The sequence below is a fragment of the Nocardioides sp. YIM B13467 genome (genome assembly GCF_042788075.1).
Classification (GTDB): domain Bacteria; phylum Actinomycetota; class Actinomycetes; order Propionibacteriales; family Nocardioidaceae; genus Nocardioides.
On sequence record NZ_JBHZPJ010000046.1, the window covers coordinates 56,938 to 112,724 of the forward strand.

The 55,787-nt window shown below is 69.2% G+C and carries 51 protein-coding genes, 1 pseudogene and 1 riboswitch (2 of these 53 only partly in view); of the genes and pseudogenes, 27 read left to right on the forward strand and 25 right to left on the reverse strand.

What is annotated here, in order from left to right:
- The 3 genes in view from ACFX43_RS07605 to holA are tightly spaced (at most 29 nt apart) and all read left to right on the forward strand, a layout consistent with a single transcriptional unit that may run on beyond the window.
- On the forward strand, positions 1-394 hold the final stretch of the coding sequence (locus ACFX43_RS07605) for a helix-hairpin-helix domain-containing protein (protein ID WP_378818985.1). It extends 497 nt beyond the left edge of the window; the window shows 394 of its 891 coding nt (coding positions 498-891); the start codon falls outside the window, past its left edge; its stop codon occupies positions 392-394.
- Positions 391-2,676, forward strand: a complete 2,286-nt coding sequence (locus ACFX43_RS07610) for a ComEC/Rec2 family competence protein (protein ID WP_378818988.1) — start codon at positions 391-393, stop codon at positions 2,674-2,676. The genes ACFX43_RS07605 and ACFX43_RS07610 overlap by 4 nt, the downstream gene beginning before the upstream one ends.
- Before the next feature lie 29 nt (positions 2,677-2,705).
- Entirely contained in the window at positions 2,706-3,689 is a 984-nt protein-coding gene (gene holA, locus ACFX43_RS07615; RefSeq protein ID WP_378818991.1) for a DNA polymerase III subunit delta, read from the forward strand.
- Positions 3,690-3,879: 190 nt separating this feature from the next.
- Here the strand turns inward: holA and rpsT are convergent, their stop codons facing one another.
- On the reverse strand, positions 3,880-4,140 hold the full coding sequence (gene rpsT, locus ACFX43_RS07620) for a 30S ribosomal protein S20 (RefSeq protein WP_091048431.1): 261 nt from the start codon (positions 4,138-4,140) through the stop codon (positions 3,880-3,882).
- 310 nt (positions 4,141-4,450) lie between these two features.
- Here rpsT and ACFX43_RS07625 point away from each other — a divergent pair, with 310 nt between their 5' ends.
- Positions 4,451-6,310 carry an AMP-dependent synthetase/ligase gene (locus ACFX43_RS07625; RefSeq protein WP_378818993.1) on the forward strand — a complete coding sequence of 620 codons (1,860 nt, stop codon included), beginning with the start codon at positions 4,451-4,453 and terminating at the stop codon, positions 6,308-6,310.
- Here ACFX43_RS07625 and ACFX43_RS07630 read toward each other — a convergent pair.
- The 8 genes from ACFX43_RS07630 to ACFX43_RS07665 all read right to left on the reverse strand — a co-directional run bounded on the left by ACFX43_RS07630 (position 6,295) and on the right by ACFX43_RS07665 (position 13,421).
- Positions 6,295-7,239, reverse strand: coding sequence for a hypothetical protein (locus ACFX43_RS07630; protein ID WP_378818995.1), 945 nt, complete (start codon positions 7,237-7,239; stop codon positions 6,295-6,297). The genes ACFX43_RS07625 and ACFX43_RS07630 overlap by 16 nt on opposite strands.
- Positions 7,240-7,295: 56 nt before the next feature.
- On the reverse strand, positions 7,296-8,351 hold the full coding sequence (locus ACFX43_RS07635; protein ID WP_378818998.1) for a WD40 repeat domain-containing protein: 1,056 nt from the start codon (positions 8,349-8,351) through the stop codon (positions 7,296-7,298).
- A gap of 21 nt (positions 8,352-8,372) precedes the next feature.
- Positions 8,373-8,870 carry a DUF4919 domain-containing protein gene (locus tag ACFX43_RS07640; RefSeq protein WP_378819005.1) on the reverse strand — a complete coding sequence of 166 codons (498 nt, stop codon included), beginning with the start codon at positions 8,868-8,870 and terminating at the stop codon, positions 8,373-8,375.
- A complete protein-coding gene (locus tag ACFX43_RS07645) occupies positions 8,867-9,937 on the reverse strand; it encodes a hypothetical protein (protein ID WP_378819008.1) in 1,071 nt (356 codons plus the stop codon). Before ACFX43_RS07645 ends, ACFX43_RS07640 begins: the two co-directional genes overlap by 4 nt.
- A complete protein-coding gene (locus ACFX43_RS07650; RefSeq protein WP_378819010.1) occupies positions 9,937-10,434 on the reverse strand; it encodes a DUF4919 domain-containing protein in 498 nt (165 codons plus the stop codon). Before ACFX43_RS07650 ends, ACFX43_RS07645 begins: the two co-directional genes overlap by 1 nt.
- Positions 10,431-11,480, reverse strand: a complete 1,050-nt coding sequence (locus ACFX43_RS07655; protein ID WP_378819013.1) for a hypothetical protein — start codon at positions 11,478-11,480, stop codon at positions 10,431-10,433. Before ACFX43_RS07655 ends, ACFX43_RS07650 begins: the two co-directional genes overlap by 4 nt.
- On the reverse strand, positions 11,480-11,782 hold the full coding sequence (locus ACFX43_RS07660) for a hypothetical protein (protein WP_378819015.1): 303 nt from the start codon (positions 11,780-11,782) through the stop codon (positions 11,480-11,482). The genes ACFX43_RS07655 and ACFX43_RS07660 overlap by 1 nt, the downstream gene beginning before the upstream one ends.
- A gap of 79 nt (positions 11,783-11,861) precedes the next feature.
- On the reverse strand, positions 11,862-13,421 hold the full coding sequence (locus ACFX43_RS07665) for an alkaline phosphatase D family protein (protein WP_378819018.1): 1,560 nt from the start codon (positions 13,419-13,421) through the stop codon (positions 11,862-11,864).
- 167 nt (positions 13,422-13,588) lie between these two features.
- On the opposite strand from ACFX43_RS07665, the gene ACFX43_RS07670 reads away from it, so the two are divergent.
- From ACFX43_RS07670 to ACFX43_RS07695, 6 genes are all read left to right on the forward strand, one after another.
- Positions 13,589-14,545: a hypothetical protein gene (locus ACFX43_RS07670; RefSeq protein ID WP_378819021.1), complete on the forward strand. Its 957-nt coding sequence runs from the start codon at positions 13,589-13,591 to the stop codon at positions 14,543-14,545.
- Positions 14,546-14,606: 61 nt separating this feature from the next.
- Positions 14,607-16,484 (forward strand): translation elongation factor 4, encoded by a 1,878-nt coding sequence (gene lepA, locus ACFX43_RS07675; RefSeq protein WP_378819024.1) that lies wholly within the window; start codon positions 14,607-14,609, stop codon positions 16,482-16,484.
- Positions 16,485-16,622: 138 nt separating this feature from the next.
- Positions 16,623-17,387: an ABC transporter ATP-binding protein gene (locus ACFX43_RS07680; protein ID WP_378819026.1), complete on the forward strand. Its 765-nt coding sequence runs from the start codon at positions 16,623-16,625 to the stop codon at positions 17,385-17,387.
- Positions 17,388-17,391: 4 nt separating this feature from the next.
- Complete coding sequence (locus tag ACFX43_RS07685) at positions 17,392-19,815, forward strand: ABC transporter permease (RefSeq protein WP_378819028.1); 2,424 nt, start codon at positions 17,392-17,394, stop codon at positions 19,813-19,815.
- Positions 19,816-19,916: 101 nt separating this feature from the next.
- Entirely contained in the window at positions 19,917-20,393 is a 477-nt protein-coding gene (locus ACFX43_RS07690) for a pyridoxamine 5'-phosphate oxidase family protein (protein WP_378819030.1), read from the forward strand.
- 31 nt (positions 20,394-20,424) lie between these two features.
- Positions 20,425-20,877, forward strand: a complete 453-nt coding sequence (locus ACFX43_RS07695) for an NUDIX hydrolase (RefSeq protein WP_378819032.1) — start codon at positions 20,425-20,427, stop codon at positions 20,875-20,877.
- On the opposite strand, the gene ACFX43_RS07700 is transcribed toward ACFX43_RS07695, so the two are convergent.
- Positions 20,862-21,386 carry a cupin domain-containing protein gene (locus tag ACFX43_RS07700; RefSeq protein ID WP_378819035.1) on the reverse strand — a complete coding sequence of 175 codons (525 nt, stop codon included), beginning with the start codon at positions 21,384-21,386 and terminating at the stop codon, positions 20,862-20,864. The genes ACFX43_RS07695 and ACFX43_RS07700 overlap by 16 nt on opposite strands.
- Positions 21,387-21,440: 54 nt before the next feature.
- Here ACFX43_RS07700 and ACFX43_RS07705 point away from each other — a divergent pair, with 54 nt between their 5' ends.
- Together ACFX43_RS07705 and ACFX43_RS07710 are read left to right on the forward strand one after the other, a co-directional pair.
- Positions 21,441-22,295 (forward strand): aminoglycoside phosphotransferase family protein, encoded by an 855-nt coding sequence (locus ACFX43_RS07705; protein WP_378819038.1) that lies wholly within the window; start codon positions 21,441-21,443, stop codon positions 22,293-22,295.
- A 45-nt stretch (positions 22,296-22,340) separates the two neighbouring features.
- Positions 22,341-22,988: an MOSC domain-containing protein gene (locus ACFX43_RS07710; RefSeq protein ID WP_378819041.1), complete on the forward strand. Its 648-nt coding sequence runs from the start codon at positions 22,341-22,343 to the stop codon at positions 22,986-22,988.
- Here the strand turns inward: ACFX43_RS07710 and ACFX43_RS07715 are convergent.
- Positions 22,985-24,115, reverse strand: coding sequence for a hypothetical protein (locus tag ACFX43_RS07715; protein ID WP_378819043.1), 1,131 nt, complete (start codon positions 24,113-24,115; stop codon positions 22,985-22,987). The genes ACFX43_RS07710 and ACFX43_RS07715 overlap by 4 nt on opposite strands.
- Positions 24,112-24,594 carry a sigma-70 family RNA polymerase sigma factor gene (locus tag ACFX43_RS07720; protein ID WP_378819045.1) on the reverse strand — a complete coding sequence of 161 codons (483 nt, stop codon included), beginning with the start codon at positions 24,592-24,594 and terminating at the stop codon, positions 24,112-24,114. The genes ACFX43_RS07715 and ACFX43_RS07720 overlap by 4 nt, the downstream gene beginning before the upstream one ends.
- 108 nt (positions 24,595-24,702) lie before the next feature.
- On the opposite strand from ACFX43_RS07720, the gene ACFX43_RS07725 reads away from it, so the two are divergent.
- The 6 genes from ACFX43_RS07725 to ACFX43_RS07750 all read left to right on the forward strand — a co-directional run bounded on the left by ACFX43_RS07725 (position 24,703) and on the right by ACFX43_RS07750 (position 31,217).
- Positions 24,703-25,215 carry an ArsR/SmtB family transcription factor gene (locus tag ACFX43_RS07725; protein WP_378819047.1) on the forward strand — a complete coding sequence of 171 codons (513 nt, stop codon included), beginning with the start codon at positions 24,703-24,705 and terminating at the stop codon, positions 25,213-25,215.
- The gene (locus ACFX43_RS07730; RefSeq protein WP_378819050.1) at positions 25,212-26,456 is read left to right on the forward strand and encodes an MFS transporter; all 1,245 of its coding nucleotides are present in this window, start codon (positions 25,212-25,214) and stop codon (positions 26,454-26,456) included. Before ACFX43_RS07725 ends, ACFX43_RS07730 begins: the two co-directional genes overlap by 4 nt.
- Positions 26,453-28,216: a serine hydrolase domain-containing protein gene (locus ACFX43_RS07735; RefSeq protein ID WP_378819052.1), complete on the forward strand. Its 1,764-nt coding sequence runs from the start codon at positions 26,453-26,455 to the stop codon at positions 28,214-28,216. The genes ACFX43_RS07730 and ACFX43_RS07735 overlap by 4 nt, the downstream gene beginning before the upstream one ends.
- A 137-nt stretch (positions 28,217-28,353) precedes the next feature.
- Complete coding sequence (locus ACFX43_RS07740) at positions 28,354-29,043, forward strand: hypothetical protein (RefSeq protein ID WP_355018133.1); 690 nt, start codon at positions 28,354-28,356, stop codon at positions 29,041-29,043.
- On the forward strand, positions 29,040-30,413 hold the full coding sequence (locus ACFX43_RS07745; protein WP_378819055.1) for a Y-family DNA polymerase: 1,374 nt from the start codon (positions 29,040-29,042) through the stop codon (positions 30,411-30,413). Before ACFX43_RS07740 ends, ACFX43_RS07745 begins: the two co-directional genes overlap by 4 nt.
- A gap of 195 nt (positions 30,414-30,608) precedes the next feature.
- Positions 30,609-31,217: a class I SAM-dependent methyltransferase gene (locus tag ACFX43_RS07750; protein ID WP_378819058.1), complete on the forward strand. Its 609-nt coding sequence runs from the start codon at positions 30,609-30,611 to the stop codon at positions 31,215-31,217.
- Positions 31,218-31,228: 11 nt separating this feature from the next.
- Here the strand turns inward: ACFX43_RS07750 and ribH are convergent, their stop codons facing one another.
- The 8 genes from ribH to ACFX43_RS07790 form a co-directional block, all read right to left on the reverse strand.
- Positions 31,229-31,711, reverse strand: coding sequence for a 6,7-dimethyl-8-ribityllumazine synthase (gene ribH / locus ACFX43_RS07755; RefSeq protein WP_378819060.1), 483 nt, complete (start codon positions 31,709-31,711; stop codon positions 31,229-31,231).
- The gene (locus tag ACFX43_RS07760; protein ID WP_378819063.1) at positions 31,711-32,964 is read right to left on the reverse strand and encodes a bifunctional 3,4-dihydroxy-2-butanone-4-phosphate synthase/GTP cyclohydrolase II; all 1,254 of its coding nucleotides are present in this window, start codon (positions 32,962-32,964) and stop codon (positions 31,711-31,713) included. Before ACFX43_RS07760 ends, ribH begins: the two co-directional genes overlap by 1 nt.
- On the reverse strand, positions 32,961-33,557 hold the full coding sequence (locus ACFX43_RS07765; protein ID WP_378819065.1) for a riboflavin synthase: 597 nt from the start codon (positions 33,555-33,557) through the stop codon (positions 32,961-32,963). Before ACFX43_RS07765 ends, ACFX43_RS07760 begins: the two co-directional genes overlap by 4 nt.
- Positions 33,557-34,630 carry a bifunctional diaminohydroxyphosphoribosylaminopyrimidine deaminase/5-amino-6-(5-phosphoribosylamino)uracil reductase RibD gene (gene ribD / locus ACFX43_RS07770; protein WP_378840787.1) on the reverse strand — a complete coding sequence of 358 codons (1,074 nt, stop codon included), beginning with the start codon at positions 34,628-34,630 and terminating at the stop codon, positions 33,557-33,559. Before ribD ends, ACFX43_RS07765 begins: the two co-directional genes overlap by 1 nt.
- A gap of 100 nt (positions 34,631-34,730) precedes the next feature.
- Positions 34,731-34,877, reverse strand: a riboswitch (FMN riboswitch).
- A 50-nt stretch (positions 34,878-34,927) separates the two neighbouring features.
- Positions 34,928-35,596, reverse strand: a complete 669-nt coding sequence (gene rpe / locus ACFX43_RS07775; RefSeq protein WP_378819068.1) for a ribulose-phosphate 3-epimerase — start codon at positions 35,594-35,596, stop codon at positions 34,928-34,930.
- Between the two features lie 28 nt (positions 35,597-35,624).
- The gene (locus ACFX43_RS07780; protein ID WP_378819071.1) at positions 35,625-36,350 is read right to left on the reverse strand and encodes an HAD family hydrolase; all 726 of its coding nucleotides are present in this window, start codon (positions 36,348-36,350) and stop codon (positions 35,625-35,627) included.
- 41 nt (positions 36,351-36,391) lie between these two features.
- Entirely contained in the window at positions 36,392-38,521 is a 2,130-nt protein-coding gene (locus tag ACFX43_RS07785) for an alpha/beta fold hydrolase (RefSeq protein WP_378819074.1), read from the reverse strand.
- Positions 38,522-38,594: 73 nt separating this feature from the next.
- A complete protein-coding gene (locus tag ACFX43_RS07790; RefSeq protein WP_378819076.1) occupies positions 38,595-39,695 on the reverse strand; it encodes a class I SAM-dependent methyltransferase in 1,101 nt (366 codons plus the stop codon).
- 134 nt (positions 39,696-39,829) lie between these two features.
- On the opposite strand from ACFX43_RS07790, the gene ACFX43_RS07795 reads away from it, so the two are divergent.
- The 3 genes from ACFX43_RS07795 (at position 39,830) to ACFX43_RS07805 (ending at position 44,181) form a co-directional block, all read left to right on the forward strand.
- Positions 39,830-41,650 (forward strand): AAA family ATPase, encoded by a 1,821-nt coding sequence (locus ACFX43_RS07795; RefSeq protein ID WP_378819078.1) that lies wholly within the window; start codon positions 39,830-39,832, stop codon positions 41,648-41,650.
- 94 nt (positions 41,651-41,744) lie between these two features.
- The gene (locus ACFX43_RS07800; RefSeq protein ID WP_378819081.1) at positions 41,745-42,995 is read left to right on the forward strand and encodes an SRPBCC family protein; all 1,251 of its coding nucleotides are present in this window, start codon (positions 41,745-41,747) and stop codon (positions 42,993-42,995) included.
- A gap of 19 nt (positions 42,996-43,014) precedes the next feature.
- Entirely contained in the window at positions 43,015-44,181 is a 1,167-nt protein-coding gene (locus ACFX43_RS07805) for an FAD-binding oxidoreductase (protein ID WP_378819083.1), read from the forward strand.
- A 34-nt stretch (positions 44,182-44,215) separates the two neighbouring features.
- Here ACFX43_RS07805 and ACFX43_RS07810 read toward each other — a convergent pair whose 3' ends face one another.
- Positions 44,216-44,890 carry a GntR family transcriptional regulator gene (locus ACFX43_RS07810; protein WP_378819086.1) on the reverse strand — a complete coding sequence of 225 codons (675 nt, stop codon included), beginning with the start codon at positions 44,888-44,890 and terminating at the stop codon, positions 44,216-44,218.
- Positions 44,891-45,155: 265 nt separating this feature from the next.
- Here ACFX43_RS07810 and ACFX43_RS07815 point away from each other — a divergent pair, with 265 nt between their 5' ends.
- The 3 genes from ACFX43_RS07815 (at position 45,156) to ACFX43_RS07825 (ending at position 49,964) form a co-directional block, all read left to right on the forward strand.
- Positions 45,156-45,686: a RidA family protein gene (locus tag ACFX43_RS07815; RefSeq protein ID WP_378819087.1), complete on the forward strand. Its 531-nt coding sequence runs from the start codon at positions 45,156-45,158 to the stop codon at positions 45,684-45,686.
- A gap of 130 nt (positions 45,687-45,816) precedes the next feature.
- Entirely contained in the window at positions 45,817-47,613 is a 1,797-nt protein-coding gene (locus ACFX43_RS07820) for a BCCT family transporter (protein WP_378819090.1), read from the forward strand.
- Between the two features lie 23 nt (positions 47,614-47,636).
- Positions 47,637-49,964 (forward strand): FdhF/YdeP family oxidoreductase, encoded by a 2,328-nt coding sequence (locus ACFX43_RS07825; protein ID WP_378819093.1) that lies wholly within the window; start codon positions 47,637-47,639, stop codon positions 49,962-49,964.
- 47 nt (positions 49,965-50,011) lie between these two features.
- Here the strand turns inward: ACFX43_RS07825 and ACFX43_RS07830 are convergent.
- Positions 50,012-50,884: pseudogene (locus tag ACFX43_RS07830) on the reverse strand (GlxA family transcriptional regulator); the annotation flags it as partial.
- Positions 50,885-50,992: 108 nt separating this feature from the next.
- Between ACFX43_RS07830 and ACFX43_RS07835 the strand changes: the two are divergent.
- A complete protein-coding gene (locus ACFX43_RS07835; RefSeq protein WP_378819096.1) occupies positions 50,993-51,628 on the forward strand; it encodes an isochorismatase family protein in 636 nt (211 codons plus the stop codon).
- A 30-nt stretch (positions 51,629-51,658) separates the two neighbouring features.
- Here ACFX43_RS07835 and ACFX43_RS07840 read toward each other — a convergent pair whose 3' ends face one another.
- Both ACFX43_RS07840 and ACFX43_RS07845 read right to left on the reverse strand, forming a co-directional pair.
- Positions 51,659-53,158 (reverse strand): MFS transporter, encoded by a 1,500-nt coding sequence (locus ACFX43_RS07840; protein ID WP_378819099.1) that lies wholly within the window; start codon positions 53,156-53,158, stop codon positions 51,659-51,661.
- Positions 53,159-53,312: 154 nt separating this feature from the next.
- Positions 53,313-54,593 (reverse strand): cation:proton antiporter, encoded by a 1,281-nt coding sequence (locus tag ACFX43_RS07845; RefSeq protein WP_378819102.1) that lies wholly within the window; start codon positions 54,591-54,593, stop codon positions 53,313-53,315.
- Positions 54,594-54,717: 124 nt separating this feature from the next.
- On the opposite strand from ACFX43_RS07845, the gene ACFX43_RS07850 reads away from it, so the two are divergent.
- Both ACFX43_RS07850 and ACFX43_RS07855 read left to right on the forward strand, forming a co-directional pair.
- Positions 54,718-55,116, forward strand: a complete 399-nt coding sequence (locus ACFX43_RS07850; protein WP_378819104.1) for a DUF5709 domain-containing protein — start codon at positions 54,718-54,720, stop codon at positions 55,114-55,116.
- A 68-nt stretch (positions 55,117-55,184) separates the two neighbouring features.
- Entirely contained in the window at positions 55,185-55,739 is a 555-nt protein-coding gene (locus ACFX43_RS07855) for a hemerythrin domain-containing protein (protein ID WP_378819106.1), read from the forward strand.
- A 19-nt stretch (positions 55,740-55,758) separates the two neighbouring features.
- Here ACFX43_RS07855 and ACFX43_RS07860 read toward each other — a convergent pair whose 3' ends face one another.
- A protein-coding gene (locus tag ACFX43_RS07860; protein WP_378819109.1) for a PaaI family thioesterase crosses the window boundary here: on the reverse strand, positions 55,759-55,787 show its 3' end. Its footprint extends 505 nt past the window's final position; only the last 29 of its 534 coding nucleotides appear in the window; its start codon lies beyond the right edge, outside the window — the gene reads right to left on this strand; its stop codon occupies positions 55,759-55,761.

Sequence of the window (55,787 nt, forward strand, 5' to 3'; positions counted from 1 at the left end):
GCCGGGCATCGTGGTCCTGCCGGTCGGCTCGCGGGTGGTGGATGCCGTCGAGGCCGCCGGTGGGGCCTCCCACAAGCAGCTCGCCGGGCTCAACCTCGCCGCTCTGCTCAGCGACGGTCAGCAGATCGTGGTGGGCGCGCCCAACGGGGGAGTGGGAGCTGCGGTGACCGGCTCCGGTGGTCCGGCCGCCGGGGCCTCGGGAGCGGGAGTGAGCCTCAACGCCGCCTCCATGGAGGAGCTGGAGACGCTGCCCGGGGTGGGGCCGGTGACGGCGCAGGCGATCATCGACTGGCGCACCACCAACGGCGCGTTCACCTCCGTCGACGAGCTGCTCGAGGTGGACGGGATCGGTCCGAAGACCTATGACTCGCTGGCTCCGCTGGTCACGTTGTGAACGACCTGCGGCTGCCGCTCCTCGGGGCCGGTGCGTGGGCGGGGGCGTTGGCCGGGCCGGTGGTGGCCGGAGGACGGTCCGGGGTGGTTCTGCTCGTGCTCCTCGCCGCGGTCCTCGGCATCGGCGGCGGATGGGCCGTTCGGAAGCGCCGCCCGACGGCGCTGGCGTTGTTGCTGATGGTCGCCGGGACCGCCGTCGTCGCGGGGCTGCACGCCGCCCGGGTCAGCGACAACCCGGTGGCGGACCTGGCCGCGCGCAAGGCGCAGGTGCGCGTGGTCGCCACCGTCACCACCGACCCGAAGGAGGTGACGGGTCAGCATGGGACGTACCAGCTCCGGCGCGCCAGCGTGCGGGAGATCAGGGGCCGAGGGGTGCTCTACCGGTTGCGTACGCCGGTGGTCGTGCTCGGCGACGACGCCTGGGCGGACATCCCGCTGGGGGCGACGGTGACGACGACCGGACGGCTGGGGAAGAGCAACTCGCACGAGGAGTCCGCGCTGCTGATCGCCGGTCCGCCGCGAGTCGTCGCCGGTCCGGGGATCTGGTGGCGAGCCTCTGAGACGCTGCGCGCCTCGATCCGGGATGCGGTCGCACACCGGCCACCGGACCAGGCAGCGCTGGTCCCGGCGCTGGTCGATGGTGACGACACCGGCCTCTCCGACGACCTCGCCGACGACTTCCGCACGACCGGGCTCACGCACCTCCTCGCGGTCTCGGGCACCAACCTGACCCTGGTGGTCGGGTTCCTGCTGATCGTGGCCCGTTGGGCCGGGGTGCGGGGGAGAGGGCTGTACGCCGTCGGGGTGCTCGGCATCCTCGGGTTCATCGTGCTCGCCCGCACCGAGCCGAGTGTGGTGCGGGCCGCCGCGATGGGCGCGGTCGGACTGCTTGCGATGACGCACAACGGGCGCCAGCGAGCGCTGCGCGGGCTCGGCGCGGCGGTGATCGGGCTGCTGCTGATCGACCCCGGGTTGGCGACCTCGATCGGGTTCACACTCTCGGTCCTGGCCACGGCCGGCATCCTGCTCTTCGGGCCACCATGGCGCGACGCTCTGAGGCGTTGGATGCCGCAGTGGTGCGCGGAGGCGATCGCAGTCCCGGCAGCGGCGCAGCTCGCCTGCACTCCGGTGGTCGCCGCCATCTCGGGCCAGGTCAGTCTCGTCGCGGTGCTCGCGAACCTGCTCGTCGAGCCCGCCGTCGCACCCGCGACGGTGCTCGGTCTCCTGGGAGGTCTCCTCGGGCTGGTGTGGGATCCGCTCGGCATGGTCGCGGGCACGATCGCGACCTGGTGCGTCGCCTGGATCATCGCGGTGGCCCGCTTCGGTGCCGGGCTGCCGACCGCGGAGGTCGGCTGGGCGACCGGGCCGCTGGCCCTGGCGGTGCTCGTGGTCGTCTGTGCCGCGATCGCCTTCCTGGCTCCTCGCATCCTGCGGCATCCGATCACCGGGGTGGCCGGATGCCTGGTGCTGCTCGCGGTCGCGCTGGTGCGGCTGCCGAGCCCTGGCTGGCCTCCACCGGGTTGGGTGCTCGTGATGTGCGACGTGGGACAGGGAGACGCCCTGGTGGTGCGCACCGGGACGGGGAGTGCCGTCGTCGTGGACGCCGGCCCCGATCCGGATCTCGTCGACGACTGTCTCGACCGCCTCGAGATCGAGGACGTTCCGCTCGCCGTGATCACCCACTTCCACGCCGACCACGTCAACGGCGTCGAGGGCGTCTTCGCCGGCCGCCGGGTCGGTGAGCTGTGGACCTCGCGCCTCCAGGACCCGCCCGAGGGCGTACGGGTCCTCGGGGAGACCGCCGGCGCGGCCGGGGTGGTGCCGGTTCCAGCTCCCTACGCAGCCACGACCACCATCGGTGAGGTGCGGATCCAGGTGCTCTGGCCGACGGGCGAGTCCGACACCCGCGGCCCCGGGGACGGCTCCACCGCCAACGACGCGAGCGTCGTCCTCCTCGTCGAGTCCCGCGGCCTGCGCCTGCTGCTGACCGGCGACATCGAGCCGGAGGGACAGGACCAGCTCGCCGACGACCTTGCCGAGCTCGACATCGACGTGCTCAAGGTGCCCCACCACGGCTCGCGCTATCAGGACCTCGACTGGCTGCGTACGCTGCGGGCGCAGGTCGCGCTCACCTCCGTCGGCGCCGGCAACGACTACGGCCATCCCGCCACGGCCACGGTCCAGGGGCTCGAGGAGAGCGGCACCAAGGTCTACCGCACCGACCGCGACGGCTCGGTCGCGGTCGTCGAGTCGGGAGGTGAGGCCGCCGTGGTGACGCGATAAGTGTCGGTGCCGTGTGGGAGGGTTTGGGCATGGCACGCACCGCCTCCGCCCCGAGCCCGACCGGCAACCTCTCGGCCTCCGACGTCCTGGGTCGGGTGACGCTGGTGACCGGCAAGGAGGAGTTCCTGGGGGAGCGTACGGTCGCGGCTGCGAAGGCCGCGGTGAAGGCCTACGACCCCGAGGCTGAGGTCTCCGAGGCAACTGCTGCTGAGCTGGCCCTGGCCACGCTCGGCGAACTGAGCGCGCCGTCTCTCTTCTCGAGCATCAGGTGCGTCGTCGTCCGAAACCTCGAGAACCTGCCGGACGAGTCGGTAGAGGGCCTGGTGGCCTATGCCGGGATGCCCGCGGAGGAGGTCGCACTCGTACTCGTCCACGGAGGTGGGCAGAAGGGCAGCGGCACGCTCGCCAAGCTCCGCAAGCTCCCGAAGGTGACCGAGCACAAGTCGGTGGAGCTGAAGGCGCGTGAGTTCGGCAGCTTCGTGAAGGCCGAGGTGCGGCTGCACGGCGGGAGTATCGACGAGGAGGGCGCCGACTTCCTGATCCAGGCGGTCGGTCAGGATCTCCGCGCCCTGTCGGCGGCGGCCAGCCAGCTCGCCTCCGACAACGAGGCGAAGCGGCTCGGCCTGGAGCACGTGAAGCAATACTTCGGTGGCCGCGCCGAGGTGAAGAACTACGTGATCGCCGATGCGATCATCTCCGGCGACCGGGTCAAGGCCCTCGAGGAGATCCGCTGGGCCCTCGACACCGGCTCCTCCCCGGTCTACGTCCTCTCCGCCGTGGCCGGCCAGCTGCGCACCGTCGCCAACCACGTCGCCGGCATCCGCGACAGCGGCACCCCGCCCTGGAAGCAGAAGTCCATCGCCGGCCTCGCCCGCGGCTGGTCCCGCGAAGGCATCGGCGAGGCCCTCCGCTCGGTCGCCCGAGCCGACGCCGACCTCAAGGGCGCCGCCAGCGACCCGGCGTACACGCTCGAGCGCCTCGTCCTCACCATCGCCGCCCTCCGCCAGCGCTGACCCTCCCGACGCGTCACCCCGGTCGGCCGAGGCGTCAGGTGCGTCGGGCGAGATGGCAGCACAGTGCCCACTCGGCCGACGTATGTGACCTCTCGGCCAGCGCGCGTGACGCCTCGGTCGACGGGGGCGACTTCTCGGCAAATGAACGAAGCCCCCGTCGCGGAGGACGGGGGCTTCGGTAGGGCTTACCTCAGAGGGAGGAAGCCTTCTTGGCGATCGCCGACTTGCGGTTGGCGGCCTGGTTCTTGTGGATGACGCCCTTGGAGACGGCCTTGTCGAGCTTCTTGGTGGCGACCTTGGCGGTCTCGACCGCAGCGTCCTTCTCGCCGGCCTCGGCGGCGGCGTGGAACTTGCGGATGACGGTCTTGAGCTCGCTCTTGACGGCCTTGTTGCGCTCGTGCGCCTTCTCGTTCTGCTTGTTGCGCTTGATCTGCGACTTGATGTTCGCCATGGGTGAATGATCTCCAGTGCTTCGACGTGTGGTGGTGCGAGCTCTCAATCCGGCCCCTCGGGGAAATGAGAGGGGAGAGGCCTACGCGAACACGCTTGCGGTCAAGATTACAGACTCGCGTCGTTTGGCCTCAAATCGCCGTACCTCACGTAGCTACTCCGGGGTAGGCTGTGGTGATCTCGGTCACGAGATTTCCGGCGGAACCCCCTGTTGCGGCTCGGCTCCAGCGTCTAGGGTCCCCCGCGCGGTCCCTCTCGTGCTAACCGCCCACCGTTCACCCCCCACGCACACACTGCAGGCCAGGAGAATCATGCCGACCCAGTCCGCGATCGATCTCGCATTCCTCGACGAGATGCCGGCGAACTTCGCCATTCACTTCCTCAACCGGGTCAAGGCGACCCCGAACGCGGAAGCTTTCCGCTATCCCGTGGTCGGCTCGACGACCGAGGCAGGCGGAGAGGAGTGGAAGTCGCTGACCTGGAAGGAGGCCAGCGACCTGGCCAGCCGGCTCGCCGCGGGCCTCGTCTCGCTCGGCCTCGAGCTCGAGCAGCGGGTCGGCATCGCCTCGACCACGCGCTACGAGTGGATCATCGCCGACCTCGCGGTGATGCTCGCCGGCGGCGCCACCACGACGGTCTACCCGACGACCAACGTCGACGACACCGCCTACATCCTCGGTGACGCCGAGTGCCGCTTCGTCTTCGCCGAGGACGACGGTCAGCTCGCCAAGATCGCCGAGAGGGCCGCCGACCTGCCCGAGATCGTCAAGGTGATCACCTTCGACGGCGAGACCGACGGCGAGCGGGTCATCGGCCTGGACGACCTGGCCGCCATCGGCGACAAGTACCTCGCCGACCACCCGGACCTGATCGAGGAGACCGCGGCCAAGATCACCCCGGAACACCTGGCCACGCTGGTCTACACCTCCGGCACCACGGGCCGGCCGAAGGGCGTACGCCTGCTCCACCGCGCCTGGGTCTACGAGGGCGAGGTGTTCCGGGCCAAGGGCGACGTGCTCGGCCCCGACGACCTGCAGTTCCTGTGGCTGCCGATGTCGCACGTCTTCGGCAAGGTGCTGCTCTCGGTCCAGATCGCCTGCGGCTTCCCGACCGCGATCGACGGCCGGATGGACAAGATCGTCGACAACCTGGCGATCGTGAAGCCGACCTTCATGGGCGCCGCCCCGCGCATCTTCGAGAAGGTGCACGCCAGGATCACGATGATGGTCGAGAACGACGGTGGTGTGAAGAAGAAGCTCTTCGACGCCGCCTTCGCCAACGGCATCGCCCGCGACCGGCTGCTGCGCGAGGGCAAGTCCGTGCCGATGTCGATCGCGCTCAAGCACGCCGTGCTCGACAAGCTGGTGCTCAGCAAGGTGCGTGACCGGTTCGGTGGCCGCGTACGGTTCTTCATCTCCGGCTCGGCCCCGCTCAACCGCGAGATCGCCGAGTGGTTCCGGGCCGCGGGGATCCTGATCATGGAGGGCTACGGCTCGACCGAGAACGCCGCAGGCGCGTCGGTCGGCACTCTGCAGGAGAACAAGCTCGGCACCGTCGGCAAGGCGTTCCCGGGCAGCGAGGTGAAGATCGGCGAGAACGACGAGCTGCTCATCCGCGGCCCGCACGTGATGCCGGGCTACCACAACCTGCCCGAGGAGACCGCCAAGGCGCTCGACGCCGAGGGCTGGTACCACACCGGTGACAAGGCCTCGATCGACGAGGAGGGCTACATCACCATCACCGGCCGGATCAAGGAGCTCTTCAAGACCTCGGGCGGGAAGTACGTCGCGCCGCCGGCGATCGAGTCGAAGTTCGCCGCGCTGTGCCCCTACACCAGCCAGTTCCTGGTCTTCGGTGCCAACCGCAACTTCGTCAGCGCTCTGATCGCCCTCGACCCCGAGTCGATCACCGCCTGGGGCGCCTCCCACGGCCTGGAGGGGAAGTCCTACGAGGAGATCGTCACCTCGCCGCAGGTGCGCGAGCTGATCGGCGGCTACGTCGACGAGCTCAACGCGGGCCTCAACCGCTGGGAGACCATCAAGAAGTGGGAGATCCTCGAGCACGATCTGACCGTCGAGAGCGGTGAGCTGACCCCGTCGCTGAAGGTGAAGCGCAACGTCGTCGAGGCGAAGGAGCAGGCGCGGATCGACGCGTTCTACGCCGGGTCCTGATCCCAGCCTCGGCGCTCTGCCAGCCAGTCCAGACACACCTCGCCCTGCCACCGCTGCATCCTGCGGAGGTGGGGCGAGGTCGTCTTGACCGGCTGGTCGGCTGCGGCCAGGAAGTAGCCGGCGAAAAGAGCCAGTACGGAGTCGATGGCCTCCGGTGCGGCCTGCGACAGCAGCGGATGCCCGGCCAGGAACGACTCGGCGTCGAGGCCGTCGCCCCGCGGCCCGACCAGCAGCAGGAGCGAGTCGATCCAGTCGGCGCCGAGGACCGACCAGGTCCACTCGACCAGCAGGACGCCACCGTCGGGGCGGATGAGGACGGTGTCGTCGCGTACGTCCAGGTGAACCAGCGTCTCGCCGGCGGTGTGCTCCGCGAACCCGGCGGCGAGCTCGGCCGCCCGGTCGGCGTGCGGGTAACCGGCGACCCGGTCCCACAGGGCGGGGTAGGAGGCGTGCTCCTCGGCGAAGGTCGGCCAGCCGATGCCTGGGGCCGGGGTGAGCGCGGCAGCGGTCTCGACCAGCGCCTGCGAGACGATCTCGAGGTCCGAGGGAGTCCAGGGCCGCGACGGCAGCCGCGACTCGATGTGCTCGAAGGCCAGGACGACCCACTCGCCGTCGTCGAACCACCTCAGCTTGGGGGCGGGGACCCAGCCGGCGAGTTTCTTCAGCTTCGCCGCCTCCTCCCGGTAGAGCGCCGCGGAGTCGCGTTGCGCCTTGGCGGAGGCCGCCTTCACGAAGTGCTGGGAGCCGTCCTGGCAGGTCAGCACCGAGGCGAACCCAGGCGTGAACCCCGCCCCGTGCGACTCCGCCGAGACCACTGGCCCACCGCCGAGCCGCTTCTCGATCGAGGACCGCAGGAACGGCGGCAGGTGGGCCCACTCCAGGCGGCGGGCGGTCTGCCCGTGCGGGATGTTCGTCGGGATCGCGCTCACGACCACATCTTTGTGTACGCCGGCCATGATGCGCCAGCGCACCACGGCACGGGCAGTCAGGACATCGGCGGCTGGTCGAGCTGTGCGGCGGGCTTGCCGGTGGCGACGTCCCAGGCGGCGACGCCTTCCTCGGCCGACGCGGTGTAGAGGGTCTTCCCGTCAGGGCTGAAGATCACGTTCGAGCTCGGCGTCGCGGACTTCGTGACGTCGCGGGACTCGCCCGGACCGCCCAGCGCCTTGGGTGCCCACAGGATCAACCGGGCCTCGTCGGAGTCGTCGGTGGCGGCCAGCGAGCGAGAGTCGGGGGAGAAGGCGACGGCGGCGACCGGGTGACCGGGTAGCGTCTCGGCGGCCTCGAGCGTCTTGGCGTCCCAGAGCGTGGGGTAGCCCTCGGTGGTGACGCCGCCGATCCAGCGGCCGTCCGGGCTCCAGACCGGGTCGGCGCCGTTCGTGGCCGCGAGGGTGCCGATCTCGTCGCCCGATTCGGCCTCGAGGATCGAGACGCTGTCGCCGGAGGCAACCGCCACCTGCTTGCTGTCGGGGCTGAACGAGATCGATCCGACGCCGTTGTCGAGATCGGTGCTCGCCACCGCGTCGCCGTCCTCGACCGACCAGATGATCAGGTCGCCCTCGAGCCCGGCGCCGGCCACGAGCCGGCCGTCGGGGCTGAACGCGATCTCGCCGACCGGGCTCGCGTCGGTGACCTTCGGGTTCGGCAGGCCCTCGAGCCGCTGGACCTGCTTGTCGCCGTCCACCTCGACCAGCGCGATGTCCGAGCAGCCGACCTTCCTCGCCACGAGGGTCAGGTCGGGGCTGATGGCGCTGTAGCCGGTCTCGGAGATCGTCTCGTACGCACCACCGGCGGCGCTCCAGCGGCAGGTGCCGTCGGTGCAGCTGGCCACGACGTACTTCCCCTCGGGGTCGGTGACCAGCGAGCCGGCGTCGAGCCGCGACGGCATGACCGCAGCGGCCAGGCTGATCGAGCCGCCGGACGTCCCGAGCGCGGAGATGTCGCAGCCGTCCTGGTCGGGGTCGCTTGCGCACCCGGCCAGGAGCGCGGCGGCGAGCACGCCGATGAGCGGGACGCTGAGGACGTACGTTCGGGGTTTCATCGGTCCTTCTGGAGAGATCGGTCAGGCGAACGAGGACACGTCGAAGTAGGCGACGGTGCCGTCGGTGCAGGTGAGGCGGTCGAGTCGACGGCCTCCGGTCTCGACGAGGTCCTGGCGGTCCCGGACCTTGTCGAGGGCTCGGAGCATGTCGTACTCGTCGTTGATACGCAGCACCGACCACGGATGTTGCTCGCTGCCGTCGCCGGTGGAGCGGATGCTGCGCAGCGCGGCACCGGCGACCTGCCGCTCGCGGGCGGCGGCCCGTCCGTCGCCGGACTGCTCCAGCGCGGTAGCCATCCGCAGGTGGGCCGAGGGGCTGAAGATCGCCCCCGGCATGACCCGCCGCAGCTCGGCGGCGGCCGCTGCGTACGACCCCTCGGCGAGCAGCCTGTCGGCCGAGTCGAGGTCGAGGTCGGGGGTGAAGTTGGCCGAGCCGCGGACAGCGCGGCGAAGCGGTCCGAGGGTCTCGGGGCCGGGGTCGTCGAGGTAGGCCGAGACCAGGTCGGCGTACGTCGTCATCGGGACTCCTCGAGGATGCGGTTGAACTCCTCCTCGGTGAGGTTGTTCAGGTAGTCACGGCCGGAGTTGCGAGCGTCGGTCTCGACGGGCTGGTTGTAGTACTCGTCGAAGGAGTCACCGTTGTCGGTGCTCTTGTAGTCGTCGAAGTTCTCCTCCCACTCCTCGGCCTGCTCCTCGCTGATCCCGTCTTCCTTGTGCTCGTCGAAGGGGTCGTCCTCCCACCAGAACTGCCAGTCGTTCTTGTCGTCGATGGCCTCGTGCTGGCGACCGTGACGGACCTCGTGGGCGACGGTGTTGATCAGCTGGCCGGGGTCGTCGAGCACGTTGGGGTTGAGCGCCATCGTGGGCTCTTCGTCGCTCCAGTAGCCGTAGGTGATGCTGTTGTCGTCCCAGGTGTCGTTCTCCAGGGCGTCCCAGTCGATGGTGGGCATGTCGACGCCGCTCTCCTCGGCGATCTTCTTGACCATCTCCTCGAGCACGGCCTTGCGCTCCTCGATGCTGAGCGTCTCCCACTTCTCCGCGATGGCCGGGTCGATCTTGCCGTACTCGTCGCCCTGCTCGTCGATGCCGGTCGGCAGGCCGCGGGCGAGGATCGCGTCGACGCCGACGGCCTTGGCGAGGGCCTTCTCGATCTCGTCGGCGATCTCCTGGGCGACGTTCTGACGGCTGTTGCCCCACTCCTCGGCCTCGAAACGGCTCTTGAACGTCGGCGGCGTGGCGGTGCTGGTCACCGTGCCGTCGTCGCTGACGGTGAACTCGTTGGTCTTGGCCCGGTCGAGGATGCCCTGGACGAGACGCTCGATCGCCTCGACCTCGGGCTCGGCGGTGTAGAGCGCCTTCTGCATCTCCTGCTTGGCGGTGATGTGGCTGCTGAGGTTCTTGACCAGGCCGTCGCGATGCCCTCGGGCGGCGTCGGCGGCCATCCCGGTCCACGACTTGGCCACACCGTTGGCCTCGAGCTCGTCGCGGCTGGTCTCCAGCTTGCGGAGGTCGGCCTTGAGGCTGTCGCCGGCGTCACCCAGTGGTGCCGCCTTCCAGGTCTTGACCTGGCCGAACGTGATCGCCATCAGACGAGAGCGGTCGCGTCGAAGTGAACGAGGGTCCCGTCGGTGCAGGTGTGGCGGTCGATACGCCGCCCGTCGGCCTCCAGGAGATCCTGGCGGCCGGGGACCTTCTTCAGGGCGCGGAGCAGGTCGTACTCGTCGTTGATCCGCAGCACGGTCCAGGGATGCTCCTGGGTGCCGTCGCCGGTCGCACGGATGCTCCGCAGGGCGGCGCTGGCGACCTGGCGCTCGCGAGCGGCTGAGCGCTCCTCACCGGAGCGCTCCAGGGCGGTCGCCAGGCGCAGGTGGGCGGACGGGCTGAAGATCGCCCCGGGCATGAGTGCCCGCAGCGCGGTCGCGGCCTCGGCGTAGGCGCCCTCGTCGAGCAGCTTGTCGACGGCGCTGAGGTCGAGGTCGACGGTGAAGTTGGCGGAGTTGCGAACCGCGCGGCGCAGCGGCGCCAGCGTCTCGGGGCCGGGGTCGTCGAGGTAGGCGGTGACCAGATCGGCGTACGTCGTCATTTCGACTCCTTCAGGAGACGGTCGAGCTCAGCGGCGGTCAGGTTGTCGAGATATTCGCGACCGGACTTGCGGGCGTCGGCCTCGACGGGCTGGTTGTAGTAGGCGTCGAAGTCCTGGTCAGGGCTCTTGTAGTCGTCGAAGTTCTCCTCCCACTCCTCGGCCTGCTCCTCGGTGATGCCGTCCTCCTCGTGCGCGTCGAAGGGGTCGTCCTCCCACCAGAACTGGAAGTCGTTGTTGTCCTCGATCGCCTCGTACTGCCGGGCGTGACGCATCTCGTGGGCCACGGTGTGCAGGAGGTCGGGATCGCTGAGCCTGTCCGGGTTGAGGCGTACGGCCTTCTCGTCCTCGCTCCAGGACCCGTTGCCGGAGATGGTGTCGTCCCAGATGATGTCCTCGACGTCGACCCCGTACTCCTTGGCGAGCTCTTCGATCTTCTGGTCGATGATCGCCTTGCGCTCGGCGTCGGTGAGCTGAGCCCACCGCTCGGCGACCTCCGGGGAGGCCGTCCCGCGCTGCTCGCGGGTGTCGTCGAGGGACTGGACCGTGCCGGTCGGGATGCCGTCGCTGAGGATCACGTCGACGCCGGCAGCCTTGGCAAGGGCGTCGGTGATGTCGTCGGCGATCTCCTGGGCGACGAACTGGCGGCTGCTGCTCCACTCCTCGGCCTCGAAACGGCTCTTGAACGTCGGCGGCGTGGCGGTGCTGGTCACCGAGCCGTCGTCACCGACGGTGAACTCGTTGGTCTTGGCCCGGTCCAGGATGCCCTGGACGAGACGCTCGATGGCCTCGACCTGCGGCTCCGCGGCGTAGAGCGCCTTCTGCATCTGCTGCTTGCCCGTGATGTGGCTGCTCAGCTGGGCCACGAGGGTGTCGCGGTGGCTGCGGGCGGCGTCGGCGGCGACGCCGGTCCAGGACTTGGCCACGCCGTTGGCCTCGAGCTCGTCGCGGCTGGTCTCCAGGTTGCGGAGGTCGGCCTTGAGGCCGTCGCCGGCGTCACCCAGTGGTGCCGCCTTCCAGGTCTTGACCTGGCCGAACGTGATCGCCATCAGTTCGGGCCCATGACCTTTCCGCCCTTTTCGCCGGCGGCCTTGTCGGCGGCCTCGAACTCGTCGAGAGCCTTCTGCATCTCCGCGGCGAGCTTCTGGGAGCTGTCGGCCGCGGCCTTGGTCTCATCGGTCCAGCGGGTGCCGAGATCGGACATGTAGCCGACCGACTCCGCTCCTGGGACCGCAGCGCCCGCCTTGCTCAGATAGCCGGCGGAATCGGCTTTGCGTACGGCGCTCTCGGCGTCCGTGGCGATGCCGATGGATGTCTTCATGTCCTTGGGGACGACATGAATTTCGCTCATGGTCTGCTGGTCCTCCTGGGCCCGGAACGGGAGACGGCTAGGGCGTGTCTTCGCAGAGACACGCCCTAGCCCGCAGACCCTAACGGAAACTCGGGTCCAGCGTCTTGGTAAAAAGCGCACCACCGTCGACGTCACGGAGGGTGACGGTGAGCTGCTGCGTACGTCCGTCGATCTCGACCTCTCCGAAGAACTGGAAGCCGTCGGCGGGTGAGGCGTTGGCGGCCGGGGGAGCGGCCACGAACTCGGCGGCCGGACCGAAGGTGGGGTCCAGCTTGTTGGGGCCGAAGGCGCCGGCGTTGAGCGGGCCGGAGACGAACTCCCAGAACGGGTCGAAGTCCTGGTACGCGGCGCGGCCGGGGTCGTAGGAGTGCGCTGCCGTGTAATGGACGTCGGCGGTCAGCCAGACGTGGTTGCGGATGCCGAGGCGCTTGAGCCCGGTGAGCACCTTCGCGATGTCGAGCTCGCGGCCGAGCGGGGCGCCGGCGTCGCCCTGGGAGATGCCCTCCTGCAGGGTGCCGTCGGGGACGACCAGGCCGATCGGCAGGTCGGCGGCGATGACCTTCCAGGTGGCCCGGGAGGCGGCCAGCTCGCGCAGGAGCCAGCGGGTCTGACGCTCACCGAGCACGCCGCCGTCGGCGCTCGTCTCGGCGTTGGTCGTGTTGGCGTCCTTGTGGGTGCGCATGTCGAGGACGAACAGATCCATCAGTGGGCCGTAGGAGAGCTTGCGGTAGATCCGGCCGTCGGGGTCGGGGGAGGCGTCGCCGACCGGGATGTACTCGTGGAAGGCCTGCTTGGCGCGCGCTGCGAGGACATCCACACGGCGCTCGGTGTAGCGGCCGTCGTCGGGGAGGATCTCGCCCGGGTACCAGTTGTTGGTGACCTCGTGGTCGTCCCACTGGGCCACGATCGGGGTCTGGGCGAGGAACGCGCGCCAGTTGTCGGCGAGCAGGTTGTAGGCGTACTGCCCGCGGAACTCGGCCAGCGTCTCGGCGACCTTGTGCTTCTCCTCGGTGACGATGTTGTTCCAGACCCGTCCGTCGGGGAGGGTCACGGTGGAGGTGAGCGGGCCGTCGGCGTAGACGTTGTCGCCGGAGCTCAGGAAGAAGTCGGCCTCGCGCGCCGCCATCGCGGGCGCGATCCGGAAGCCACCGAAGTCGGGGTTGGCGCCCCAGCCCTGGCCGGCGATGTCGCCGGACCACAGGAACCGGATGTCCTGGCGGCGTGCCGGGGCGGTACGCAGCCGGCCCAGCTCCCAGGCGCTGCCGCGTCGCGGGTCGTCCGGGTCGACGGCGCGGACCCGGTAGAAGTAGTCGCGCCCCGCCTCGAGGCCGTGGACCCTCAGTTCCCCGGTGAAGTCGCTCCTCGCGGTCACCACCGGCCCGCTGACCGGCCGGGCCCGGCGAAAGGACTCGTCGGCCGAGATCTCCGCGACCAAGCGCGAGGTCTTGTCTGCGCGGCTCCACAGAACCCCGCCCCTGGAGCCCACGTCGCCCGACTGGACGCCATGGGTCAGGGTCGGGCGATCTCCGCGGACGAACGCGGGGGCTGCGTGGGCGGTTGCTGCGGTCGTGGGGATGACGAGTCCGGCACCGGCGGCGGCACCGAGGCCGAGGACGGAGCGGCGGTTGAGTGGGGTCATGGGCCAAACCTGCCGATTCCGGCGGAACGACCGGTGAGTTCCGCGGGTCGTGTCGGTGAACACGTGCGTGAAGGATGCCGGCCCGTGGTGAAAGAAGAATTCCTTTCACCACGGGCGTCGAGACCGGCGGCCGGCTTCGAGAGCGGGTGTGACCCGCTGGGATGCGGGTGGCAGTATCTGCGGTGATGTGGGCAAGAAGGAACCTGTTCGCCGCTGTGCTGCTGCTCCTGGCGTCGCCGGTGCTGTTCGGCTGCGCCGCCGAGCCCCCGGCCGAGGCGGAGTCCGCCTCGCCATCGATGCCCGCGAGCCCCACGAGCCCCGCGCCCGAGGCGTCGGCGAGCGTGCCACCACGCGCGCCCGAGTCGCTGGAGATCCCGTCCGTCCCACCCGCCGATGATCGCGGGATCGTCGAGGGCGGTGACCTGAGCTGGCCGCAGTGTCCCGAGGGGATGGGCATCAAGGAGCGTCGGACGCTGGGGCTGCCGATGCCGCTCGCCTCGGCGGAGTACGTGGTCATCGGGCTCACCAACGGTCCGGCGTTCACCCCCAACCCGTGCCTGGCCTCGCAGGTCGAGTGGGCCAAGAGGAACAAGGTGATGACCTCGGCCTATGCGGTCACCTCCTACCCCCGTGCCGCCGCGATCCGTGAGTACGGCGGCGAAGGGCCGGGCGACCCGGACACGAAGATCGGTCGGCTGACCAACGTCGGCTACCAGCAGGCGGTGTGGAATCTCGAGGCGATGGAGCGCGCCGGCCTGGAGTCGCCCTCGGTCTGGATCGACGTCGAGCCGGTCGCGGTCTGGGAGTGGTCCGACGACATCGAGGCCAACCAAGCGGTCGTCAAGGGCGCCGTGGCCGGCTATCAGGACGCCGGGAAGCGGGTCGGGGTCTACTCGATCGAGGGCCTGTGGACGCCGATCGTCGGCGACCTGCAGCTGCAACTGCCCGAGTGGCGCCCGGCGGGCGAGGCATCGCGGGCCGCGGCCCTGGAGCGGTGCGGTGGCGAGTGGATGTTCCAGGGCGGTGCTGCGGTGATGGTGCAGTGGCTCGAGGAGGGCCGCGACCGCAACGTGACCTGCCCGGGCGAGTCGGTGCAGCTGCCGCTTTGGTTCCATCAGTACTGAGCGTGGGACAATAGGCGGTGACGTACCCGCCCCCGTTCTTGAGCATCTACGAAAGCAGCCTGTGACTCACTCCGCGCCACAGCCCGGCTCCACTGATCCGGCGATCATCCGCAACTTCTGCATCATCGCCCACATCGACCACGGCAAGTCGACCCTGGCCGACCGGATGCTGCAGTTGACCGGCGTGGTCGGCGAGCGTGAGGCCAAGGCGCAGTACCTCGACCGCATGGACATCGAGCGCGAGCGTGGCATCACGATCAAGTCGCAGGCGGTCCGCATGCCCTGGACGGTGGCGGAGGGCAACGACGCCGGCACCGAGCCGGGCACGTACATCCTCAACATGATCGACACCCCTGGCCACGTCGACTTCACCTATGAGGTCTCTCGGTCGCTCCAGGCGTGCGAAGCTGCGATCCTGCTGGTCGATGCCGCGCAGGGCATCGAAGCGCAGACGCTGGCGAATCTCTACCTCGCCATGGGTGCGGACCTGCAGATCATCCCGGTGCTCAACAAGATCGACCTGCCGTCGGCCAACGTCGAGAAGTACGCCGAGGAGTTGGCCAACCTCGTCGGCTGCGACGTCTCGGATGTCCTGCTCACCTCCGCCAAGACCGGTCTCGGCGTCGAGAACCTCCTCAACGAGATCGTGAGGCAGGTGCCGGCGCCGGTCGGCGACCCGGACGCTCCCGCGCGGGCGCTGATCTTCGACTCCGTCTACGACACCTACCGCGGCGTGGTCACCTACGTCCGGGTCTTCGACGGCAAGCTGACCCACCGCGACAAGATCAAGATGATGTCCACCGGCGCGGTCCACGAGATGCTCGAGCTCGGTGTGATCAGCCCGGAGCCGGTCAAGGCGGACCACATCGGCGTCGGCGAGACCGGCTACCTGATCACCGGTGTGAAGGACGTACGCCAGTCGCGCGTGGGTGACACCGTCACCGGCAACAACCGCCCGGCCAAGGAGATGCTCGGCGGCTACTCCCACCCCAACCCGATGGTCTTCGCGGGGCTCTACCCGATCGACGGCGACCAGTACCCGGTGCTGCGCGAGGCGCTCGACAAGCTCCAGCTCAACGACGCGGCGCTGACGTACGAGCCGGAGACGTCGGGCGCGCTCGGCTTCGGCTTCCGCGTCGGGTTCCTCGGCCTGCTGCACATGGAGATCACCCGCGACCGCCTCGAGCGCGAGTTCAACCTCGACCTCATCTCGACGGCTCCCAACGTGGTCTACGACGTGATCATGGAGGACGGCTCCGAGCACATCGTCACCAACCCGTCGGAGTTCCCCGAGGGCAAGATCCGCGAGGTCCGCGAGCCGGTCGTCAACGCCACGATCCTCTCGCCGTCCGACTACATCGGCACGATCATGGAGCTGTGCCAGAAGAAGCGCGGCACCCTCGGCGGCATGGACTACCTCTCCGAGGACCGCGTCGAGATGCGCTACGTCCTCCCCATGGGCGAGATCGCCTTCGACTTCTTCGACCAGCTCAAGTCCTCGACCAAGGGGTACGCCTCGCTGAACTACGAGTTCAGCGGCGACCAGGCCGCTGACCTGGTCAAGGTCGACATCCTCCTGCAGGGCGAGCCCGTCGACGCGTTCTCCGCGATCGTCCACCGCGACGCCGCCTACGGCTACGGCGTGATGATGGCCGGCAAGCTCAAGGAGCTCATCCCGCGGCAGCAGTTCGAGGTGCCCATCCAGGCCGCCATCGGCGCCCGCGTCATCGCCCGCGAGACCATCCGCGCCATCCGCAAGGACGTCCTCGCCAAGTGCTACGGCGGTGACATCTCGCGTAAGCGCAAGCTGCTCGAGAAGCAGAAGGAGGGCAAGAAGCGGATGAAGATGGTCGGCCGCGTCGAGGTCCCCCAGGAAGCCTTCGTCGCCGCGCTCTCCACCACCCAGCCCTCGACCGACAAGGCCGCTGGGAAGAAGTGACGTACCAGCTCCGGCCGGTCTCAGCTGCTGTGCGAGACCGGCCGATGCTGCGGGCTGAGACGACCGGATGGTCGGTGGTCCCGCCCTCGGGGGCTTAAGGCTCTCCCGGATGCCGGCGCGTCGGGAAAGCCTGGGTGAGTGAGCGAAAGTCTTCCCACCCACCTCCGCCTGTCGTCGCCCGACCTGTCTGCGGGCACCCGCATCGATCTCGACGACCTCGCCAAGCGGTACGTCGTCGGCGAGTCCACGGTCACCGCTCTTTCCGAGGTCAACCTCCACATCGACGAGAATGCGTTCGTCGTGGTTCTCGGGCCATCGGGATGCGGCAAGACCACGTTGCTGAACATGATCGGTCTCCTCGACAGCCCCACCGAGGGGAGGGTCGCTCTCAACGGTCGGGATGTCACCGGTTCATCACGGCGTGACCGGTTCGCTCTGCGGCGACGGACTGTCAGCTTCGTCTTCCAGACCTTCAACCTGTTCCCCGGGCTCACCGCGGCGGAGAACGTCCAGTTCGGTGCCGATGTCGCCGGCCGTCCGGGGGCGACGGAGGTGGCTTGGGAGATGCTCGAGCGGGTCGGCCTCGGCGACCGGACGGACCACTTCCCTCACCAGCTCTCCGGCGGCGAGCAGCAGCGGGTCGCGATCGCTCGGGCGCTCGCCACCGACAATCCCATTCTGCTGGCCGATGAACCGACGGGTGAGCTCGACTTCCGTACGGGGGTGCAGATCCTGGAGCTGCTCCAGCAGCAGGCGGAGTCCGGCAAGACAGTGCTCGTGGTGACCCACAACCGGGAGATCTCGAAGGTGGGCGACCGCGTCATCGAACTGTCCAGCGGACGAATCGTCAGTGACGGGCGGCCCATCGGTGGAAAGAGTCGCACCGAGGACCTGCGTTGGTAGCGCCATGAGCCCGTGGTCAGTCCAGCTCTGGGTGCGGTGGTCGTGGCGCGACCTCCGTCGACGCTGGCTGCTGGTGACCGCCTTGGCGCTGGTGATCGCCGTTGGAACGGGCGTGTACGCCGGTCTGGGCGCCACCAGCGCGTGGCGGATCCAGTCCAACGATCGCAGCTACAGCAGTCTGCGCATGCACGACCTGCGGGTGGAGCTTCCGGACGGCGGGTTCGTGGCGGGAGGGACGCTGGAGCGCGCGGCTGCCGGTATCGAGGACGCCTCGTCGATCGAGACGGCGGTCGAGCGACTGGTGGTGCCGACCCTGGTGGATGCTTCGACCGCGAACGACGAGCTGATCGTTCCGGGTGAGGTGGTCGGCATGGAGACCGGCACATCTCGGGTCGATGGTCTCTACGTCACTCATGGCCGCGGTCTGCGCGCCGGCGATGAGGAAGAGGGCGTCGCCGTGCTCGAGTCCAAGTTCGCCGATGAGCACGAGCTTCCGACGCGTGGCCGGCTGCTGGTCAGCGCCGAGACGCCGGTCGAGTATGTCGGCACCGGCTACACACCCGAGTACTTCCAGGTCACCGGCCGAAGCGGGATGGTGCTGGGGGAGACCGGCTTCGCCGTGGTCTTCATGCCGCTCGCCGCCGCCCAGAAGGTCAACGGTCGCCCGGACCAGGTGAACGACCTGGTCGCCCGGCTGCGGCCGGGTGCCGACGAGGAGCGCGTACGTGACCAGCTGACCGCTGCGGTGGAACCGTACGGCGGCACCGTCACCACCAGGGCGGAAGATCCCGTACACCGGGCGCTGTACGAGGACGCCCGCAACGACCAGACGACATGGAACGTCTTCGCCTTCCTGATCCTCTTCGGTGCGGCATTCGCGGCGTTCAACCTGGTGACCAGGATGATCGAGGCACAACGTCGCGAGATCGGGGTCGGGATGGCCCTGGGAGTCTCGCCATGGGTGCTGGCGATCCGTCCGATGCTCGTCGGGTTGCAGATCTCCATCCTTGGCGTCGTGGCCGGAATCGGGGTCGGCTGGCTGACCGGGATCGCGATGGGGGAGGTGATGGCCGACCTGCTCCCGCTGCCGATCTGGGAGACGCCGTTCCAGGCAGGTCGCTTTGCCGAAGGAGCTGCGTTCGGCCTCGCCATCCCTGTGCTCGCCACGGTCGTGCCGATCGTCCAGGCACTGCGGATGGCGCCGGTCGATGCGATCCGGTCAGGTGCCTATGGCTCCGCACGCTCGGGAGGACGTCTGCTGCGGCTGGTCACGAAGGCGCGCCTGCCGGGCCGGACCTACGTGTCGATGTCGCTGCGCAACGTGCTGCGCGCGCCTCGCCGTTCCCTTCTCACCATGCTCGGGGTCGCGGCGGCCATGACGTCATTGGTGGCAGTCCTGGGACTGCTGGACACGTTCAACGCTGCTGGTGATGCGAATGCCGCTGAGCTCGAACGCAGCAGTCCCGAGCGGCTGGTGGTCACTCTCGATACGTTCCATCCCACTGGCTCGGACCTGCCGCGCGCGGTCACCGAGACCGACGGCGTCGCCGAGTCGCAGGCTCAGCTCGCGGTCCCCGCGACGCTCCGCCACGGCGACGGCGATCTGGAGGCGGTTGTCCAAGTGGTCGACTTCGCGAACGAGATCTGGACGCCCACCCTGGTCAGCGACAGCGGGCCAGATCACGGCATCGTACTGTCGGAGAAGGCAGCCGACGATCTCGGAGTGGCGCCCGGGGACATGCTCGCCGTACGCCATCCGGTGCTGTCCCAGACCGGGCTCCGGATCGTGACCAGCCAGATCCCGGTTCGGGCACTCCACCCCGACCCGTGGCGCACATTCGCCTATCTCGACACCGAGGGTGCGACCAGATTCGGTCTGGCGGGGGCCGTCAACCAGATCGTCGTCGTGCCTGACGGGGATGCCGACCAGGTGACCCGCAGCCTGTTCCGGTTGCAGGGGGTGACCTCCGTCGAGCCTGCGTCGAGCTTCGCGGAGGTGCTCGACAACGCCTTGGGACAGTTCACCGGGATCCTGAGCATCATCGAGGTGGCCACGCTGCTGCTGGCAATGCTGATCGCCTTCAACTCTGCCAGCATCAGCGCCGACGAGCGTGCCCGAGAGCACGCCACCATGTATGCCTTCGGTGTTCCCACGCGACTCGTGATGGCGATGGCGGTCGTCGAGAGTGCCGTCATCGGCTTGCTCGGGACACTGGTGGGGCTCGCAGGGGGCTATGTCGCGCTCAGCTACGTCGTCTCCGGGTTCGATGACGTGACTCCGGAGCTTCTCGTCGTGCCCACGCTCTCAACCGTGACCGTCCTGAGCACCCTCGCCCTCGGTGTCCTCGTCGTCGCGGTGGCACCCGCGTTCGGAGTACGCCGCGAGCGGCGGATGGACATCCCGGCCACGCTTCGCGTGGTGGAGTGATGGCCCGCACCTCGACGCAGCGGCCGGGCGGGCGCCGTGCCACCGGTTATGCGCAAGAACGGTCGGGTCGGCCGGGCGGCGCCGGTGGTTGAGTTGGGCACATGCGTACAGAACAGATTCGGTTTCCAGACGGATACGGCACGCCGAGCGAGCTGATGGCCTGGGAGGACGTACGTCAGCAGCTGGTCGAGGCGAAGCAGTTCTGGTTCGCGTTCGAGAGACCGGGGCGGAGTCCGCACGTGACGCCGCTGGACGGGATCTGGTTCGAGGACAAGCTGGTCTACGGCGGCAGCCCGGAGACGCTGCACCGGCGGCTCGCGACCGAGCACCCGAAGGTGACGGTGAACCTCCCGGATCCGTGGAAGTTGGTCGTCATCGAGGGCGAGGTGCGGACAACACCTTTCGCCCCCGAGACGGCCGAGGAGATCGCGGGGCTGTTGAACGCGAAGTATCCCGAGTACGGCGAGAACGTCTTCGAGGCGAAGCACTACGTCGAGGGGGCGCCGGCGGTGCTTCCACGGCGGATCCGGGCCTGGACGTCGTTCCCGAAGGACGCGACCGCCTTCGTCTTCGACTGACTTCCAGCTGGTCCGCGCTAGTCTCGAAGGGATGCACTTCACCGACTACGACACTCGGGTGGCGGCGTACGCCGTCATCGTCGACGACGCGGGGCGGATCCTGCTGAGCTGGTTCAACGGCAACCACCGCAACGACCCCGGCTGGACGCTGCCGGGTGGCGGCGTCGACTACGGCGAGCAGATGCCCGCCGCAGTCGTGCGCGAGGTGAAGGAAGAGACCGGCTACGACGTCGAGGTCGGGGCTCCGCTGACGACGAACGTGTACGTGGTGCCGTTCGACCCCGGTCGGCGGCCCTATCAGTCCACGCGGGTGGTCTTCGAGGCGCGGATCGTCGGGGGTGAGCTGGGCACGCTGGAGGTCGACGGAACCACCGACTACGCCGCGTGGATCCCCCTGGACGACCCCGCGATCGGAGCCGACTCCACCAGCCCCATCGTCCGGATGGGGATCGCGGCCCTGAAGGTCGCTCAGTCGACCCAGTAGTTGTCGTGGAGCTTGTAGAACTCGGCCATCTCGTCCGGACCGAGCTCGGTGCCCTCGGCCAGCTCGCGCAGCCCCTCGAAGTAGCCCTCCCGCGGCGCGCCCGGGGTGAAGTGGAGCAGCATCGAGGCGGGCTCGTCGGTGGTGTTGCGGAAGCCGTGCAGGCCGCCGACCGGCACGTGCACGAAGTCGCCGGCGCCGGCCGGGATCCACTCCTCGCCGTTGTAGATCCGGACGGTCCCGGTCAGCACGTAGAACGACTCGGCCACGGCACGGTGGAAGTGGGGACCGGGGCCGGTCTCGTTGGGACCGAAGTGCCAGCGGTAGAGCCCGTAGTCACCTGCGGTCGTCGCTCCGGTGGCGAGATAGTCGACCTTCACGCCGTTGGGGTAGGACAGGTCGGGCGGGGTGGTGTCGGGACGGTAGAACGCCGAGACCTCACCGGCCTCGCCGTCGTAGCGCTCGGGCGGGTAGGGAACGCCTCTGGTCCCCATCGACTCTGGAAGTGACATGGGCACAACCTGCCCGATCCGTCCGGGGTTGGGAAGCGGATTAAGGTGGCTCGGGTGACGTGGCTCGACAGGCTCGCAGACGTGGTTCGTGACCTGCTCGAGGAGTGGTCGCTGACACCCGACGGCGAGGCGACCCACGGCAACACCGCTCTGGTCGTACCGGTCCGCACCGCCGACGGCGAGGCCGCGATGCTGAAGGTCGTCCGGCCCCACTGGGAGGCCGAGCACGAGGCGCTGGCGCTGCAGACCTGGGGCGGCCGGGGTGCCGTACGCCTTCTCCGGGCCGACCCGAAGCGCTTCGCGCTGCTGCTGGAACGGCTGCACGCCGAGGACCTCTCGGAGCTCTGGGACGTGCAGGCGTGCGAGATCGTGGGTGGGTTCTACCGGCGGCTGCACGTCCCGGCCCCGCCGCAGATGCGTACGTTGTCGGCGCAGGCCGCGCGCTGGGCGAGCGAGCTGGGCGAGAGGGAGCGGCGGCTTCCGGTGCCGCCGCGGATGGTCGAGCAGGCCCGGGCGATCGCGCGCGACTTCGCCGCAGACGAGGCCACCGACGGGAAGCTGATCCACACCGATCTGCACTTCGAGAACGTGCTCCAGGGCGATCGCGAGGAGTGGCTGGTGATCGACCCGAAGCCCCTCTCCGGCGACCCGCACTACGAGCTCGCGCCGATGCTGTGGAACCGCTTCGAGGAGTACGCAGGGCGGATCCGCGACGGCGTACGGATGAGGTTCTTCGCCCTCGTCGACGCCGCCGAGCTCGACGAGGACCGCGCCCGGGCCTGGGCGGTCCTGCGGCTGGTCGTCAACGTCAAGGACGAGGTCGAGGACAACCACGCGCCCGACAAGGCTGGACCTGATAAAGAGTGGATCACCGCGATGATCTCGGTCGCGAAGGCGGTTCAGGACTGAGAAACTCGCGTGCCTGAAACAGGCGCGGGCTGGAGAATCTGCGCCATGCCCATCGTGCGAAGCGTCAACATCGGTCAGTCCAAGCCCGCGGAGTGGGCGGAGGTCGGCGCCACGTCGATCGAGAAGCTCGCCACGCCCGAGCCGGTGACGGTCGGCAGGGAGGGCATCGTCACCGACACCCAGACCGACCGCCGCCACCACGGCGGCGAGGAGCAGGCGGTCTACGCCTTCGCCCGCGAGGACCTCGACGTGTGGGGCTCACGGTTGGGCGTAACGCTTCGTGACGGGCAGTTCGCCGAGAACCTCACCACCGAGGGGATCGACATCAACGCGGCTCTGGTGGGGGAGCAGTGGCGGATCGGGACGGTACTGCTGCAGGTCTGTAGCGTGCGTACGCCGTGCAACGACTTCAAGAACTGGATGGGCGTCTCGGGCTATGACAACGCCCAGTGGGTCAAGAGGTTCACCCAGGAGGCCCGGCCGGGGCCCTACCTGCGCGTCCTCGAGGAGGGGCAGCTGCAGGCCGGCGACGAGATCGTCGTGGTCCACCGCCCCGACCACGACATCACCGTCGCCACGCTCTTCAGAGCCCTCACCACCGACCGCAGCCTGCTCCCGAGCCTCATCGGCATCGACGGGCTCGGGGACAAGCCGCGGGCGGTGGCGGAGAAGTACGTCGCAGCCCAGCGTTAAGGACCGCAGTGCGTCTGCTCCTCCTTGGATGGTGCGACCTCGGCTGGCCGCCCTTTGCTGCAACCGCGCAAGTAGTAACCCTCGGGGGAGATGCCCTGGATCTCGAGCTTGTTCAGCTGGTCCGTGGTGAGCTCGCCGGTCGGGATCAGCGCGACGGCCACGTTGTCTTCGGTGATGGTCGCGTCGAACCGCTGCTTGCCGACCCAGAACCAGGCGGACTCCAGCGTCTCGTTGCCGAGCGATCGCGTCACCCGGACCCCTTCTGCGGTCTCGGTCCACTCGGTGGTCGGCGGTTCCCGCACCACGTCACCCCGCTCGGGATGGACCAGATTGCCGTCGGCGTCGTAGGCGCGGAACGTTGCCGACGTGACGGCGACCCGGTGGTCGGTCCAGGCGACCGCGACGCCATTGACGATGGTCGCCGGGAAGTCTTCACCGCTCGAGGTGAAGACCACTTCGGCGACGTTCATCTTTTCGGGGAGGGGGAGCAGGAACTCTGTGCCGTCGCCGGTGACTGCACGAGTGAAGTCCTCCCACTGCCCGGTCTCGGCGAAGGTGCCCCAGACCTGGGGTTGGCCGAATGCCCCCGCGAGATCGGGCTCGCTGTCGGCGTCCCGCCCGGCGCTCTGCGACGTCGAGCAGGTCACCTCATAGTCGGGGCCGTCGAAGATCGCCATGGCCGTCGAGCCACGCTTCTCGGCGAGGAATGGCCAGGTGTCTGACGGGATCTCCTGGACCTCATCGGGGTCGATGGCATTGTTCGCCTCGGGGGCGTACTCGTACAGGAGGTCCACGTCAGCCCAGGCCGTCTCCAGGCACCGCTTGCTCAGCGTGTCGAGCTCCTCGGAAGTGAGGTTGGTCGGGTTGCCCGACCAGTCGACCGGAGTTTTCTGCCCGGGCGCGGCCGTCCTCGACGGTTCGGGGGTGGCGATGTTCGAGTCGATCAGCCGATCGGGGATCGCGACGTACGCCATGACCCCGGCGAGCGAGAAGGCGGCGACGGCGGCGACCGCCTTCGACCCGCGACGGAGGCGACGCATCCGGTCGCCCCGGCGCAGGATCTCGTCGGCAGGAAGATCCAGGGTCTGGCGACTGCTGTTGCGCAGCAAGGTCTCGATGTCGTTCATGACAGCATCCCTTCGGGGTTGGTCAGCTGCAGCCGCAGAGTCTTGAGCGCATGGTGGAGCGTGGCGGAGACGGTGCCGCGAGCGATGCCGAGCTCGTGGGCGGTCGTCTCGGCGTCCAGGTCGAGGAAGTAGCGCAGCGCGACCACCTGGCGTTGGCGCGGTGGCAGCCGGCGTACGGCCTCCAGCAGGTCGTGGTCGACGTCGGAGTCGTGGCGGGGGAGCTGTTCGGGTGTCTCGGGAACCGTCAGCTCGCGGCGGCGCTTGCGCCACCAGGAGATGTCGACGTTGATCGCCGTGCGAACCACCCACGCCGCCGGGGAGTTGGCCAGCTTGACCGTCGGCCAGCGCGACCAGGCGCGCGCGAAGGCCTCGGCGGTCGCCTCCTCGGCCCGCCCGGGATCCATGCCAGTCGCGATCGCCGCACGCAGGCAGCGGTCCTTGGCACCGACGTAGAAGTCGGTGAATTCTTCTCGGCTCACGCCTGGGTGACGCACACGAGCCATTATCGGTTTAGCCACCCGGATAACTGTTTGACGGTTCTGCTCAGCCTCGCCAGACTCACTCCCAAACAACTCTTGGGAGGTTTGGTGGACGAGGAGATCTCGCGACTGCGGGCGGCCGGGCACCCGCTGCGGCTTCGGATGCTGTCACTGCTGACGGGCGCGGAGCTGTCGGCCGCGGAGGTGGCGCGCGAGCTCGACCTGACGCATGCCAACGCCTCCTACCATCTCCGGCTGCTCGATAGCGCCGGGCTGCTCGAGGTCGCGGGCGAGGAGCGGATCCGAGGAGGGGTCGCGAAGCGATACCGGTACGCCTGGCGCCGCGACGCAGCCCAGGGGCCGCCGTCCAGGGAGGACGACGAGGTCCACACCCGCGCGATCGCCGAGGAGCTCGTACGCCGCCGCCGCTTGCGCGCCGATGGACCGGCCATCGTCTCGGACGCGGAGATGTGGGTCGACCCCGATGTCTGGCAGCGGGTCCACGACCTCGTCCGGGAGGCCAGCGGTCTGCTCCACGACAACGCACGTCCGCCGCGTACGGAGGGCACGATCCACGTGAACCTGACAGCCTCCGCCTTCGTGATGGGTGAGGACCAGTGAGCATCAAGGAGAGCCTCTTCGTCCTGAAGGATCGCGACTTCGGGTGGTTCTTCGCGTCGCGGTTCGTGAACATGGCCGGCACCTCGATGTCGCACATCGCGCTGGCCTTCGCGGTGCTGGAGGTCACCGACTCGGCGTCGGCGCTGGGTGCCGTCGTGGCGGCACACACCATCCCGATGGTCATCTTCCTGCTGGTCGGAGGCGTGATCGCCGACCGGTTCCCGCGGCGGCTGGTCCTGCAGATCTCGAACCTGTCCTCGGCGCTCACCCAGGCCGTGGCCGCCGGGCTGATCATCACCGGCAGCGCCGAGATCTGGATGCTGATCGTCCTCGAAGCGGTCAACGGCACCATGTCGGCGATGGCGTACCCGGCGATGCAGGGCATGGTCCCGCAGCTGGTCGCGAAGAAGGACCTGCAGCCGGCCAACCTGCTGCTGTCGATGTCGCGAGGCGCGCTGACGATCCTCGGGCCGTCGGCCGCGGCCGTCCTGGTCGTCGGGGTCGGTGCCGGCTGGGCGCTGGCGATCGACGCGCTGACCTGGCTCCTCGCCGCGATCTTCCTGCTGCCGGTCCGGATCCCGCGTCGCGACAAGACGGGCCCGAAGACGTCGGCCATCGCAGACCTGGTCGAGGGATGGACGTACGTCCGTTCCACCACCTGGCTGTGGGTCGTCGTGCTCGCCTTCATGGCGATCAACACGATGTGGTCCGGCGGGATGCAGGTGCTGGGGCCGGCGTACGCCAAATCCTCTTCGCTGGGGGTCCACGGCTGGGGGTTGGGCAACTCGGCCCAGGCGATCGGGATTCTGGTCATGACGTTCGTGCTGATGCGGCTGACCCTCCGGTACCCGCTGCGGGCCGGGATGCTCGGCGTCACGCTGATGGGGCTGCCGTTCATCGCGCTCGGTCTGTGGCCGGAGACCGTGCCTTTCGTCATCGCGATGGCTGTCGCCGGCGCCGGGATAGAGATCTTCGGGCTCGGCTGGAACCTCGCGATGATGGAGAACGTGCCCGAGGAGATGCAGTCGCGGGCGTGGTCGTACGACATGCTCGGGTCCTACATCGCGATGCCGATCGGACAGCTGATGTACGGGCCGCTGGGGGAGTCTTTCGGGACACGACCGGTGTTCCTGGCGAGCGGTGTTCTCTGTGTCTTGATCTGTCTTGCCACGGTTGGGGTGCCTTCCGTGGCTAGGCTGCAACGCGTCGAGCAACCTGCCACCGAAGGAACGCCCGTATGAGCCTGAACACCTCCGTCGTCGACGAGCTCTTCCAGCAGCGCTTCGAGGAGAACCTGACTCCGGGGCTGGCCTATGGGGTCGTACGCGGCTCCGAGCTGCTCCACTCCGGCGCGTTCGGGGCGACGACCGAGGGTGGTCCGGCGCCGACGGCCGAGAGCGTCTTCCGGATCGCGTCGATGTCGAAGTCGTTCACGGCGGCCGCGGTGCTGCTGCTGCGCGACCGCGGGCTGGTCGACCTGGACGAGGCGATCGCGCAGTACGTGCCCGAGCTCGTCGACCAGGCGCCCTACTCCGCCGACTCCCCGGCCGTGACGCTGCGGCTGCTGCTCTCGATGTCGGCCGGTCTGCCGACCGACGACCCGTGGGGCGACCGGCAGGAGTCGCTGTCCTACGACGACTTCGGGACGTTCCTCGACGGAGGCTTCTCGACCGGGCGGGAGCCGGGGGTCGGGTTCGAATACTCCAACCTCGGCTATGCGCTGCTCGGGCGCGCGATCGAGAACGTGGTCGGTGGTTCGTCTCCCGAGGGTGCGAACCGGGACTTCGTCGAGCACGAGCTGCTGGCGCCGCTGGGGATGACGTCCTCGGCCTACTCGCCCGACGCGGTGCCGAACCGAGTGCCGGGTCATGTGCCGCCGCTGCATCCGGCGTGGGCCGGCGACCGGCTCGAGGGCCCGCCGACGTGGGCCGCGATCCCGCCGGTGCCGTCCGGGTCGTTCGCGGCGATGGGTGGTCTGCACTCCTCGGTCGCCGACCTGGCGCGCTGGGTCGGCGGTTTCCTGGGAGCCTTCTCCGCCGCCGCCGACGGGCATCCTCTGTCGAAGGCGTCGCGGCGGGAGATGCAGCAGCTGCACCGGTTCGGCTCGGTGTCGGCCTCGCTGGGGTTCGACGGTCCCGAGGCGGGTGTCGGAGCGGTCGCGGCGGGCTATGGCTACGGCCTGATGGTCGACCACGACAGCCGGCTCGGGAAGTTCGTCCACCACTCCGGCGGCTACCCCGGCTACGGCTCGCGGATGGTCTGGCACCCCGAGACCGGCCTGGGCGTGATCACGCTGTCCAACAGCACGTACGCAGGGGGCTACCCGACCGCGATGACCGCGCTGCGCTCGCTGGTGTCCGACGAGCTCGCCGGGGGTGGCCCGCACCGGTTCTCGACGGTGGTCAAGGGCTTGCGGCCGCGGCTCGACTCGGCGCTGGAGGCCGCGGTCGAGCGGCTGCGTACCTTCGATCCTGCGGGTGCTGAGGTCTTCGCGCTGCCGTCGCTGTTCGCCGACAACGTCGAGCTCGACGCCCCCGACGCCGGGCGGCGCGTCCAGATCACCCAGGCGCGCGCGAAGGTCGGGCTGCCGCTCGGCGGCGCGCCCTACGGCTACTTCTCCCGCGCGATGGGTGTCGCGCTGGCCGTGGTGCCGGCCGAGAAGGGCCGCTACGACATCGAGGTCATGCTCTCGCCGGAGGCCGAGCCGCGCATTCAGACCCTGCGCGTCAACGCCGTCCCCGACGCCCACGGTGGCCTCGTCGCCGCTGCCCGTGCCGCCCTCGAGGAGAACTCCCCGGTCATCGCCGCCCTCCGGGCCTTCGGCGAGCCCGAGCTGATCACGACGCCCTTGTCGGGGGATGGTTCGTCGAAGGCCGACTTCCTGGTCGTCGCCGGCACGACCTACTGGAAGATCGCGGTGACCAAGACGACCACCGTCACCGCCCTCCCCACCTCCGACTACCCCCGCCTCACCTACCTCGCCTCCGCCCTCCGCGGCTGACCCCTGCCGAGGCGTCACCTACGTCGGCCGAGATGGCATTCCGCTGCCAACTCGGCCGACGTAAGTGACGTCTCGGCCGGCGGGAGCGACGCCTCGGCGGGGTTGCTCCGTTCGAACAAATGTTCGATACTCATTGAGTGGGAGTGGTAGCGGGGATTGAGCGACACCAGAAGCTGGCTCAGATCGAGCAGCTCCGGTCGAAGGTGCGACGGCTGGAGCAGAAGCCGGGCATCGGCGCGGAGCTGGCGACGCACGAGGCGCTCGGTGGGGTGGTGCAGCTCCGGGCCGGAGGGACGTACGCGGCCGACTCGCTGTCGCTGGCCATGCTGCTGCTCGCGGGGCCGTCGGCGGCGGGGGAGTGGACCGCCGTCGTCGGGGTGGAGGACTTCGGCGTCGAGGCGGCGGCCGAGGCCGGGGTCGACCTGGAGCGGACCATCCTGGTGCCACGGCCCAAGGACTCCTGGCTGGAGGCGACCGCGGCGCTGGTCGACGTGGTCACGCTGGTGCTGGTTCGGCCGACCGGTCGGGTGACCCCGGGCGTCGCGGAGAAGATCGGTGCCCGGCTGCGCACCCGCGGCGCCGCGCTGGTCGCGCTGGGGGAGTGGCCGAGAGCAGACGTACGTCTGCGGGCGACCGAGCCGCGCTGGGTCGGGCTGGGCAACGGCGACGGCCATCTTCGGGCGAGAAGGATGGTGGTCGAGGCGGTGCGCGGGACGGCTCCGCCGCGGCGTACGGCGCTCTGGTTCCCGGCCGAGGACGGCGGTCTGCGGCGCGTCCTCGAACCTGTCGCTGACCTTGCTGACCTGCGGAAACAGGAGTCGGCATGAGTCGCACGCTGGTGGTCTGGTGCGCCGACTGGCCAGTGGCCGCGGCGCTGGGCGAGCAGGGGCTGCCGCGGCATCTGCCCGCCGCGGTCTTCGCGCAGAACCGGGTCCAGGCCTACAACCAGGCGGCGCGGGAGTTCGGGATCAAGCGCGGGATGCGGCGCCGCGACGCGCAGTCGCGCTGCCCGGAGATCCAGGTGCTCGCCGCCGACGAAGCCCGTGACGCGCGGGTCTTCGAGGAGGTGCTGGTGCGCCTGGAGGAGCTGCGTCCCGGCGTCATGCCGCTGCGTCCCGGGCTGGTCGCGCTGCGCTCGCCCGCACGCTTCTACGGCGGCGAGGCCGAGGCCGGCGCGGCGATCGCCGAGTGCGTGGTCGGGCTCGGGATCTGGGACGTACGGATCGGCATCGCCGATGAGCTCTTCACCGCCGAGCAGGCCGCGCGGAGCGCCGGGCTGCAGGAGACGTACGCCGTCCCGGCAGATGGCGGCTCCACCGCGTTCCTGCGCGCCCTGCCGGTCCATGTGCTCGAGGACGCGAACGCGGTCAGCCTGCTGCAGCGGCTCGGCCTGACCACGCTCGGCGGCCTCGCCGACCTGCCCGGCGCCGACGTCAAGGCGCGCTTCGGCGCGCAGGCCGCCTGGGTCCGCCGGGTGATCCACGGCGAGGGAGCGCGGCCGGTGACGGGGCGTACGCCACCGCCCGAGCTCACCACCGAGGTGGCCTTCGAGCCGCCGCTCGACTCCGCGGAGGCGGTCTGCTTCTCGGCCCGGCAGGCGGCAGAGGGGTTCGTCAAGGGCCTCGCGACGCGCCAAGAGGTCTGCACCGAGGTGCGGATCGAGGTCGCCATGGAGGACGTCCCGGACTCGGTACGCACCTGGGCGCATCCGCGGTGGTTCTCCTCCGTCGATCTCATCGACCGGCTGCACTGGCAGCTGGCCGGGGTCGTTGCGGGCGGGGCGGTGACCGGGGTCCGCTTCGTCCCCGAGGTCGCCGTCTCCGAGGCGGTCCACGCCGACGGTCTCTGGGGTGGCACGAACGAGCGCGTCGATCGCGGCATCGCCCGGGTGCAGGGCCTGCTCGGCCACGAGGCCGTCGTCGCCCCGGTGCTCCAAGGCGGCCGGACCCCACGCGACCGGCAGGCGTACGTCCCCTGGGGCGANTTGTGCAGAATCCCGGTTGGTTCGCTGGTCTCGGAGGCCCGGAGTACGGGCTATTACTTACCCTCGCAGCTCAGCGTTCACGCCCCTGGTTCCCCTGGATTACCCCGCACCCGTTGTGTCCCGGGCAGAAGAGGCACGCCTCTTTCGAGGTGGTCGGCCTTCACGTTTACGCCTGTGCCGAGCCTATCACATCAAAGCAAACCAAGGCCATGAAAAATTCTCGGAAACCCAATCAGGGACAGGTATCCCAAACCCAAGCCAGACCGCTGCTGGAAGCCCGCAAGACAGGTAAATGGCACCCCACCCAGGCACCCTGCTTCTAAATCTCCCAACCCAGACACCGTATTGGCCCCACCCACGCTGGAAGTCCTCACGAGCGAAAAGCGAAACCGTTAACCTCTGTCACCGATGACCATGACCGAGATCGGCGCGGCCTACGACGGCCGCGCAGCCGAGTACATCGACCTGTTCGGAACGATCGACAAGCTCGCCGAGCGCGACCGCGAGACGATCACCACCTGGCGAGACTCCACGACCGGCCCTCTCCTCGATGCCGGCTGCGGCCCCGGCCTCTGGAGCCAGGAGCTCACCACAGGCGGCGTACGCGACGTGGTTGGCCTAGATGCCTCAGCCGAGTTCGTCGCCGCAGCACGAGCGCGGTACCCGGACGTCAGCTTCCAGCGAGCGGACCTCGCCGCGCTCCCGCTGCAGGACAGGTCGGTCGGCGGAATCCTGGCGTGGTACTCGATCATCCACACCCCACCCGCTGACCTCCCCGCGATCCTCGACGGGTTCGCCCGCGTGCTCACGCCCGGCGGGTCGGTGCTGATCGGGTTCTTCGACGGCGAGCCCGGCGAGGCGTTCGACCATGCAGTGCATACGGCCTACTACTGGTCCGCCGAGGCACTGGGAGACCTGCTGGCACCGCACGGGTTCGTCGTCGAGCAGGCGTCAGCCCGGCAGGACCCGGGTGCGCGCCGCCGCCAGGGTGACCTGGTCGCGACGCGCACCGGTTGAGCCGTCATCCGTCAGTAGTGGCGTACGCAGTCCCGCAGGGTGAGCGCGGTCTCCATGGCTGCCGCGGCGGCCTCGTAGCCCTTGTCCTCGCTGGACCCCTCGAGCCCGGCCCTGTCGAGCGCCTGCTCCTCGTTGTCGCAGGTCAGCAGACCGAAACCGACGGGGATGAGGTGGTCGATCGCGATCCGGTTCAGCCCGTCGGTGGCGGCCGAGCAGACGTAGTCGAAGTGCGGGGTGCCACCGCGGATGACCACGCCCAGCGCGACGATGGCGTCGTAGCCCGACTTTGCGAGCGCGGCCGCGGCGACCGGGAGCTCGAAGGCGCCCGGGACCCGGACGACCGTCAGGCCACCGACAGCGGCGTCCTTGAGTGCTCGCTCGGCGCCGTTCAACAGGCCGGCCATCACCTCGTCGTGCCAGCGCGCGGCCACGACGGCGACCCGCAGGTCGCTCGCGTCGACGACCTCGGGGGCGGGGGCTCCCTTGCCACTCATCAGTTCTCCTCGTGCAGATCGGGCAGAGCGTGACCCATCCGGTCACGCTTGGTCAGCAGGTAGGCGAGGTTGTGCTCGTTGGGTCGCGGGGTGAGCGGAACCCGCTCGGCGACCTCGACACCGTACGCCTCCAGGTGACTCACCTTCTCGGGGTTGTTGGTCATCAGGCGCACCGAGTCGACCTTGAGGTCGCGCAGGATCTGCGAGGCGGCGCCGTAGTGTCGCGCGTCGGCCGGGAGGCCGAGATCGAGGTTGGCGTCGACGGTGTCGCGACCTCCGTCCTGGAGCTGGTAGGCCTGCAGCTTGGCGAGCAGCCCGATCCCGCGGCCCTCGTGTCCGCGCAGGTAGACCACCACACCGCAGCCCTCCGCCGCGATCCGCGAGAGGGCTTCCCGCAGCTGCGGCCCGCAGTCGCAGCGCCGCGACCCGAAGACATCCCCTGTCAGGCACTCCGAGTGCACTCGCGCGAGGACCGGGTCGCATCCGGCGATGTCACCGTAGACCAGCGCGACGTGCTCGACCCCGTCGTCGATGGTGCGATAGCCGTACGCGGTGAAGTCACCGAACTCGGTTGGCAGCCGCGTCACCGCGCGCCGCTCGACCAGCACCTCGGTACGCCGCCGGTAGGTGACCAGGTCGGCGATCGAGATCATCGCGAGACCGTGCTCGTCGGCGAACTCCCGCAGCTGGGGGGCGCGCTGCATGGTGCCGTCGTCGTTGACGAGCTCGACCAGCGCACCGGCGGGCTCCAGACCGGCCAGCCGGGTCAGGTCGACCGCGGCCTCGGTGTGACCGACCCGCACCAGCACTCCCCCGTCGCGTGCCCGCAGCGGGAAGACGTGGCCGGGCCGGGTCAGGTCACCTGCCACCGACGACGGGCCGGCGAGCAGCCGGGTCGTGAGCGCCCGGTCGGCCGCCGAGATGCCGGTCGAGACGCCCTCGCGAGCGTCCACCGAGACCGCATACGCGGTCTGCTTGCGGTCCTCGTTGACACGAGTCATCGGCGGCAGGTCGAGAGCGTCGAGCCGCTCCCCCGGCAGCGCCACGCAGATCACGCCGGAGGACCAGCGGATCGCGAACGCCATCACCTCCGGCGTCGCCAGCTCGGCGGAGAAGATCAGGTCGCCCTCGTTCTCCCGGTCCTCGTCGTCGACGACCACGACGGGCTTGCCGGCCGCCAGGTCGGCGATCGCGTTCTCAACCGGATCCAGCCGGACCCCGACGTACTGCTCGGTGCTGTTCTCGTTGTTCACGGCCGAACCCCTCCCAGAAGCTTCTCGACGTGCTTGGCGATGATGTCCGTCTCGAGGTTGACCTCGTCGCCGACGGCCCGGAACCCCAGCGACGTACGCGCCAGGGTCTCGGGGATGAGGCTCACCGTGAAGGTGTCATCGGTCACGGAGACGACAGTGAGGCTGATCCCGTCGACCGCGATCGAGCCCTTCTCGACGACATAGCGCGCCAGCTCGGGCTCCAGGGAGATCGTGACCACCTCCCAGTGTTCGCTGGGCTCACGGGAGACGACGCGCCCGACTCCGTCGACGTGACCCTGGACGATGTGGCCACCGAGCCGGGTGCTCGGGGTGACCGCGCGCTCCAGGTTGACCTGGTCGCCGACCGAGCGCGCGTGCAGGCTGGTGCGCTTGAGCGTCTCCAGCATCACGTCGGCGGTCCACTCGTTCTCCCCGAGCGTGGCGACGGTCAGGCAGCAGCCGTTGACCGCGATGGAGGCTCCCAGCTCGGCGTCCGACAGCACGGTAGCGGCGGAGATGGTCAGGCGTACGGCGTCGCCCTGGTCCTCGATCCCGGCGACGGTGCCGAGCTCCTCAACAATCCCGGTGAACATCACTGCTCCCCTCTGTATTGGTTTTCTTGGGCTGGTTCCAGAATGAACCGAACGTTCGGCTCCTCGCCCGGTGCGGCCGGAGAGAGCACGTCGACAGAGCGCACCCGCGGCCGGAAGGCGTCGGAGATGGTGGTGATCCCGAGGTCGGCGACGGCCGAGCGACCGGCGCCGAGCAGGAACGGGGCGACGTAGACGACGATCTCGTCGACGAGGCCCGCCTCCAGGAAGGCCGCGGCCAGCGTCGGCCCGCCCTCGAGAAAGACATGGCGGCGCTCGCGCTCCCACAGGGCGGCCAGGGCCTCGTGCGGGTCGCGCGTGCGGAGGTGGAGGGACGGCGCCTGCGCGTCGAAGATCCGGCGGTCCTCGGGAAGGTCGCGCTCCCCCATGACGACCCGGAGAGGCTGTACGCCGACCGGCCGGTCCTCCAGGTCACGGACCGTCAGCGCGGGGTCGTCCACCGCGACCGTGTTGGTCCCGACCAGCATCGTGTCGCTCAGCGCCCGCAGCTTGTGGGTGTCGAGCCGCGCGGCGCGCGAGGAGACCCAGCGCGAGGTGCCGTCGGCGGCGGCGCTGCGCCCGTCGAGCGTGGTGGCGAACTTCCAGGTGACGTAGGGGCGCTGCAGCTCGGCCGCCCGGGTCCAGACCCGGTTGAGCTCACGGGACTCCGCTGCGTACAGGCCCTGCTCGACCTCGATGCCCGCCTGCTTCAGTGTGGCGGCGCCACCGGCGGCGACCGGGTTGGGGTCGGACTGGGCGTAGACGACACGGGCGACGCCGGCCTCGATCAGCGCCTGCGAGCAGGGGCCGGTGCGGCCGGTGTGGTTGCACGGCTCGAGGGTCACGACTGCGGTCGCTCCCCGAGCGGCCTGCCCGGCGCCGGCCAGCGCATCGACCTCGGCGTGAGGCGTGCCGGGCCCGCGGTGGTAGCCCTCGGCGATCATCGACCCGTCAGGCCCCAGGAGTACGCAGCCCACCCGCGGGTTCGGATAGATGGCAGGTCCCGGGGCGCCGATCGCAGCGGCCAGCTCCAGGGCGCGACGCATCGCTCCCGGCTCCGGGTCACGCTGGTCCAAGCACTTCATCTGATCCCCTCTGGTCCGTCTCACGGACTCCGGGGTCAGGCCGAGACATCGCGCCGCGCCCTGTTGCTCTGGGCGGTCACGACGAATCGGGCTGCGTGCGTCTTCCCATCCGGACTTTAACCGTCGGTCCAAGATTCTCACTTGGTCAACCGATGACTGGCTGTCATCGGGTCGCGGACTTCTGGACCTGGATCCAGTCACCGCCGGCTCGGAATTTCACCGACCCCAGAGCACGCGAGCACAAGCTCGTCTTCAACCAGTGTGCCACACGCGTGGCACGACACCTGATCAGGCGTCGACTGCTGAGACGGCCTTGTCGCGCAGCGCGTTGACCATCGCATCCGGGTCGGCGGCCGAGTAGACGGCTGAGCCGGCGACGAAGACGTCGGCGCCGGCCTCGGCGCAGCGCTCGATGGTCTCCAGCGAGACGCCGCCGTCGACCTGCAGCCAGGTCTCGACGCCGGCCTTGTCCATCATCGCCCTCGCCCGGCGGATCTTGGGCAGCACCAGGTCGAGGAACTTCTGCCCGCCGAAGCCGGGCTCGACGGTCATCAGGAGGACCATGTCGAGCTCGGCCAGCATGTCCTCGTAGGGCTCGATCGGCGTGGCCGGCTTGAGCGCCATCGAGGCGCGCGCGCCCTTGGCGCGGATCTCGCGGGCCAACCGGACCGGGGCCTTGGTGGCCTCGACGTGGAACGTCACCGAGCCACAGCCGGCCTCGACGTACGCCGGGGCTTCGCGGTCGGCGTTCTCGATCATCAGGTGGGCATCGAGCGGCGTGTCCGTGGACCGCGCCAGCGCCTCGACCATCGCCGGACCGAAGGTCAGGTTGGGCACGAAGTGGTTGTCCATCACGTCGACATGGACCCAGTCGGCGCTGGGGATCCGGGCAACTTCCGCCCCGAGGGCTGCGAAGTCGGCGTTCAGGATGGACGGAGTGATCTGGATGTGGCCCACGGAAGGCACCCTAGATGACCCCGAGGGGTCAGAGAGCAGCCAGGTCGGCGTACGTCAATCCCTCGAGCGTGTCGCGGAAGACCCGGCGCTCGCCGGGGGCGACGGGGACGTGGTTCTCGACGACCAGGACCGTGCAGCCGGCAGCCTCGGCGGAGCGCGCTCCGGTGTTGGAGTCCTCCACCGCGATGGTGTCCGCGGCCGCGACACCGAGGGCCGCGGCCGCGGTCAGGTAGGGCTCGGGATGGGGCTTGCCGTTGCGGACCATGTCGCCGGTGACGATCACCTTGAAGGTGCCCTCGGGAAGCTGCTGGAGGATGGGGCCGACGAACCGGGCGTACGACATCGTCACCAGCGCGCACGGCACGCCCTGCTCGAACAGGTCGGTGAGCAGCTCACGCGCTCCCGGTCGCCACGGCACCTCACGCTCGACCTGCTCGACGACGCCGTCGAGGAGCATCTCGACGATCTCCTCGGGCTCGTGGGGAAGGCCCATGCCCTCCTTGACCAGCCGCGCCGACTCGATCAGCGCGTTGCCGACCAGCTCCATCGCCTGCTCCTCGGACCAGGTCGCCCCGAAACGCTCGGCGATGGCGTACTCCGCAGCGATCCAGTAGGGCTCGGTGTCGACCAGGGTGCCGTCCATGTCCATCAGGATCGCGGCCGGGAAGTGCCTGGACGGGCTGCCAGGTGCCTGGTTGGTGTTCAGCGGAGCCTCCGGTGGGACGAGATCGGGTCGCGAGTGCGGGACCAACATTAGGGCCTGCCCAGCGGAGGAGGGTCAGCGGCGGACGGCGGTCAGAGCAGGTCGGCGATCAGCCCGGCGGCGCGATCGGCGCCGTCTGTCTCGACCGGTCTGCTGCGGCGCTCGCGACCGATCTCGTCGGCGATCGCCCGCGCGAGCGCGTCCGGAGTGAGGTCGTGGTATTCGAGACAGCGGCCCGCACCGTACTGCTCGAGCCGGTGTCGGACGTGGATGTTCTGCTCGAAGTGGTGGCGCAGCGGCACGTAGATGAACGGCGTGCCGGCAGCGGTCAGCTCCATCGTCGTGGTCAGCCCGCCCTGCACCACGGCAAGGTCGCAGGCGCCGAGGAGGCGGTAGAGGTCGGGGACGAAGCCGAGCACCTCGAAACCGGGGCGCGCTCGGACGACGCCGGTGTCCAGCCGCGGGCCCGTCACGACGATCATCCGAAGGTCCGGTACAGCTGCGCGGGCGGCGTCGAAGGCGCCTTCCACCCGGCGGAGCAGGTGGCTGCCGACTCCGGACCCACCGACGGTGACCACGCAGATCCGCTCGTCCGGTCGCCAGCCGAGCTCCTGCCGTAGCCGCGCCTTGTCGGCGATCGAGCCGGGATCGATGCCGGTGACGTAGCCGCTGAAGTCGTAGTGCTGCCGCGTCCAGGCCGAGATCTCGGGCAGATCGTCGCCGAAGCGCCCGGGCACGACGTCCTCGGGGTTTCCGACGAAGATCGCCCGGTCACGAAGGCGCGGACTGCGCTCGATGTGTTCGAGCATCTCGGCGTTGTGATCGGCAGTGACGAACCGTGCCCGCTCGTCGTCGCCGGGCATCGGGAGGAAGCCGACGAAGTCGGTCAGCCACGCGTAGCCGAAGCGCTTGAGCTCTGGGTTCTCGTGCAGGAAATGGTCGACGTCCCACGCCTCGTCGCCGACGACGAGGTCGTAGTGCTCGTCGCGGACGAGGTCATCGAAGACCATGAAGTTGTTGACGAGGACCTCGTCCATGCGCCGCATCGCCTCGAAGACGTGCAGGTCGTGCTCGCCCGACTCCTCCTCGATGTGGCGCGACTCGTTCGCGAGCCACCTGCTGGCCGGGTGGACCCGCTCGCCGGCCGCCTCGAGGACCCGGGTCACCGGGTGCTGGGCGAGCCAGTCGACCTGGACGTTCTCGTGACGCTCCCGGAGCGCCCGCGCGATCGCGAGGTCGCGGCGCGCGTGACCCAGCCCGATCGGCGAGGAGAGGTAGAGGACCTTCTTCGGCCGGTGGGACGCGCGGACCCAGGTGCGGTTCACCGGCGGCGAGGAGTGGACCGCGTCCGCGAAGTCCTTGATCAAGTGATTGATCTTGACGGGGTCGCGGCCCACCGGGCCGTGCCCGCTGCCCTCGAGCAGCACCAGCGACCCTCCGGTGAGCTCGACGAGGCGCTCACTGATCGCGACCGGTCGGATCTGGTCGTCGGTCCCGTGGATCGCGAGGACCGGGCACCGTACGCGGCCGCAGATCTCCTCGACGGAGGCGCACGTCACCCCGTCGCACCCGAGCCGTGCTGCGGTGGAGTCGGCGACGACCTGGGGCGTCGTCTCGTGCGCCCAGGCGATGCAGTCCTCGATCTGCTTGGTCGAGTGCGGCTCGGGGAACATCTTGGCGAAGAAGAACTCGAGGAAGTCGTCGTAGCCGTCATCGAGCCAGTAGTTGCGGTTGTACTTCGCCCATCCGTCGGTGGTGTCGAGGCGGGCGTCCCAGACGAAGGCGTCCCGCTCCTGGACGATCGGGAACCCGCAGGCCGCCCCGATCGCGACCAGTCCGGCCACCCGGTCCGGGTGGTCCGCGGCCAGGTGAATGCTCCACGTGACCCCGCACGACAGCCCCACGACGACCGCTCGGTCGGTGCCGGTGGCGTCGAGGACGGCGAGGGCGTCCGCGGCGTAGGCCTCGTTCGTGTACGCCGCGGCGCCTTCCGGCCGGTCGGACCGGCCGTTGCCACGCCCGTCGAAGGTCACGACCCGGAAGTGCCGCGCCAGGTAGCCGATCTGCGCCTTCCAGAACCGCGAGTGGATGATCGTCCAGGTCGGCATCAGCATGATGGTGCGGTCGCCCGGGCCGGCGGTCGCTGTGCCGTAGACCTCGTAGTGGACCTTGACGCCATCCGTCTCCACGTAGCCGTCAGCGTCGGGCTCGCGTGCCCTCATGGCCCCAGTGTGACCCGGTCGGGCCTGGTCGCGCCGGGCTTCGGCCGGAGAACGCACCGTGGGAGCCTCTCGCTCACGGCCGGACCTCGTAGACACGGTTGAACGGCGTCTCGGACACGCCCTCGAACCGGGTGAACCCAGCCGCGATCGTGACGTCGCGGATCCGGGCCGGGCCGGCCTGGGTCCCCAGCGCGAGCCCGACGTCCTGGGCGAGAGAGCTCGGCGTGCAGAGCAGCGTGGAGAAGCCGTAGTAGGCGCGACCGACTGCGTGCAGGTTGTCCTCGACGTGATCGCCGGCGACGGGCTCGACGACCATCCAGGTGCCGTCCTCGGCGAGGGACTCCCGAACGTGCCGCGCCGCGCCGACCGGGTCGCCCATGTCGTGCAGGCAGTCGAACATCGTGACCAGGTCGTAGTCGCCACCGCCGAAAGCTGACGCGGAGGCGACCTCGAACGTCACCCGGTCCGCGACGCCCGCCACCGCTGCGCGCTCACGCGCGGTCGCGATCGACGCGTCGTGGTAGTCCCACCCGACGAAGCGGGAGCCGGGGAAGGCCTGCGCCATCAGGATCGTCGAGGCGCCGTGGCCGCAGCCCACGTCGGCGACCGTCGCACCGCGCTCGAGCTTCTCCACGACGCCGTCGAGGGCGGGAAGCCACTCGGCGATCAGGTGGGCGTTGTAGCTCGGCCGGAAGAACCGCTCGCAGCCGAGGTGGACGTCGGAATCGTGCTCGTGCCATCCGTAGCCGCCGCCGTTGCGCGCGGCCTCGAGGATGTGCGAGGTGTCGTGGACGGTGCCGAGAGCGATCTGGAACATGCCGGGCAGGAAGGCCGGACTGTCTTCGACAGTCAACGCCACCGCGTGCTCCTGCGGCAGCGTGAACCGGCCGGTCGCGGGGTCGTAGGTCACGTACGAGCCGGCGGCCTGAGCGGCGAGCCACTCGCGGGCGTACGGCTCGCCGGTGGCGGTCCGTCCGGCGAGCTCTGCCGGCGTACTCGGCCCGTTGGCCGCGAGGTCGCGGTAGTAGCCGAGCTTGTCGCCCATCACCACCAGAGCGGCGTTCAGGGTCGCACCGACCTCGCCCACCGCGCGGAAGACGAAGTCCATCAGCTTGTCCATGTCGATCTCGACCTCGTTCGTGCCCGCGGTCATGGCGTCATCAGTAGTAGTCATGGCGGGAACGCTAGGAACGCTCGGCATGGGCCCGCGTCAGGTGCCCCACCTAGTCCTGCCCCGGGTACCGAGGACCAGGTAGGGCGCTGTTTCAACCACGGAGCCGGCGCCGACGCCGGATCTAGACTCATCATGTGCTCATCGGACGAGAGGTCGAGCAGCAGATCGTGGAGCAACTGTTCGCCGGAGCGAGGATCGGCCGAGGTGGCTCCCTCGCGATCACCGGCGAGCCGGGCGTCGGCAAGACAGCACTGCTCGACGACGCGCTCGAGCGCCTGGAAGGTGTCCACGTCCTGCGAGCAACCGGCACAGAGGCGGAACAGGACCTTGCGTTCGCCGGACTCCACCTGCTGCTCCGTCCGGCGCTCCACCTCCTCGACGCGCTGCCCGATCCGCAGAAAGCCGCACTGAGCAGCGCACTCGCTCTCGAGACGGCGACCGCCGGCGACCGGTTCGCCATCGGCGCGGCCACCCTCGCGCTGTTGTGCCGGTACGCCGAGCAGGCGCCGATCGCCGTCGTCGTCGACGACCTGCAGTGGCTCGACCGACCGTCGGCGGAGGCCCTTGCCTTCGCCGCCCGCCGGATCGACGCGGACCCGGCCGTCGTCCTGCTCGCCGGCCGATCCGGAGTGTGCGACGGACTCGTCGACGGCCTCGATGTTCTCGAGCTGTCCGGTCTCGACGCGGCAGCGTCCGGTGACCTCGTGCGCGCACTGGAGATCGCCCCGCCGACCGAGGATCAGGCGGCCCGGCTGTTCGCAGCGACCGGCGGCAACCCTCTCGCCCTCCTCGAGCTCGGTCGCAACGTCGAGCTCCTCGACGACCGGGCCCCGGGGCTCCCGCCGGCGCTGCCCGCCACCCTCGCGGCCGCGTTCTCCCGGCGGCTGGCGGAGCTCGACCCGGGATCCCGGACCGCCCTGCTCGCTGCTGTGGTCACCAACGGCGACCTCCACAACACGGGCGAGGTCTGCAAGCGGCTCGGTCTCGACGTCTCCGGCCTCGGTGCCGCCGAACGGGCCGGACTGGTCGTCGTGACAAGCAGCCGCATCGACGTACGACACCCGCTCGTCCGCGCGGCCGTGTACGCGGAGGCCGACGAGGCACTTCGTCGGGCCGTCCATCTCGTCGTGGCCGACCTGCTGCCGGACGACGCGGAGCGTCGGGCGTGGCACCTGGCGGAGGCGACCTGGGGCCCCGACCCGGAGGTGTCGCGCTTGCTCGAAGCCGCCGCCGACAGCGCGGGCGCCCGCACGGCGTACACCGTCGCCAGCACCGCCTACGAGCGCGCGGCGCGGCTGAGCACGGACACCGACCGGTGGCACCTCCTGCTCTGCGAGGCTGCCGAGGCAGCCTGGACCGGAGGGCTCCACGACCGAGCGGTCGCTCTCCTCGACGAGATCGAAGCCCGGCACGTCCCAGACGGCACCCGCTCGCGCACGCTCCGGATCCGGGCGCAGATCGCGGCGCGGAGCGGGTCGGTCGCCGACGCCGTCCGCATCCTCGAGCGCGCGGCACCCGACGCGCCCACATCCGACGACACCGTGCTCCTCCTTGCCGAGGCGCTGCATGCGGCCTTCTACCTGGCCGATGCGGCGGTGTCGACGCGCCTCGCCAGGACGCTGCTGGACGCGGTCGCGGCCGCCGAGTCGCCCCGCGCCCGCGCCATCGGGCTCGCCGCGGCGGGGATGGCGAAGGTGCTCAGCGGCGACGGCGGGTTGGAGGAGATCAAGGTGTCGGTCCCGCTGCTGGCCGCACACGCCGAACCGGCCGAGCACCCCGAGGCGCTGCCGTGGCTGCTGACGACACCGTTGTTCCTCCGCGACGCAGAGACCGGTGCCGACCTCCGCCGGATCGTCGACGACGTCCGGTCCCGCATGGGCGTCGGCCTGCTGCCCAACGTGCTGTTCCACGTCGCACGGGAACAAGCGACGTCCGNGTTTCACGCTACGCAGTAGTTGTGCAGAGTGAAACACCCGCCGTCTGGCGGACCGCCGTATCTGAACCCGGAATCTGCCCGGTTTGAGCGTGGGAGACATCAACGTGACGCGTATGAGCATCGAAACGACGCCGGTGGAGCTGGCGTCCCTGGCGGACAGGCGAGCATCCGGCTACAGCCTGGAGGCGCCCTTCTACACCAGCTCGGAGATCTACGAGCAGGATCTCGACGTGATCTTCGGTCAGCACTGGATCTTCGCTGTCGCCGAGGCGGAGATCCCGGACCCCGGTGACTACGTCACCATCGATGTCGGTGCCCACTCCGTGATCGTCGTTCGAGACGACGACGAGAACGTTCGCGCCTTCAGGAACGTGTGCCGGCACCGTGGATCACGACTGCTCGAGTCCGCATGCGGCTCGATCGGCAACATCGTGTGTCCCTACCACCAGTGGACCTACCGGGTCGACGGCAGCCTCATCTTCGCCGAGTCGCAGGCGGACACCTTCGAGTACGACAAGTTCGGGCTCAAGCCGGTGAACGTCCGAGCGGTCGGCGGCCTGATCTTCCTCTGCCTCTCCGACGAGCCGCCGACCGACTTCGACGAGGTCAGCGAGTTCATCGAGCCCTACCTGAAGCCATACGCGCTCGCCTCGGCGAAGGTCGCCCACCAGACCGACATCGTCGAGGAGGGCAACTGGAAGCTGGTGATGGAGAACAACCGGGAGTGCCACCACTGCGACGCCTCCCACCCGGAGCTGGTGACGGCGTACTTCCCGATCAGCCGCTACGAAGCCGCGGACGTGCCACCGCGCATGCAGTCGGTCTTCGAGCGCTATCAGGAGGCGCAGGCGGAGCTGGAGAAGGCCCGCGATGCGATCGGCTTCCCGCACGAGGAGCGCTGCGAGCTCGAGGGTCGTGCGACGGCGTTCCAGCTCTCGCACCTGCCGCTCGACGGCGCAGGGGCCTCGTTCGGTCCTGACGGGCAGCAGCTCTGCGCGAAGCTGATGGGCTCCATCGAGGACCCCAGGTTCGGAGACCTGTCGCTGCACATGCAGCCCAACTCGTGGTTCCACTTCCTCGGTGACCACGCTGTCGTCTTCTCGGTGATCCCGCTGGCGGTCGACCGGACGCTGGTCCGGACGACCTGGTTGGTGAACCCGGAGGCTGTCGAAGGGGTCGACTACTCGGTCGAGTCGCTCACCTCCGTCTGGCGTGCCACCAACGACCAGGACCGCGTCCTGGTCGAGGGCACGCAGCGAGGAGTGGCGGACCCGGGCTACGTACCTGGTCCGTACTCCGTGGTCGAGGGCGAAGTCGATGCCTTCGTCACTTGGTACGTCCAACGCATCCAAGCCAGTGCCTAGCCGGAGTTCGGGAGGAAACATGACCATCATGGAGACCGACATCCCCAAGGTGTCGGAGCCCAACTCGTTCGGTCTGCAGAACGGCCGCCCGGCGCCCGTGCGCAGTCGGCGGATGCTGGAGCCCTGCTGGGCCGAGAGCGACGTGATGGACCTGGTGTGCAGCCAGGTCCTGGCGGTCACCCATGACGTGAAGACCTTCGTCTTCACGACCCCCGAGCGACGTCCCTTCGACTTCGAGGCGGGCCAGTTCATCACCATCCGGGTCGAGATCGACGGCGAGCTGATGACCCGTTGCTACACGATCGCCTCGCCGCCGACCAGGCCCGACCGGCTGGCCATCACGGTCAAGCGGGTCCCCGACGGGGTGGTCTCGAACTGGCTCCACGACAACCTCGAGCCCGGGGCATGGATCTCGATGCACGCTCCGGCAGGTGCGTTCGTACTGCCGGAGGAGGACGCGCCGAAGTACCTCTTCCTCTCGGCCGGCAGCGGCATCACCCCCGTGCTGTCGATGACGAGGACGCTGTACGACCTCGGCTCCGAGGCGGACATCCTCTTCGTGCACAGTGCGCGTACGCCGGCCGACATCATCTACCGCGGCGAGCTCGAGGCGATGGCACGCCTGATGCCCAACCTGCGGGTGGTGGAGATCTGCGAGGGCGATGCCCCCACCGAGCGCTGGATGGGGCTGCAGGGACGCATCTCCAAGCCTGTCCTCGAGATCCTGGCCCCTGACCTCAACGAGCGTGAGACGTTCATCTGCGGTCCGGCGGGCTACATGGCGGCGGCGAAGTCGCTGCTCGAAGAGCTCGACTACGACATGGAGAAGTATCACGAGGAGAGCTTCGACTTCGGCGCTCCCGCGGTCCCTGCTCCGACGGCCGCACCGCCCGTCGAGCAGGACTCCGAGGAGGAGGCCGGCACCGGGTTCTCGGTCGAGTTCGCACGCAGCGGCCGGATGATCACCTGTGGCCCGGAGGAGACCATCCTGGAGGCGGCGGTGGCGGCAGGCATGCGGCCGATGGCGGCCTGCGGTCAGGGCATGTGCGGGACCTGCAAGGTCTCGATGCTCTCCGGTGAGGTCGACATGCAGCACAACGGCGGCATCCGGCCCAAGGAGATCGCCAACCAGAAGGTGCTGATCTGCTGCTCCAAGCCGCTGGGTGACATCCAGCTGGACTGCTGAAGCGGAGCCCGAAGCAATTGGTCCTGCTGAGGCGTCAGAGAACCTGGCGGATCTCGCGCTCGAAGCTGCCGATGTGTTCGAGGGTGAGCTTCTCGGCGCGGTCGGCATCACCGTCTGCGACCGCGTTGAGGAGCTGCGCCTGCTCGAGGACGTGGTGGGCGAGGTCGGGCAGGCGGTCGATCACCATCCACCAGATCCTGATGGCGAGGTTGTCGTACCTGATCAGGATGTCCTCGAGGTGGGCGTTGCCGCTGGACCGGTAGATCAGGCCATGAGCGGCCTTGTCGACCTGCATCAGCGCGGTGCGGTCGCCGTCGGCCAGCTTGCCCTTGCCGATCTGGGCCGCGAGGTCGCGCATCTGCTCACGTTGCTGCGGTGTGGCGCGCTCGGCGGCGGCGCGGGAGGCGTAGGGCGCGAGCTGGCGCCGGATCTCGGCGATCGCGCTGAGCTCGGTCGCGTCGATGGTCGTGGCGAAGGTGCCGCGGCGCGGAAAGGAGTGCACCAGGTGATCGGCCTCGAGGCGCTTGATCGCCTCGCGGACGGGAGTGCGCCCCATGCCGATCGCCTCGGCGATCTGGCCGTCGTTGATCGGCGCCCCCGGGCGGATGTCGAGCATGACCAGGCGCTCACGGATGTACTGGTAGGCCTGATCGGCGAGCGAGGTGGCGGGGGGATTCGCCGTCGCTGCCAGAATCTCGTCAACTGTCATTGAGTCCTTGCCCCACTTGTCCGCTCCGGCCCGTTGGCATCAGATCTGCTGCCGCTTTTTACCATCTTAGTCTGATACATCAGTTACATCGCAACGGCGTGCCGGACACCCGCAGGAGGCGCTCGGCCTTCCAGCCTGTTTCGGTGTACTCGTCCTGAGCTGTCGAATGGACGGTGACGACCCGCGGGGGCAATGTCGTGCATGTGCGCCAGCTCTCTAAAATTCGCACTAACGACAACTAGTATATCAGTGATAGTGTCAGGGCATGACGGATCGTTCGGGCCGGGTGCTGCGGCTGCTGAGCCCTCGGGGTTCCAGTGCGGTTGTGTCGGGGCAGGACGTGGTGCTGGCCGGGCTCGGCCTGTCTGTTCGTGATGTCGCGCCCGCGGTGGCTCCTGTTCCCGCGGTGCGCGCGGGAACGCTCGTCTTCACCTCGGGGCAGCTGCCGATCCGGGATGGCGAGCTTCTCGCCACGGGCAGGGTCGGTGACGCGCTCGGCGTCGCCGACGGCCAGACCTGTGCGCAATGGTGCGTGCTCAACGCGCTCGCCGCGATCAAGTCGGAGATCGGCGATCTCGGGCGGGTGAAGCGAATCGTCAAGGTCGTCGTGTACGTCGCCTCCGGCACCTTCTTCGCGGAGCAGGCCCTGGTCGCCAATGGTGCCTCGGAGCTTCTCGGCCGGGTGTTCGGCGATTCGGGGCGACATGCGCGCTCCGTGATCGGCGTCTCGGCTCTGCCCCTGGATGCCCCTGTAGAGGTCGAGCTCGTCGTCGAGATCGACCCTTGCCTTGTGTGATGCATCACATATAAGGTAACTAGTATATCAGCGTCTGACCGCGTAGCGCCCCACTGTCGTGCCGCCACCCGGAGCCTCTATGGCACCGACAGATGCTGCTCATCCCAAGAGCTCTTGATCGGAGTGCGTCATGAGATCCTCTGCACGTAGCGGAGACCTTTCCCCGGTAGCGCCGCGCCACAAATCCGTCGGCCAGAACGGAACCCATCCGGCCCTCGACTGTCCTCCTGAGGAGCCCGCCAAGGAGGCCGGTGGTCTTGATCGTGTCGTCTTCGGGGTGACCGCGGTCATCGCGATCGGCTTCCTGGCATGGGGCTTCGTCAGCACGGAGTCGCTGGCGTCGGTCTCAGGGAAGTCGTTGTCCTGGGTCATGGCCAACCTGGGCTGGCTCTTCGTCACCGCGGCATCGACCTTCGTCGGCTTCGTGCTGTGGCTCGCCTTCGGCAAGTTCGGGAACATCCCGCTCGGCCGGGACGGCGAGGAACCCGAGTTCCGTACGGTCTCGTGGATCACGATGATGTTCAGCGCCGGAATGGGGATCGGCCTGATCTTCTACGGCGTCAGTGAGCCGGTCAGTCACTTCGTCGCACCTCCGCCGGGCGCTGTCGGCGATGGTCAGTCCGAGAAGATCCAGACGGCCATGGCCACGACCCTCTTCCACTGGGGAATCCACCCATGGGCGATCTACGCCCTGGTGGGGCTGGCGATCGCCTACAGCGTCTTCCGAAAGGGCCGCGGTCTGCTCATCAGCTCTGTGTTCGAGCCCATTCTCGGGCGTCACGCCCATGGCGCCGGCGGCAAGATCATCGACATGCTCGCGATCTTCGCGACGCTCTTCGGGTCGGCCGCGTCGCTCGGCCTGGGCGCGCTCCAGATCCGCAGCGGTCTCGAGATCGTCGGCGGGCTCGGCAGGACGGGCAACGGCGTCCTGGTCGCCATCATCGCCGTCCTCACGGTCGGGTTCGTCTTCTCCGCGGTCACAGGCGTCGCCAAGGGGATCCAGTGGCTCTCGAACATCAACATGGTGCTCGCCGTCGGGCTTGCTCTGTTCGTCTTCGTGGCCGGTCCGACCGTGTTCATCCTCAGCCTGGTCCCGACAACCGTCGGAAGCTACTTCCAAGAGGTTGCGATGATGTCGGCGCGAACCTCGGCCGAAGGGTCTGCGACCGCCACCTGGCTGTCGGGCTGGACGGTCTTCTACTGGGCCTGGTGGCTCTCGTGGACGCCGTTCGTCGGGATGTTCATCGCCCGGATCTCGCGCGGCCGCACCATTCGTCAGTTCGTGACCGGTGTTCTCCTCGTTCCGTCGCTGGTCAGCCTGGCCTGGTTCGCGATCTTCGGCGGAGCGGCTCTCGACCTGCAGCTGGGTGGCGTGGACATCGCCGGCGCGGGCGGCGTCGAGACCCAGCTGTTCACGACCCTCGAGTCGTTCCCGTTCGCGACGGTGGCAAGCGTCGTGGTCATGATCCTGGTTGCGCTCTTCTTCGTCTCGGGAGCGGACGCCGCATCGATCGTCATGGCCACGCTCTCGGAGCGCGGATCCATCGAACCGGGGCGGCCGACGGTGATCTTCTGGGGAGTCGCCACGGGCGCGGTCGCTGCAGTGATGCTGCTGGTCGGCGGTTCCGACGCGTTGAGCGGCCTGCAGACCATCACCATCGTCGCGGCAGTCCCGTTCGTCGTCGTCATGGTCGGGCTGTGCGTATCGCTGGTGAAGGACCTTCGGGAGGACCCACTCGTGGTACGCGCCCAGTACGCCTCCAAGGCCGTCGAGCAGGCTGTTGTCTACGGGGTCTCGGAGCACGGTGACGACTTCGTCATCCGGGTCTCCCGTGATCCCGATGCGCCCGCCGACGAATCGGCCGATGAACTGGCCGATGGATTTGCCGATGACGAGGAGGCCGAGCTGCCCAGGTCGGCCAGCTAGCTCGAGTCGCGAAGGGAACGGGTGTGGTGAAGCGAGACGCGGACGGCGCGTACTCCGTGGAAGAGCCGGTGGAGGCACTCAGTGTCACCGAGCCGAAGACCTGGGCCGCCGGCGTGCCGGCGGTGCGGAAGGCGATCGAGTATTCGCTGACGCAGACATCGGTGCGGCGTACGGCATTGACGCTGTTGAACCTCAACCAGGCCGACGGGATGGACTGCCCGGGGTGTGCGTGGCCCGAGCCGGGTCACCGGCACCGGAACGAGTACTGCGAGAACGGTGCGAAGCACATCGCCGACGAGGCGACGTCGCGCCGGGTGACGCGCGAGTTCTTCGCGCGTCACCCGGTCTCGGAGCTGGACGGCAAGTCGGACTACTGGCTCAACCAGCAGGGCCGGCTGACGGAGCCGATGGTCAAGTGGCCAGGTGCGACGCACTATGAGCCGATCACCTGGGAGGACGCGTTCCACACCATCGCTCAGGAGCTCAACGCCCTGGACTCTCCCGACGAGGCGATGTTCTACGTCTCCGGCCGGCTCAACAACGAGGCCGCGTTCCTGCTCCAGCTCTTCGCCCGCGCGTTCGGCACCAACAATCTGCCCGACTGCTCGAACATGTGTCATGAGTCGAGCGGCTCGGCGCTCAGCGAGACGCTGGGGATCGGCAAGGGCAGTGTCCAGCTCGAAGACATCTACAACGCGGACCTGGTGTTCGTGGTCGGCCAGAACCCGGGCACGAACCATCCGCGGATGCTCTCTGCGCTGGAGGAGACCAAACAGCGGGGCGGCAAGGTGATCGCGGTCAACACCCTTCCCGAGGCGGGACTGATGCGGTTCAAGAACCCGCAGAAGGCCCGCGGAGTGGTGGGCCGGGGCACCCAGATCGCGGATCAGTTCCTGCAGATCCGCCCGGGCGGCGACCTCGCGCTGTTCCAGATGCTCAACCGCCGTCTGCTCGAGACCGACCGGGCCGAAGGTGGCGGAGTGCTGGACTGGGAGTACATCGCGGAGTACACGACCGGGTTCTACGCCTTCGCCGAGCACGCCCGCACGATCACCTGGGAGGCTGCGCTCGAGGCCACCGGTCTGACCCGCGAGGAGATCGAGGCGGTCCACGAGCAGGTGCTGGCCAGCCGCTCGGTCATCGTCTGCTGGGCGATGGGGCTGACCCAGCACAAGCACGGGGTGCCGACGATCCGCGAGGTGGTCAACTTCCTCATGCTGCGGGGCAACATCGGCAAGCCCGGGGCCGGGGTCTGCCCGGTCCGCGGTCACTCCAACGTGCAGGGAGACCGGACGATGGGCATCTGGGAGAAGATGCCCGCCTCCTTCCTCGACGCGCTGGGTGCCGAGTTCAGGTTCGACCCACCGCGCAAGCACGGGTACGACTCGGTGGACGGTGTCCGGGCGATGCGAGACGGGAAGGCGAAGGTCTTCATGGGCGTCGCCGGCAACTTCGTCCGGGCGATCTCGGACAGCGACGTCGCCGAGGCCGCGTTGAGGAACTGCCGCTTGACGGTCCAGGTCTCCACGAAGCTGAACCGCTCGCACACGGTCGTCGGGGAGACCGCGCTGATCCTGCCCACGCTGGGCCGCAGCGACGTCGACGTCCAGTCCAGCGGTGAGCAGTTCGTCACCGTCGAGGACTCGATGAGCTCCGTGCATGCCACCCGCGGCAAGCTCCAGCCCGCCTCGGAGCAGCTCCTCAGCGAGGTGGCGATCATCTCGCGCCTGGCACAGGCCACGATCGGCGGCCGGTACGGCATCCGCTGGGCCGACTTCGAGGCGGACTACGGCCGGATCCGTGATCGGATCGCCCGAGTGGTGCCGGGATTCGAGGACTTCAACGAGCGGATCAAGAATCCAACGGGGTTCGTTCTCCCGAACCCGGTCAACTCCGGTGTCTATCGCACGCCGAGCGGCAAGGCCGTCTTCACGCGCAACGACCTGACGTGGTTGCAGGCCCCGCCGGGTCATCTGATCCTGCAGACGCTGCGCTCGCACGATCAGTGGAACACCATCCCGTACGCGATGGACGACCGTTATCGCGGCATCCACAACGCCCGCCGCATCGTGATGGTCAACCCGGCCGACATCGCCGAGCTGGGTCTGGCCGACGGTGACCGCGTCGACATCGTCGGGGTCTGGGAGGACGGAGTCGAGCGGCGCGCCGCGGGCTTCACCGTGGTGGCCTATCCGGCGAGCCGGGGTTCGGCGGCTGCGTACTATCCGGAGACCAACGTGCTCGTGCCGCTCGACAGCGTCGCAGAGGGCAGCAACACCCCGACCTCGAAGGGCGTCGTGGTGCGCTTGGAGATGGCCGCATCGGCAGAGGGTGCGAACCGTCTGCGGTAGGAGGTGGGCGTCGTCGCGAAAGCCGTGGCGAAGTTCTGCCGGAACGTCACGGCGCTGCTGAACCCGCACGCCTCGGCGATGCGGGTGATGGGCCAGGTCGTGGTCTCGAGAAGACGACGCGCTTCGTCGAGGCGGCGGGTCAGAACCCATCGGGCGGGCGTGGTGCCGGTGACCTCGGCGAAGCGGCGGGTGAAGTTGCGCCGGCTCATCCGGGCATGGGCTGCCAGGTCGTCGACGTGGAGTCGTTCGTCGAGGTGGGCGAGGGCCCAGTCGATCGTCGGCCCGAGGTCGCCCACGCCACCGGGCGCCGGCATGGGGCGGTCGACGTACTGGGCCTGGTCGCCCTCGCGGTGGGGTGCGACCACGAGGTGGCGGGCCACGGTGGCTGCCGCGGTGGAGCCGAGGTGGGTGCGTACGATCGAGAGGCAGGCGTCGATGGCCGATGCCGTGCCGGCTGAGGTGAGTACGTCGCCGTGGTCGCGGTAGAGCGCAGCCGGGGTGACGGTGACGGCCGGCCGCCGGCGGGCGAGCTCGTCGACCGCGCCCCAGTGGGTGACGGCATCTCTTCCGTCGAGGACCCCGCTGTCGACGACGGGGAACGCGCCCAGGCACAGGCCTGCGATGCGACTGCCCCGCGTCTGCGCGGCGCGGATCCTGCCGGTCAGAGCGGCGCTGGCCGGCGGGAGGTCGCTCGGCCACGACGGCAGGACCACGAGATCCGCGTCCTCGACGACATCGGGGCCCGCGACGTCGTCGACTCGCAGCCCCTCGGCCGTTCGTACGCCGCGCCCGTCCTCGGTCCACACCACGGGATCCCATCCCTCGGCCAGGCCCAGGCGGCCGATCTCGCCGAAGACCATCAAGGGTGCGGCGAGGTGAAACATGGTGATGCCGTCGAAGGCGTGTACGGCGATGCGCATCCTGGCCCGATCTCATCGTAAGTCGTCATTTGTGCCACTCACGGTAGCGCCTCACAGCGGCCAGAGTGAAGGGGAAGGCCAACGCCACCCGAACAGAGGAATCCAGTCATGACCACGCCCCGCCGCGCCCTGATCGTCGTCGACGTCCAGCAGGAGTACTTCGACGGGATCCTGCAGATCCAGTCCCCAGACCGGGAGCAGGCGCTCGCCAACATCGTGGCCGCGCTCGACGTCGCCGATCGCGAGGACCTTCCCGTTGTCGTCGTCCGGCACGGGCTGCCCGAGGACTCTCCGGTCTTCGCTGTCGGAAGCCACAGCTGGACCCTGCACCCCGAGATCGAGCGGCGCGTCAAGCCGTCCTGGAAGCGCGTGACCAAGGACAAGAGCAGCGTCTTCGCGGGCACCGACGTCGCCGCGTGGCTGGCCGAGCAGGGCGTCGACACCATCACCATCGTCGGCTTCATGACCAACAACTGCGACATCGCGACGGCGGTGGGCGCCGAGGAGCTCGGCCTGGCCGCTGAGATCCTCTCCGACGCGAGCGGCGCCATCCACCTGGCCAACGAGGCCGGCAAGGTCTCGGCCGACCAGCTCCACCAGAACCTGCTCGTCCTCCTGCACTCCAACTTCGCCGCGGTCGCCACCACCGCGGCTTGGACGGAAGCGGTCACTGCCCAGAAGCCGCTCGCCAAGAGCGACCTCGGCACCTCCGCCATGCAGGGCCGCGCGGCCTTCGCCGGCTGAGGACTCGGCGGCGGACGTGCCGTTGCGGAGTCACGGTGTCCTCTCGGCTGACGTGGGCGTGGCCGAGGTCGGCAGGGTGTGCGTGTGTGCCGCGGCCGCAGCGCCCGAGTCGGCCATGGTGCCCTGGGCGACCCGGTGACGGCCCATGATCACGGCCATCGCGACGCCGGCGAGACTGAACACCGCCATCACCCAGGACGCGGCGGCAAGGCCGGAGGACAGGGCGTCGACGTTGGACCGGCCCTCAGCCGTCTGGCTGGCGATGACGTTGCCGTAGATCGTCGCCGCCAGGGCGGTGGCCACGGCCGCGCCGACGTAGCGTGCCATGTTGGAGACACCCGAGGCCGCCCCGACCTGGGCTGCCGAGACGCACGCTGTCGAGGCCGACGTCGCGGGTCCGTTGGACAGGCCCATCCCGACCGCCGCCGCGACGAGTGGCAGCACGAACGCGCCGTACGCCCACGAGCCCTCGACGAAGCCGATCCAGCCGAAGCCGATCGCCGTGATCGCAAAGCCGGCTCCGACCACTGGGCGGCCGCCGAACCGCGCCGCGACCCGCGGCACCAGGGGAGCGACCGCGACGAGCCCGGCGGTGGCCGGAAGTGTCGCCAGGCCTGCTTGCAGCGAGCTGAGCCCGAGCGTGCTCGGGTCTTGGAAGTAGAGGCTCACCAGGTACATCAGCGCGTTGATGGTGCCGGCGCCGATGAGGATGGCGATCGTGGACGCGACCAGGACCCTGTTGCGAAGCAGGGCCAGGTCGAGCATGGGGACGGCCACCCGCTTCTCCACCGCGACGAAGGCGATTCCCGACACCACGGCCACTGCCAGGCACCCGAGCGTGGCCAACGACGTCCACCCCCAGTCACTGCCCTCACTGAGCGCCAGGATGATCGGGGTGAGGGTGGCGGCGACCAGCACGCTGCCACCGACGTCGATCGAACGTGGCCGGTCCTCGTCGCGGGACTCGGTCACCATGCGTGCGGTCATCGCCATGCACACCACCGCGACGCCGGCGTCGAGCCAGAACAGTCCCTGCCAGCTCGTCAGCTCGACCAGGACACCGCCGAGCAGCGGCCCGGCCGCAGCACCCACGCCTGCCGCCGCGCCCCAGAGCGAGACCGCCCGCAGCTTGCCCTCTTCAGGTGTGCCGACCGTCAGCAGGCTGAGGCCACAGGCCAGGATCGTCGCCCCGGCTGCGCCCTGGATGCACCGCCCGGCGATGACGGCTGCACCCGAGTCGGAGATGGCGATCAGCACGCACGAGGCGATGAACAGCAGCAGACCGAGCTGGAAGATGCGCTTCCTGCCGAACACGTCGCCCAGCGAGCCGGAGGTCACGATGGTCGCGGCACCCACCAGCGAGTAGCCCGTGACGGCCCACTGCAGCGTCGTGACATCCATGCCGGTATCTGCGCTGATGGCGGGGAGCAGGATGCTCACCGCCGAGGTGTTGGCGTTGACCACCAGAGTCGACAGACAGGTGACGAGGAGGACACCACCTGCTCGGTTCGCCACCCCGGTGCTGCTCATCGGAACCCCTCACCTTCGTCAGGACGACTACGGGACGCCATGCGTCAACCGCAGGAACCACGGTGGCCGCCTCGGTGGGCCGTGTCCTCCCCCAGTAGGGATGATCCCGTCGACAGCGGCGAAGGCGGCCCTGCCTGACGTACGAACCTCGTGGTCATCCCCGGGCGGGATCGACGCGTGCCATGACCGGCGTGGCGAGGACTCCGTGGATCAGCACCGAGGCGACGACGGTGAAGGCGACCGTCGACCACAGCCAGTCCTGCGCCAGAGCCTCGTCCTGCCCGGCGGCGTAGGCGAGGTAATAGACGGAACCGACCCCGCGGACGCCGAAGAACGCCGTAGCCCAGCGTTGGTGCCGGGTCAGAGGCGAGGTGCGCTCGCCTCGGCCAGGCCACGGCGCCAGGGCCAGGATCCCCGCCGCAGGACGGACCACCAGGATCAGGGCCAGTCCGAGGGCGACCCCGCGCCAGTCGAGGGCGTCGAGCAGGCCTCGGGTGAGCGCGATCCCGAGAACGAGCAGCACGAAGAGAGTCAGCAGGCGCTCGAGCCGCTCGGCCACCTCGTGCATGGCTGCGTGGTAGTCGTGTGAACGCTCGGCCGAACGGAAGGCCATGGCGCAGACGAAGACGGACAGGAACCCGTAGCCGCCGAGAACCTCGCCGACGCCGTACGACCCGATCAGAGCCGCGAGGGCGAGCAGCGACTCGCCCCGTTCGGCCACGCGCAGGGACCGGCTGCTGGACCGGAACGCGATGTAGGCGAGGACCTTCCCCACCACCAGCCCGGCGAGGACGCCGATCACGATCTTGGCGACCAGGTAGAAGCCGACCCATTCCAGAGCCCAGTTCGAGACGGCTCCTTGGGTGGCGAGCAGGATCGCGATGTACACGAACGGGAAGGCGAGGCCGTCGTTCAGGCCCGCCTCCGAGGTGAGGGTGAACCGGAGCTCGTCGTGCTCGTCGACCTCGTGGTCCCCGGTCTGCGGGCCGGCGACCTGGACGTCGGAGGCAAGCACAGGGTCGGTGGGTGCCAGGGCAGCGCCCAGAAGCACCGCCACGGCTGGTGCCAGTCCGATGGCCCAGCCGAGGGCCGCGATGATGGCGATGGTGACCGGCATCCCGATCGCCAGCAGCCGCCAGGTCGGCGACCATCGGCGCCAGGTCCTCGGGTTGCGGATCTCGAGCGGCCGGTCGATCGCCAGGCCGACACCCATCAGAGCCACGATGACGACCAGTTCGGTGCCGTGCTCGATCGCGGCGCGGTTGGCCTGCGGGTCCAGCGGCAGACCGTCGGGGAGAGGCGTGAGCCCGACCAGCATCCCCACCCCGACCAGCACCATCGGAGCCGAGATCGCCCACCGGTTGAGGAGGTCGGGAAGCACGATGGCCAGCAACAGGCTGGCACCGACCACTACGTAGACAAGGTCGGCAGTCATAGCCACATCGCCCCGATTCGTCGCGTTGCAGGTTTGCCCATGGCCAGCCTTCCTCAACCAGGTTACGTACGAACCACCCATCCGCGGAGCATGGGTGGTCGGGTCGCGGGTTACCGGTCGAGTCATGAGTGGAGAGCAGCTTCAGCCAGAGGACACGCTTGACGACCGTGGTGTCGACGATGTCCTGGACGAGGGCTATTCGCCGCCCGAGCGGCCGCGGGGTGTCACCGCGAAGGGTGTGACGCCGCGGGAGGAGATCGAGGGGGAGACCATCGACGAACGGCGCGCTCAGGAGGAGCCGGAGGTCTGGGAGGAGGCCGAGGCCGAGGCTGACGCCGACATCTTGGACGGCCCGGTGACCGGGGAGGTGGGCGAGGCCCGCTCCGGTCGGCTCACCAGTCCCGACGAGGGTGTGCGCGAGGACGACGAGGGGAAGCTCATCGGACACGACGAAGGCATCGACGGTGCCGGCGCCTCGGCCGAGGAAGCGGCGGTGCACATCGTCGACGAGCCTCCCGACTGAGGCTGAGTCTGCGCCTTCGGGGGTACCGGTGAAGGGCCGGATCCCATTCAGTGCAGAGGAGAACTCCCGTGTCCGAAGACGTGACCGACCTGATCATGCAGGACCACCGCGAGGTGGAGAGCCTGTTCGAGAAGCTTCAGCGAGAACCGGACGTACGAGCCGGGCTGACCCCGATCTTGGTGACGCTCCTGGCCGCACACAGCCGTGCCGAGGAGGCCGAGGTCTACCCGGCCGCCCGGAACGAGGCGGGTGAGGCCGAGGACGTCGCGCACAGCCAGGAGGAGCACCTGCTGGCGGATCGCCTCCTCGCCGAGCTCAGCGAATGTGACCCCTACTCAGCGGAGTACGGCGACAAGCTGGCGGAGGTGGTCGAGGCGGTCTCCCATCACGTCGAGGAGGAGGAGAGCACCGTGCTGCCGGGCATTCGCGACCGTCTCGACGACGCCCGCCGAGCCGAGCTGGGCAAGGCCTTCCTGAAGAGCCGGCAGGAGCACCTCGGCGACATGCCCCAGGACATCACCCGTGACGAGCTGCGCCGCCAGGCCGCCAATGCCGACATCCCCGTTGGCGACAAGGACAAGGAGGCCCTGCGGCGTACGCTCGATCAGCACGCCGACAGCTGACGCGCGGCCGCGGAAGCGGTCAGCTCCCCGCCATGATCAGGCAGGTCG

What these genes read in the sequence shown, in the direction of transcription:
- holA (WP_378818991.1), top strand. Translation starts at nt 2,706, where the DNA reads ATGGCACGCACCGCCTCCGCCCCGAGCCCGACCGGCAACCTCTCGGCC.
- rpsT (WP_091048431.1), bottom strand. Translation starts at nt 4,140, where the DNA reads ATGGCGAACATCAAGTCGCAGATCAAGCGCAACAAGCAGAACGAGAAG.
- ACFX43_RS07625 (WP_378818993.1), top strand. Translation starts at nt 4,451, where the DNA reads ATGCCGACCCAGTCCGCGATCGATCTCGCATTCCTCGACGAGATGCCG.
- ACFX43_RS07635 (WP_378818998.1), bottom strand. Translation starts at nt 8,351, where the DNA reads ATGAAACCCCGAACGTACGTCCTCAGCGTCCCGCTCATCGGCGTGCTC.
- ACFX43_RS07640 (WP_378819005.1), bottom strand. Translation starts at nt 8,870, where the DNA reads ATGACGACGTACGCCGACCTGGTCTCGGCCTACCTCGACGACCCCGGC.
- ACFX43_RS07645 (WP_378819008.1), bottom strand. Translation starts at nt 9,937, where the DNA reads ATGGCGATCACGTTCGGCCAGGTCAAGACCTGGAAGGCGGCACCACTG.
- ACFX43_RS07650 (WP_378819010.1), bottom strand. Translation starts at nt 10,434, where the DNA reads ATGACGACGTACGCCGATCTGGTCACCGCCTACCTCGACGACCCCGGC.
- ACFX43_RS07655 (WP_378819013.1), bottom strand. Translation starts at nt 11,480, where the DNA reads ATGGCGATCACGTTCGGCCAGGTCAAGACCTGGAAGGCGGCACCACTG.
- ACFX43_RS07660 (WP_378819015.1), bottom strand. Translation starts at nt 11,782, where the DNA reads ATGAGCGAAATTCATGTCGTCCCCAAGGACATGAAGACATCCATCGGC.
- ACFX43_RS07665 (WP_378819018.1), bottom strand. Translation starts at nt 13,421, where the DNA reads ATGACCCCACTCAACCGCCGCTCCGTCCTCGGCCTCGGTGCCGCCGCC.
- ACFX43_RS07685 (WP_378819028.1), top strand. Translation starts at nt 17,392, where the DNA reads ATGAGCCCGTGGTCAGTCCAGCTCTGGGTGCGGTGGTCGTGGCGCGAC.
- ACFX43_RS07690 (WP_378819030.1), top strand. Translation starts at nt 19,917, where the DNA reads ATGCGTACAGAACAGATTCGGTTTCCAGACGGATACGGCACGCCGAGC.
- ACFX43_RS07695 (WP_378819032.1), top strand. Translation starts at nt 20,425, where the DNA reads ATGCACTTCACCGACTACGACACTCGGGTGGCGGCGTACGCCGTCATC.
- ACFX43_RS07700 (WP_378819035.1), bottom strand. Translation starts at nt 21,386, where the DNA reads ATGTCACTTCCAGAGTCGATGGGGACCAGAGGCGTTCCCTACCCGCCC.
- ACFX43_RS07710 (WP_378819041.1), top strand. Translation starts at nt 22,341, where the DNA reads ATGCCCATCGTGCGAAGCGTCAACATCGGTCAGTCCAAGCCCGCGGAG.
- ACFX43_RS07715 (WP_378819043.1), bottom strand. Translation starts at nt 24,115, where the DNA reads ATGAACGACATCGAGACCTTGCTGCGCAACAGCAGTCGCCAGACCCTG.
- ACFX43_RS07735 (WP_378819052.1), top strand. Translation starts at nt 26,453, where the DNA reads ATGAGCCTGAACACCTCCGTCGTCGACGAGCTCTTCCAGCAGCGCTTC.
- ACFX43_RS07750 (WP_378819058.1), top strand. Translation starts at nt 30,609, where the DNA reads ATGACCATGACCGAGATCGGCGCGGCCTACGACGGCCGCGCAGCCGAG.
- ribH (WP_378819060.1), bottom strand. Translation starts at nt 31,711, where the DNA reads ATGAGTGGCAAGGGAGCCCCCGCCCCCGAGGTCGTCGACGCGAGCGAC.
- ACFX43_RS07765 (WP_378819065.1), bottom strand. Translation starts at nt 33,557, where the DNA reads ATGTTCACCGGGATTGTTGAGGAGCTCGGCACCGTCGCCGGGATCGAG.
- ACFX43_RS07780 (WP_378819071.1), bottom strand. Translation starts at nt 36,350, where the DNA reads ATGTTGGTCCCGCACTCGCGACCCGATCTCGTCCCACCGGAGGCTCCG.
- ACFX43_RS07785 (WP_378819074.1), bottom strand. Translation starts at nt 38,521, where the DNA reads ATGAGGGCACGCGAGCCCGACGCTGACGGCTACGTGGAGACGGATGGC.
- ACFX43_RS07790 (WP_378819076.1), bottom strand. Translation starts at nt 39,695, where the DNA reads ATGACTACTACTGATGACGCCATGACCGCGGGCACGAACGAGGTCGAG.
- ACFX43_RS07800 (WP_378819081.1), top strand. Translation starts at nt 41,745, where the DNA reads ATGAGCATCGAAACGACGCCGGTGGAGCTGGCGTCCCTGGCGGACAGG.
- ACFX43_RS07805 (WP_378819083.1), top strand. Translation starts at nt 43,015, where the DNA reads ATGACCATCATGGAGACCGACATCCCCAAGGTGTCGGAGCCCAACTCG.
- ACFX43_RS07810 (WP_378819086.1), bottom strand. Translation starts at nt 44,890, where the DNA reads ATGACAGTTGACGAGATTCTGGCAGCGACGGCGAATCCCCCCGCCACC.
- ACFX43_RS07815 (WP_378819087.1), top strand. Translation starts at nt 45,156, where the DNA reads ATGACGGATCGTTCGGGCCGGGTGCTGCGGCTGCTGAGCCCTCGGGGT.
- ACFX43_RS07820 (WP_378819090.1), top strand. Translation starts at nt 45,817, where the DNA reads ATGAGATCCTCTGCACGTAGCGGAGACCTTTCCCCGGTAGCGCCGCGC.
- ACFX43_RS07835 (WP_378819096.1), top strand. Translation starts at nt 50,993, where the DNA reads ATGACCACGCCCCGCCGCGCCCTGATCGTCGTCGACGTCCAGCAGGAG.
- ACFX43_RS07840 (WP_378819099.1), bottom strand. Translation starts at nt 53,158, where the DNA reads ATGAGCAGCACCGGGGTGGCGAACCGAGCAGGTGGTGTCCTCCTCGTC.
- ACFX43_RS07845 (WP_378819102.1), bottom strand. Translation starts at nt 54,593, where the DNA reads ATGACTGCCGACCTTGTCTACGTAGTGGTCGGTGCCAGCCTGTTGCTG.
- ACFX43_RS07850 (WP_378819104.1), top strand. Translation starts at nt 54,718, where the DNA reads ATGAGTGGAGAGCAGCTTCAGCCAGAGGACACGCTTGACGACCGTGGT.